Annotated in this window: 54 protein-coding genes and 1 riboswitch (2 of these 55 only partly in view); of the genes, 31 read left to right on the top strand and 23 right to left on the bottom strand. The window is 44.0% G+C overall.

All coding sequences use genetic code 11. The annotated features are described in order from the left end of the window. The 10 genes from LNL84_RS07620 to LNL84_RS07575 all read left to right on the top strand — a co-directional run. On the top strand, nucleotides 1-444 hold the 3' portion of the coding sequence (locus tag LNL84_RS07620; RefSeq protein ID WP_244356492.1) for a flavodoxin family protein. Its footprint begins 111 nt before the window's first position; only the last 444 of its 555 coding nucleotides appear in the window; its start codon lies off the left edge, out of view; the stop codon is at nucleotides 442-444. Nucleotides 445-479: 35 nt separating this feature from the next. Continuing rightward, nucleotides 480-779, top strand: a complete 300-nt coding sequence (locus LNL84_RS07615; RefSeq protein ID WP_244356490.1) for an antibiotic biosynthesis monooxygenase family protein — start codon at nucleotides 480-482, stop codon at nucleotides 777-779. A gap of 13 nt (nucleotides 780-792) precedes the next feature. Then, nucleotides 793-1,221, top strand: a complete 429-nt coding sequence (locus LNL84_RS07610) for a VOC family protein (protein WP_244356488.1) — start codon at nucleotides 793-795, stop codon at nucleotides 1,219-1,221. A 46-nt stretch (nucleotides 1,222-1,267) separates the two neighbouring features. After that, nucleotides 1,268-2,017 carry a phosphotransferase gene (locus LNL84_RS07605; RefSeq protein WP_244356486.1) on the top strand — a complete coding sequence of 250 codons (750 nt, stop codon included), beginning with the start codon at nucleotides 1,268-1,270 and terminating at the stop codon, nucleotides 2,015-2,017. Further along, nucleotides 2,014-2,223, top strand: a complete 210-nt coding sequence (locus LNL84_RS07600; protein ID WP_244356484.1) for a hypothetical protein — start codon at nucleotides 2,014-2,016, stop codon at nucleotides 2,221-2,223. Before LNL84_RS07605 ends, LNL84_RS07600 begins: the two co-directional genes overlap by 4 nt. A gap of 76 nt (nucleotides 2,224-2,299) precedes the next feature. After that, the gene (gene arfB, locus LNL84_RS07595; protein WP_244356482.1) at nucleotides 2,300-2,710 is read left to right on the top strand and encodes an alternative ribosome rescue aminoacyl-tRNA hydrolase ArfB; all 411 of its coding nucleotides are present in this window, start codon (nucleotides 2,300-2,302) and stop codon (nucleotides 2,708-2,710) included. A gap of 104 nt (nucleotides 2,711-2,814) precedes the next feature. Next, nucleotides 2,815-3,003, top strand: coding sequence for a CPXCG motif-containing cysteine-rich protein (locus LNL84_RS07590; protein ID WP_244356481.1), 189 nt, complete (start codon nucleotides 2,815-2,817; stop codon nucleotides 3,001-3,003). A 45-nt stretch (nucleotides 3,004-3,048) separates the two neighbouring features. Beyond that, nucleotides 3,049-3,678, top strand: a complete 630-nt coding sequence (locus tag LNL84_RS07585) for a LysE/ArgO family amino acid transporter (RefSeq protein ID WP_244356479.1) — start codon at nucleotides 3,049-3,051, stop codon at nucleotides 3,676-3,678. A gap of 31 nt (nucleotides 3,679-3,709) precedes the next feature. Then, nucleotides 3,710-4,081 carry a GFA family protein gene (locus LNL84_RS07580; protein ID WP_244356478.1) on the top strand — a complete coding sequence of 124 codons (372 nt, stop codon included), beginning with the start codon at nucleotides 3,710-3,712 and terminating at the stop codon, nucleotides 4,079-4,081. Between the two features lie 18 nt (nucleotides 4,082-4,099). Then, nucleotides 4,100-4,606 (top strand): HAD family hydrolase, encoded by a 507-nt coding sequence (locus LNL84_RS07575; protein ID WP_244356476.1) that lies wholly within the window; start codon nucleotides 4,100-4,102, stop codon nucleotides 4,604-4,606. 24 nt (nucleotides 4,607-4,630) lie between these two features. Here the strand turns inward: LNL84_RS07575 and LNL84_RS07570 are convergent, their stop codons facing one another. From LNL84_RS07570 to LNL84_RS07560, 3 genes are all read right to left on the bottom strand, one after another. Further along, on the bottom strand, nucleotides 4,631-5,902 hold the full coding sequence (locus LNL84_RS07570; RefSeq protein WP_244356638.1) for an MATE family efflux transporter: 1,272 nt from the start codon (nucleotides 5,900-5,902) through the stop codon (nucleotides 4,631-4,633). 153 nt (nucleotides 5,903-6,055) lie between these two features. Beyond that, nucleotides 6,056-7,987: a monovalent cation:proton antiporter-2 (CPA2) family protein gene (locus LNL84_RS07565; RefSeq protein WP_244356474.1), complete on the bottom strand. Its 1,932-nt coding sequence runs from the start codon at nucleotides 7,985-7,987 to the stop codon at nucleotides 6,056-6,058. After that, complete coding sequence (locus LNL84_RS07560; RefSeq protein ID WP_244356472.1) at nucleotides 7,984-8,619, bottom strand: NAD(P)H-dependent oxidoreductase; 636 nt, start codon at nucleotides 8,617-8,619, stop codon at nucleotides 7,984-7,986. The genes LNL84_RS07565 and LNL84_RS07560 overlap by 4 nt, the downstream gene beginning before the upstream one ends. 373 nt (nucleotides 8,620-8,992) lie before the next feature. Between LNL84_RS07560 and pheS the strand changes: the two genes are divergently transcribed. From pheS to ihfA, 4 genes are all read left to right on the top strand, one after another. After that, nucleotides 8,993-9,976, top strand: a complete 984-nt coding sequence (pheS, locus tag LNL84_RS07555) for a phenylalanine--tRNA ligase subunit alpha (protein ID WP_244356470.1) — start codon at nucleotides 8,993-8,995, stop codon at nucleotides 9,974-9,976. Between the two features lie 18 nt (nucleotides 9,977-9,994). Further along, entirely contained in the window at nucleotides 9,995-12,400 is a 2,406-nt protein-coding gene (gene pheT, locus LNL84_RS07550) for a phenylalanine--tRNA ligase subunit beta (protein WP_244356468.1), read from the top strand. 188 nt (nucleotides 12,401-12,588) lie between these two features. Beyond that, entirely contained in the window at nucleotides 12,589-13,977 is a 1,389-nt protein-coding gene (locus LNL84_RS07545) for a trypsin-like serine protease (protein WP_244356466.1), read from the top strand. Nucleotides 13,978-14,506: 529 nt separating this feature from the next. Continuing rightward, nucleotides 14,507-14,800, top strand: a complete 294-nt coding sequence (gene ihfA / locus LNL84_RS07540) for an integration host factor subunit alpha (RefSeq protein WP_244356464.1) — start codon at nucleotides 14,507-14,509, stop codon at nucleotides 14,798-14,800. A gap of 52 nt (nucleotides 14,801-14,852) precedes the next feature. On the opposite strand, the gene LNL84_RS07535 is transcribed toward ihfA, so the two are convergent. Further along, on the bottom strand, nucleotides 14,853-15,629 hold the full coding sequence (locus LNL84_RS07535; RefSeq protein WP_244356462.1) for a RelA/SpoT domain-containing protein: 777 nt from the start codon (nucleotides 15,627-15,629) through the stop codon (nucleotides 14,853-14,855). Between the two features lie 263 nt (nucleotides 15,630-15,892). Between LNL84_RS07535 and LNL84_RS07530 the strand changes: the two genes are divergently transcribed. Further along, on the top strand, nucleotides 15,893-16,546 hold the full coding sequence (locus tag LNL84_RS07530; protein ID WP_244356460.1) for a thiopurine S-methyltransferase: 654 nt from the start codon (nucleotides 15,893-15,895) through the stop codon (nucleotides 16,544-16,546). Between the two features lie 76 nt (nucleotides 16,547-16,622). Here LNL84_RS07530 and purT read toward each other — a convergent pair whose 3' ends face one another. The 5 genes from purT to sbcB all read right to left on the bottom strand — a co-directional run bounded on the left by purT (nucleotide 16,623) and on the right by sbcB (nucleotide 21,666). Continuing rightward, on the bottom strand, nucleotides 16,623-17,798 hold the full coding sequence (gene purT / locus LNL84_RS07525) for a formate-dependent phosphoribosylglycinamide formyltransferase (RefSeq protein WP_244356458.1): 1,176 nt from the start codon (nucleotides 17,796-17,798) through the stop codon (nucleotides 16,623-16,625). Between the two features lie 154 nt (nucleotides 17,799-17,952). After that, nucleotides 17,953-18,840 carry a cytidine deaminase gene (gene cdd / locus LNL84_RS07520; RefSeq protein WP_244356455.1) on the bottom strand — a complete coding sequence of 296 codons (888 nt, stop codon included), beginning with the start codon at nucleotides 18,838-18,840 and terminating at the stop codon, nucleotides 17,953-17,955. A gap of 259 nt (nucleotides 18,841-19,099) precedes the next feature. Next, a complete protein-coding gene (locus tag LNL84_RS07515) occupies nucleotides 19,100-19,777 on the bottom strand; it encodes a CidB/LrgB family autolysis modulator (protein WP_244356453.1) in 678 nt (225 codons plus the stop codon). Then, nucleotides 19,777-20,142 carry a CidA/LrgA family protein gene (locus tag LNL84_RS07510; RefSeq protein ID WP_244356451.1) on the bottom strand — a complete coding sequence of 122 codons (366 nt, stop codon included), beginning with the start codon at nucleotides 20,140-20,142 and terminating at the stop codon, nucleotides 19,777-19,779. Before LNL84_RS07510 ends, LNL84_RS07515 begins: the two co-directional genes overlap by 1 nt. Nucleotides 20,143-20,244: 102 nt before the next feature. Beyond that, a complete protein-coding gene (sbcB, locus tag LNL84_RS07505; protein WP_244356449.1) occupies nucleotides 20,245-21,666 on the bottom strand; it encodes an exodeoxyribonuclease I in 1,422 nt (473 codons plus the stop codon). A 239-nt stretch (nucleotides 21,667-21,905) separates the two neighbouring features. On the opposite strand from sbcB, the gene LNL84_RS07500 reads away from it, so the two are divergent. From LNL84_RS07500 to LNL84_RS07490, 3 genes are read left to right on the top strand one after another with little or no spacing between them, the layout of a single operon-like run. Then, nucleotides 21,906-22,538 carry a YdcF family protein gene (locus LNL84_RS07500; protein ID WP_244356447.1) on the top strand — a complete coding sequence of 211 codons (633 nt, stop codon included), beginning with the start codon at nucleotides 21,906-21,908 and terminating at the stop codon, nucleotides 22,536-22,538. A gap of 35 nt (nucleotides 22,539-22,573) precedes the next feature. Continuing rightward, the gene (locus LNL84_RS07495; protein ID WP_244356445.1) at nucleotides 22,574-23,065 is read left to right on the top strand and encodes a GNAT family N-acetyltransferase; all 492 of its coding nucleotides are present in this window, start codon (nucleotides 22,574-22,576) and stop codon (nucleotides 23,063-23,065) included. 23 nt (nucleotides 23,066-23,088) lie between these two features. Continuing rightward, entirely contained in the window at nucleotides 23,089-23,937 is an 849-nt protein-coding gene (locus LNL84_RS07490) for an alpha/beta hydrolase (RefSeq protein WP_244356443.1), read from the top strand. Nucleotides 23,938-23,987: 50 nt separating this feature from the next. Here LNL84_RS07490 and LNL84_RS07485 read toward each other — a convergent pair whose 3' ends face one another. Beyond that, a complete protein-coding gene (locus tag LNL84_RS07485; protein WP_244356442.1) occupies nucleotides 23,988-25,625 on the bottom strand; it encodes a mechanosensitive ion channel family protein in 1,638 nt (545 codons plus the stop codon). A 348-nt stretch (nucleotides 25,626-25,973) separates the two neighbouring features. Between LNL84_RS07485 and LNL84_RS07480 the strand changes: the two genes are divergently transcribed. Beyond that, nucleotides 25,974-26,765: a PhzF family phenazine biosynthesis protein gene (locus LNL84_RS07480; protein ID WP_244356440.1), complete on the top strand. Its 792-nt coding sequence runs from the start codon at nucleotides 25,974-25,976 to the stop codon at nucleotides 26,763-26,765. Nucleotides 26,766-26,817: 52 nt separating this feature from the next. On the opposite strand, the gene LNL84_RS07475 is transcribed toward LNL84_RS07480, so the two are convergent. The 3 genes from LNL84_RS07475 to LNL84_RS07465 form a co-directional block, all read right to left on the bottom strand. Beyond that, nucleotides 26,818-29,628, bottom strand: a complete 2,811-nt coding sequence (locus tag LNL84_RS07475; RefSeq protein WP_244356438.1) for an Hsp70 family protein — start codon at nucleotides 29,626-29,628, stop codon at nucleotides 26,818-26,820. A 164-nt stretch (nucleotides 29,629-29,792) separates the two neighbouring features. Next, a complete protein-coding gene (locus tag LNL84_RS07470) occupies nucleotides 29,793-31,631 on the bottom strand; it encodes an Hsp70 family protein (protein ID WP_244356436.1) in 1,839 nt (612 codons plus the stop codon). Further along, nucleotides 31,631-32,263, bottom strand: a complete 633-nt coding sequence (locus LNL84_RS07465) for a DUF2760 domain-containing protein (RefSeq protein WP_244356435.1) — start codon at nucleotides 32,261-32,263, stop codon at nucleotides 31,631-31,633. Before LNL84_RS07465 ends, LNL84_RS07470 begins: the two co-directional genes overlap by 1 nt. Nucleotides 32,264-32,613: 350 nt before the next feature. Here LNL84_RS07465 and LNL84_RS07460 point away from each other — a divergent pair, with 350 nt between their 5' ends. Beyond that, nucleotides 32,614-34,149: a sensor domain-containing diguanylate cyclase gene (locus LNL84_RS07460; protein WP_244356433.1), complete on the top strand. Its 1,536-nt coding sequence runs from the start codon at nucleotides 32,614-32,616 to the stop codon at nucleotides 34,147-34,149. A gap of 88 nt (nucleotides 34,150-34,237) precedes the next feature. Beyond that, the gene (locus tag LNL84_RS07455) at nucleotides 34,238-34,768 is read left to right on the top strand and encodes a 3'-5' exonuclease (RefSeq protein ID WP_244356431.1); all 531 of its coding nucleotides are present in this window, start codon (nucleotides 34,238-34,240) and stop codon (nucleotides 34,766-34,768) included. 63 nt (nucleotides 34,769-34,831) lie between these two features. Here the strand turns inward: LNL84_RS07455 and LNL84_RS07450 are convergent, their stop codons facing one another. The 3 genes from LNL84_RS07450 to LNL84_RS07440 form a co-directional block, all read right to left on the bottom strand. After that, a complete protein-coding gene (locus tag LNL84_RS07450) occupies nucleotides 34,832-35,278 on the bottom strand; it encodes a tellurite resistance TerB family protein (RefSeq protein ID WP_244356430.1) in 447 nt (148 codons plus the stop codon). 138 nt (nucleotides 35,279-35,416) lie between these two features. Next, entirely contained in the window at nucleotides 35,417-37,330 is a 1,914-nt protein-coding gene (locus tag LNL84_RS07445; protein ID WP_244356429.1) for an alkaline phosphatase D family protein, read from the bottom strand. A gap of 14 nt (nucleotides 37,331-37,344) precedes the next feature. Beyond that, the gene (locus LNL84_RS07440; RefSeq protein ID WP_244356427.1) at nucleotides 37,345-37,728 is read right to left on the bottom strand and encodes a VC1380 family protein; all 384 of its coding nucleotides are present in this window, start codon (nucleotides 37,726-37,728) and stop codon (nucleotides 37,345-37,347) included. Nucleotides 37,729-38,024: 296 nt separating this feature from the next. On the opposite strand from LNL84_RS07440, the gene LNL84_RS07435 reads away from it, so the two are divergent. The 3 genes from LNL84_RS07435 (at nucleotide 38,025) to LNL84_RS07425 (ending at nucleotide 44,006) form a co-directional block, all read left to right on the top strand. Continuing rightward, the gene (locus LNL84_RS07435; RefSeq protein ID WP_425244293.1) at nucleotides 38,025-39,284 is read left to right on the top strand and encodes a MipA/OmpV family protein; all 1,260 of its coding nucleotides are present in this window, start codon (nucleotides 38,025-38,027) and stop codon (nucleotides 39,282-39,284) included. Between the two features lie 115 nt (nucleotides 39,285-39,399). Continuing rightward, nucleotides 39,400-43,332: an ATP-dependent RNA helicase HrpA gene (gene hrpA, locus LNL84_RS07430; RefSeq protein WP_279610967.1), complete on the top strand. Its 3,933-nt coding sequence runs from the start codon at nucleotides 39,400-39,402 to the stop codon at nucleotides 43,330-43,332. Between the two features lie 152 nt (nucleotides 43,333-43,484). Next, nucleotides 43,485-44,006, top strand: coding sequence for an outer membrane beta-barrel protein (locus LNL84_RS07425; protein WP_244356423.1), 522 nt, complete (start codon nucleotides 43,485-43,487; stop codon nucleotides 44,004-44,006). Between the two features lie 67 nt (nucleotides 44,007-44,073). Here the strand turns inward: LNL84_RS07425 and LNL84_RS07420 are convergent, their stop codons facing one another. Continuing rightward, nucleotides 44,074-44,754, bottom strand: coding sequence for an SDR family oxidoreductase (locus LNL84_RS07420; protein ID WP_244356421.1), 681 nt, complete (start codon nucleotides 44,752-44,754; stop codon nucleotides 44,074-44,076). A 227-nt stretch (nucleotides 44,755-44,981) separates the two neighbouring features. Then, the gene (locus LNL84_RS07415) at nucleotides 44,982-46,466 is read right to left on the bottom strand and encodes a carboxypeptidase M32 (protein WP_244356419.1); all 1,485 of its coding nucleotides are present in this window, start codon (nucleotides 46,464-46,466) and stop codon (nucleotides 44,982-44,984) included. A 155-nt stretch (nucleotides 46,467-46,621) separates the two neighbouring features. On the opposite strand from LNL84_RS07415, the gene LNL84_RS07410 reads away from it, so the two are divergent. Next, entirely contained in the window at nucleotides 46,622-47,260 is a 639-nt protein-coding gene (locus tag LNL84_RS07410) for a LysE family translocator (RefSeq protein ID WP_244356418.1), read from the top strand. Nucleotides 47,261-47,292: 32 nt separating this feature from the next. Here the strand turns inward: LNL84_RS07410 and LNL84_RS07405 are convergent, their stop codons facing one another. Continuing rightward, complete coding sequence (locus LNL84_RS07405; RefSeq protein ID WP_244356417.1) at nucleotides 47,293-48,663, bottom strand: alanine/glycine:cation symporter family protein; 1,371 nt, start codon at nucleotides 48,661-48,663, stop codon at nucleotides 47,293-47,295. Nucleotides 48,664-48,787: 124 nt separating this feature from the next. Then, a riboswitch (glycine riboswitch) is annotated at nucleotides 48,788-48,886 on the bottom strand. Between the two features lie 367 nt (nucleotides 48,887-49,253). Between LNL84_RS07405 and LNL84_RS07400 the strand changes: the two genes are divergently transcribed. The 3 genes from LNL84_RS07400 to LNL84_RS07390 all read left to right on the top strand — a co-directional run bounded on the left by LNL84_RS07400 (nucleotide 49,254) and on the right by LNL84_RS07390 (nucleotide 51,316). Then, nucleotides 49,254-49,412: a hypothetical protein gene (locus LNL84_RS07400; RefSeq protein ID WP_244356415.1), complete on the top strand. Its 159-nt coding sequence runs from the start codon at nucleotides 49,254-49,256 to the stop codon at nucleotides 49,410-49,412. A 30-nt stretch (nucleotides 49,413-49,442) separates the two neighbouring features. Continuing rightward, nucleotides 49,443-50,186 carry a chromosome partitioning protein ParA gene (locus LNL84_RS07395; protein WP_244356413.1) on the top strand — a complete coding sequence of 248 codons (744 nt, stop codon included), beginning with the start codon at nucleotides 49,443-49,445 and terminating at the stop codon, nucleotides 50,184-50,186. Nucleotides 50,187-50,449: 263 nt separating this feature from the next. Then, a complete protein-coding gene (locus LNL84_RS07390; RefSeq protein WP_244356411.1) occupies nucleotides 50,450-51,316 on the top strand; it encodes a DNA ligase in 867 nt (288 codons plus the stop codon). Nucleotides 51,317-51,364: 48 nt separating this feature from the next. On the opposite strand, the gene LNL84_RS07385 is transcribed toward LNL84_RS07390, so the two are convergent. Then, nucleotides 51,365-52,411, bottom strand: coding sequence for a DUF3080 family protein (locus LNL84_RS07385; protein WP_244356409.1), 1,047 nt, complete (start codon nucleotides 52,409-52,411; stop codon nucleotides 51,365-51,367). Nucleotides 52,412-52,531: 120 nt separating this feature from the next. Continuing rightward, nucleotides 52,532-53,902, bottom strand: a complete 1,371-nt coding sequence (locus LNL84_RS07380) for an MATE family efflux transporter (RefSeq protein WP_244356407.1) — start codon at nucleotides 53,900-53,902, stop codon at nucleotides 52,532-52,534. 87 nt (nucleotides 53,903-53,989) lie between these two features. Between LNL84_RS07380 and LNL84_RS07375 the strand changes: the two genes are divergently transcribed. Next, nucleotides 53,990-54,601, top strand: coding sequence for a riboflavin synthase subunit alpha (locus tag LNL84_RS07375; RefSeq protein WP_244356405.1), 612 nt, complete (start codon nucleotides 53,990-53,992; stop codon nucleotides 54,599-54,601). A 60-nt stretch (nucleotides 54,602-54,661) separates the two neighbouring features. Here LNL84_RS07375 and LNL84_RS07370 read toward each other — a convergent pair whose 3' ends face one another. Then, nucleotides 54,662-55,534 carry a fructosamine kinase family protein gene (locus tag LNL84_RS07370; RefSeq protein WP_244356403.1) on the bottom strand — a complete coding sequence of 291 codons (873 nt, stop codon included), beginning with the start codon at nucleotides 55,532-55,534 and terminating at the stop codon, nucleotides 54,662-54,664. Nucleotides 55,535-55,707: 173 nt separating this feature from the next. Between LNL84_RS07370 and LNL84_RS07365 the strand changes: the two genes are divergently transcribed. Further along, nucleotides 55,708-56,052 carry a DUF3802 family protein gene (locus LNL84_RS07365; RefSeq protein ID WP_244356401.1) on the top strand — a complete coding sequence of 115 codons (345 nt, stop codon included), beginning with the start codon at nucleotides 55,708-55,710 and terminating at the stop codon, nucleotides 56,050-56,052. 26 nt (nucleotides 56,053-56,078) lie between these two features. Here the strand turns inward: LNL84_RS07365 and LNL84_RS07360 are convergent, their stop codons facing one another. Next, nucleotides 56,079-56,549 (bottom strand): NlpC/P60 family protein, encoded by a 471-nt coding sequence (locus LNL84_RS07360; protein WP_244356400.1) that lies wholly within the window; start codon nucleotides 56,547-56,549, stop codon nucleotides 56,079-56,081. A 233-nt stretch (nucleotides 56,550-56,782) separates the two neighbouring features. Between LNL84_RS07360 and LNL84_RS07355 the strand changes: the two genes are divergently transcribed. Further along, nucleotides 56,783-57,671, top strand: the start of a protein-coding gene (locus tag LNL84_RS07355) for a methyl-accepting chemotaxis protein (RefSeq protein WP_244356398.1). It continues 1,154 nt past the right edge of the window; only the first 889 of its 2,043 coding nucleotides appear in the window; the start codon lies at nucleotides 56,783-56,785; its stop codon lies beyond the right edge, outside the window.

The following is a 57,671-nucleotide window of genomic DNA, read 5'->3' as shown; positions in this document are numbered from 1 at the left end:
ATTCTAGGCAGTGATATTGTTGAAGGACGATTTCAAAATGACGCTTTTATCCGCAGTTTACCCAGCTATGATGTGATTGTATTTGCGTCGCCAACCTATATGGGGTCAGTGTCCGCACAGTTTAAAGCATTTGCTGATGCGACGAGTGAACTTTGGGCAGAGCAAGAGCTAGCCAATGTCTATGCGGCAGGGATAACGTGTGGCTCAGCGGCCAATGGCGATCAAACATCGACCTTATCTTATATGCAAATTTTGGCAACACAGCATGGCATGCTGTGGGTTGGGCTTGATTCGGCTTGTGGCTTCAATGACAAAGGGGTAAATCGATTAGGGTGCCAACTTGGGGTGACGGCATGGAGCCCGAATGGCGAGCTTGACCCGAGCGATGCCGCAACAGCCGATTATTTGGCGCAGCGCCTCATCAATGTCGTAATAAAAGCGTAACGCAAACGGTAAATTAACATGAGCAAGGATGCACAATGTACGCGGTGATTTTTAAAGCGACCATCAAGCAACTCGATAGTGAGTATTTGGAATTGGCAGCAAGTATGCGAGACAGAGCCTTTTCTCTATACAATTGTGTCGATTTTGTGGCGACAACGGAGGGTGACCAAGAGGTCGCCGTATCCTATTGGAAGTCCAAAGAAGACATTAAAGCCTGGCACGACGATGAACAACATCAAGCGGTACAGAGACTAGGGAAGCTCAAATGGTACAGCTCGTATAGTGTGGATGTGGTAAAAGTAGAGCGTTCATATACGAGTGAATCAAACAATTAATTAAGGTGCATTCATGGAACCACGAGTCAGTATTATCACGCTAGGCGTAGAGAACTTAGAACGTTCATTTCAGTTTTATTCGGATTTAGGATTTGAAAGCTCTAAGACGCCGCAAGACGGAATTATTTTCTTCAAAACTGCCGGCGTTTGTCTTGCTTTATATCCGATTAAGGCATTATCGGAAGATGTCTCTCCCGATTTTGTGGGTAAAGCGCCCGGTTTTTCTGGTATCACACTTGCACATAATACTCGCAGTAAGGACGAAGTGGATGCCATTTTGCAACTCGCGGTGAAAGCGGGTGGTCAATTAGAAAAGCCGGCACAAGATGTATTCTGGGGAGGCTACAGCGGTTATTTTTCAGATCCCGATGGGTATCTTTGGGAAGTCGCGTTCGGTGATTGCTGGGAATTTAATGATGATGGTAGCTTAGTCATAGACTGATAGTTACTCGTACATGACCACTGATAGAAGTGAAAGAGAGTATTGTTTGAATAACGTTCAGATAAAAGGTGATGTTGTCACACGGCCTATCGCTCCGTGGAGTAGCAGTGTGCATCAATTTCTTCGTCATTTGGCTCAGCAGGGAGAGTTAGTTACGCCTGAGGTCATTGGCAGCGATGAATCATTCGAGTACTTAACTTATGTACAGGGCGAGACAACCAATTATCCCCTCGTTGGCGATTATGCTTCGCTAGAGGCTTTAGTTTCTTGTGCCTCTTTACAACGCAAGTTACACGACAGCAGTGTCGAGTTTTTAAAAAGCCACTCACTTGAAGGAGCTTCGTGGATGCTTCCGACTCGAGAACCCGTTGAAGTCATCTGCCACAGTGATTTGGCGCCGTATAATCTGGCATTTAAAGGGGCTAAGGCGATAGGGATATTTGATTTTGACACCATACACCCTGGGCCAAGAATTTGGGATATTGCGTATTCAATATATTGCTGGGCACCGTTTAAGACCCATAAAGCAGATAGCTTGGGTGACATTAACCAACAAATCTATCGAGCCAAGCTCTACTGCAATGCGTACCAAGTTGGAAATGACCAAAGAGAAATCTTGGTGGATACCATGATATGTCGCTTAGAGGCGCTAATCGATTTTATGACGGCTCAAGCAGAGTCTGGGGATCCACAGTTTATTAGAAATATAGAGTCGGGACACCATCTTGGCTATATGGCCGACATTGATTACCTGCATCATCACAACGAACAGATAACGAAAGGGGTTGTACTATGACCGAAATAAAGACAGAAAATAACCACAGCAATATGGGTAAACAGGAAGTGACGGTAGTGGATATCAAAATGCCGTTCTTTTCTATGGTAGTATTCATCTTAAAATTCGCTATCGCTTCGATACCTGCCATGATTTTGTTCTCAATATTCTTTGGAATTATTGGAGCGATCTTCGGAGGCATTTTCCACGGTATGGGGCGTTACTAGTTAATACGTTGTTGGGTTTTCACGGTACTTGCTGATGAAATAAACACACAATGTCGTTAGAGTTAATTCAAATTATATGCTTCAAATATCGAATACAGTCACTATCGCTGACTGGGAAATCGAACTCAATGCCATTCGCGCTATGGGCAGTGGGGGACAAAACGTTAACAAGGTGTCGTCTGCTATCCACCTTCGCTTTGATGTCAAACGCTCCTCATTGCCTGCGATCTACAAAGAAAAGCTGTTAGCGCTGTCGGATAGCCGCATCAATAAAGATGGTGTGATAGTGATTAAAGCGCAGACTCATCGAACTCAGGAAAAAAATCGGGAAGAGGCATTGCAGCGTCTCAAGGAGATGATTGTCGGTGCGATGGTAACGCAGAAAAAACGCCTAGCGACTAAGCCCACGCGCGCCTCTCAAAGGCGAAGAATTGAAGGGAAAAAGCGAACAGGTGACAAAAAATCACTAAGAGGAAAAATGCGGTAAAGCAAAGGTTAACTCAACGAACCATCATCGCTTTCTAGACTATCGCTAAAAACAAGCTACTTATTAATACAGTCTTTGTGTTAGCCAAACGGTAAGGGAAAATCATGGAGTTATCTAAAGTATGGCGAGTAAATTGCCCTTATTGTGGTGAGGCGTTTGATGCGATTTTAGATTGCTCTGTCGAACATCAGGAATATATTGAAGATTGCGAAGTGTGCTGTCGCCCCATTGTTTTTGATGTAGCGGTTGAGAATGACGATGTTTATGTATCACTTCGGCATGAAAATGAGTAACTACTTGAAACTCTGATGCCTTTGCGTTAGAAAACGACATGTGAAATGGATATCACTGTGGGTGAACAATTGGATTTTACTGTATTCACAACGGGCTTTTCATTAGGTCTTTCCCTTATTCTGGCGATTGGCGCCCAAAATGCCTTTGTTTTGAAGCAAGGGTTAAAACGGCATTTCGTGTTATGGGTTTGCCTGGTTTGCGCTGTCTCTGATGCCTTATTGATTGCAGCGGGAGTAAGCGGTTTTGGCGCGATAATCAACACTTACCCTCAAGTGGAGTTTGTCGCTCGTTACTTTGGAGCTGCATTTCTTTTTTTCTATAGTTATCAAAACCTCCGATCGGTATTGAAACAAGATCACCAGCTCGATCCTCATGGTGATACGACAAAGGGGCTGACTCATACGCTTCTAATTTGCCTTGCACTGACGTGGCTAAACCCCCATGTTTACTTAGATACAATTGTGTTACTAGGCTCTATTTCTACACAGTACGCGCCAAATCAGTTGTCATTTGGCTTAGGCGCTATAACGGCATCTTTCGTGTTCTTTTTCTCCCTTGGTTACGGAGCGAAATTGTTAACACCTTTATTCCATAGACCTCAAGCTTGGAAAGTACTCGAAGGCATTGTTGGATTGATCATGTTGTTTATTGCAATAAGCCTTGTGGTTTATTAAGCAGCGAAATTGCATACAAATAGAGAAATGAATGAGTCATAAACATCAAGTTCAGTGCCATTGCGGCAATATCACGTTAAGTTTCAATAAGTACCCAGAATCGCTGACCAGTTGTAACTGTTCAATATGCCACCGCTATGCAGCATTGTGGGGTTATTACCAACCTGACGAGGTGGTTGTAAGCAGCAAAACAACATCGAGCAAGACTTATCAATGGGGAGATGGCTACATTGACTTTCATCATTGCCGACAATGCGGCTGTGTTACCCATTACACTTCAACGTCGCTTTCGCCAATACAGAAAGTTGCGATCAATTTCCGTATGGACAACCCAAGTCAGTTGGCGAATATTCCTCAGCGGAGATTTGATGGTGCTCGTAGCTGGACTTATTTATCGGAATGAATAGAAGGGTAGAAAATAATGATAGCGAGTAAGGTTGTCAGCAACGCGTTGTTGTTTGACTGGGGTAATACTTTGATGATGGATTTTGGTCATGAGCAAGGAAAAATGAAAGACTGGCCTTGTGTTGAGGCGTGTCCCTTCGCGCTAGAAACACTTCAAATTCTGGCGAAGAGATACCCGATCTACATTGCGACCAGCGCTCAAGACTCCAATGAGTCAGAGATTCGAGAAGCGTTTAAAAGAGTTGGACTTGATGTGTTTATTAGCGGTTATTTTTGCTATGACAATTTGGGTTTAAGCAAGGGAACAAAGCCCTTTTATCAAGCGATTGCCAAGAAACTAGACTGTGCACCTCACACACTGACGATGATCGGTGATAACTACGAAAAGGATATAGCCTCAGCTTTAGAGTCTGGGCTTAATGCCATTTGGCTAAACCACTCAGGCTCACGGGGTGTAAAACATGTTGATTCGATCTCCAGCCTAAATGAGTTACCAGAGCTTTTACAAAAATGGGTTTCGTAACGAGGTGGTGATCGGCTCTTCCTATCAAGCCCGATTGAGTTGTTTCATTGCCTTGCGGTAGAGTAACCAGGCCATAATCCCTGCCGCTATGTTTCCAATAAATGCACCCACAAAAATACCCTCGATGTCGAACCACTGTGCTCCTAACCATAAACAAGGAAGAAAGAACACAAACAGTCGCAAGGCCGATATTGTCAGTGCTGACAGCGGTTTTCCAAGTGCATTTGTGGTTGATACCATTAGCATACAAACGCCGAGTGGCCCCAGGCTAAAAGGGACAAGTGCAAGGTGATAGCTCAAGATATACTCAACATTGCTATCACTTGTCATTACTGCAGCAAGTGGTGTAGCAAATAGGTAAGAGATCAGTGCGACAACAGCTTGAAAGCCCAAGATATACACGACAGCGATTTTGATTAATCGATGAATATCCGAAAAATTCTGGGCTCCTAAAAGCTTGCCAATCATAGGTGGCATTGACATGGTCAGTGCTAACACCGTCACGATAGAGAAGAATTCAACACGCGACGCCAATGCCCATGCTGCAACTGCCGCTGCTCCATAGGAGGCGATGAGCTTAGTGGCCAGCATAGATGATAGCGGTGGCAATAATTGACTTATCATCGCGGGGCCCATGATATGGCCAATTGACTTTAAACTGGCCTTTAAATCGAGCCCTTGCCAATCAAAGCTTGCCCAATGTTTTGTGATTACCTTGGGTGCGACAATTACGATACCAAGAGAAAACGAGACAATGGTTGCGATAGCCGCTCCATTGATGCCGAGATCGAGAGTGAAGATAAAGAGCGGATCCAGCAATAGGTTAATCACACTAGTCACGACCATCATTGCTCCAGGCAGCATGGTATTACCGTTAGAGCGACAGACGCTGTAATAAAAATAAAGTACTGCGCCCACCCACGCACTGACTAACCAATATGGCCAATAACTATCGATGACGGGGTAAATCGTATCGGGGGCACTGAGAAGTGCAAGGATTTGGTAACGGAGTAACCATATGAGCAGGGTGATGATGCCAATACCTAAGCTGCCAAAAAGAAGAATGACCCCGCCAAGTTGTTTTGCGTAAGTTGAATTTCCTGCACCTATTGCCCGTGAAATAATTGCCGTGGTTGCAATGCCTAAACCTACCTGAATACCGATGATCACCATTTGCATTGGTAAGGTAAAGCCTTGTGCTGCAAGGGGTAATACACCAAGTTGACCGATAAAAGCACTGTCTACCAGTTGGAAGCTCATTAACGACAACACGCCAAACAACATTGGCCACGTCATGTGAAATAATTGTTTGGCAAGCTTGCGAGTATCGTTAGTCAAAGGGATTTCCAAACACAAAAGAATGAACAGTAATCGTGCGCGTTAATGCGCAAACATTACTGACTGATTTTGGCATTGTACGTTTCATCATGAACTTAGACCAGTACGAACCTACTCTTTCGGCTGATCAGTTTGATGAACGTTGTCGGCATATCCCTTTGGTGGTGGTGTCCAGCCTCGTTCTCTGGAGTGTTTGTCGTTGCGATCGACCTTCATTGCATCTTGTATCAAATCCTCTAACTCCATGAACAGCTCACGATAGTTATTATCAAATCGCTCGCCTTCTGCGACGTTTTTCCACGCCTGATACAAAGTATCCGACTGCTTATTTTCTATCGTTTTGTAGATGGTTTTTTGTTGTTCGACAAAGAAGGGGTGAAAACCTAGGCAGCGCATTGCTTTTGAGCCGAGCTCTAATGCTGAGTGATAAGTTTCTGACTCGATATAGTCGGCACCTGCTTGTCTTAGGCGATAACTATGACCACGATCGTAAGCACGGGCTAATATTTTCACATGCGGGTAGGTGTGCTTGACGTATTTGACGAGTTCAACACTAGAGTCACTATTATCGATGGCGATAACCAGCAGTTTCACATTTTCTATGCCGGCGGTGTGTAGCATATCCGGCTGAGTCGCATCACCAAAGTAGGCTTTGGTTTCTATTTGCCTGAGTAGGTCGACTTGCTCGGCACGAATATCTAAAACGACGGTATTCACATCATTGGCTACGAGTAAACGATTAATGATTTGTCCAAAACGCCCAATGCCGGCGATCAAAACCGTACCGACCTCATCGACATCGTCTGCTTCTCTGTCATTACTGTCTTTCTCAAACTTAGGCAAAATAACTTTGTCAAATAGGATAAATAGGCCAGGGGTTAAGAACATAGATAGCGCGACGACGAGGGAAAGGGTTTGAGCAATCTCTGTCGGGATAACGTGGTTTTGCACCGAAAAGCTTAATAACACGAAGCCAAACTCACCAGCTTGAGCAAGGCTAAGGGTGAATAGCCAGCGATCGCTGTTACGTATTTTGAAAGCGATGGCCAGACAATACAGAACCCCAGCCTTGATAAGCATGACACCAAGAGTGAGCCCGATCATAATGAAGAAATCGCTGAACAAAATACCAAAATTGATACCAGCACCAACCGTGATGAAGAATAGGCCAAGCAATAAGCCTTTAAAGGGGTCTATATTGGATTCAAGCTCATGTCTAAATTCACTGTTGGCAAGAACAACACCGGCCAAAAATGTACCAAGGGCAGGAGAAAGCCCGACTAGGCTCATCAAAGCGGCTATACCAATCACCAGCATTAATGCCGTTGCGGTGAATATTTCTCTGAGTCCCGAAGAGGCGACAAAGCGAAATAGTGGACGGCTTAGATAGTGGCCTCCAACCACAACGACAGCAATAGATAGCGTTATCACGATGCCGTAAGCCCAGCCAGGAAGGCCGGCAACTAAACTCATTTCGTCGTGATGCTCTGCCACAGTGTTTGCTGCTGATTGTGCTTTTTCAACCAATTCAGGTAAAGCAAGTAAAGGGATAAAGGCCAGCATAGGGATAACGGCAATGTCTTGAAACAAGAGTACTGAGAATGCATTTTTTCCACCTTCAGTTTTAGAGAGCCCTTTCTCATGAAAGGTTTGCAGTACAATTGCCGTTGAGGACAGCGCGAAGATCAAGCCAATGCTCAGCGCTATGCTCCAGTTTTGTCCAAATAAGATTGCAATCCCCATCACCACAGCCGCGGTTCCGCCCACTTGAAAACCCCCAAGTCCCATTAAGCGATGTCTCATTGCCCAAAGCATTTTAGGCTCAAGCTCTAAGCCGACGAGGAACAGCATCATAACCACGCCAAATTCAGCGAAATGTTGAATGGTGGTGGTTTCTTCACCAACCAAACCGATGATGGGGCCGATAACCACACCGGCGATGAGGTAGCCAAGCACCGAGCCCAAACCTAACCTCTTGGCAATTGGGACAGCAATAACTGCGGCTACCAAGTAGATGAATGCTTGCAGGAAATAACCGGTCATGATGAGACCTCACTATTATTTGGCGTGTCTTTTCGCCAGTAGTGTTTGAGTTTGGCGAGAGGTTTGGCTTCCTCAATATCCAATTCGCCACAGACCAATAGGGAGAGTAATTCTTGCCAGCGAAGGCGGTGCTGGGCAATGGTATTGTCTTCTATAGCTGTACGTGAACCAAACAGTGCAAAGGGAGGCAAGTAGATCATGTGAGTTAATGTGGCCATTTGCTCTAGAGGTTGGAGTAGCTCTCGAATAGTGAAGTGGTTATAGCCATCCGTTTGATAGGCGTCTTCTTTACCGCCTGCAGTAATCGCACATAAGAACACTTTATCTTGCAGCGCGTCGCCCCCTTGACCGTAAGCAAAACCGTATTCTAGGACCAGATCTTGCCACTCTTTGAGTATTGAAGGAGTGGAATACCAGTAGAGTGGGAATTGGAAGATGATCACGTCATGATCAAGCAGCCGTTGTTGCTCTTTGTCGATATCGATATTGTATGTGGGGTATTCGAAATAAAGATCAATTGTCGTGACGCCATCAATAGCTTGAGCGTCGGTAAACAGTACTTGATTGACCTCTGAGCGCCTTTGGGACGGGTGAGCATATAAAACGAGAACTTTCTTTTTTGAGACGCTCATAGAACCCCTTCGACTAATTCAATTCATTAGTAAGGTTTAGCACAGGATCGAAATTGCGCAACTATAAGGTTTTATTACTAATTTCTGTTATTCGGAGACAGTATTTACGGCCTAGGGAGTCAGGCGATGATTCTCTAGCCTTAGATCAATGACGATTCAGGGTTCTGGTTTTTTTTGACGGCTAAGGTGGCCTATTGCGACAAATTTGCCGTGATTTACAGAGGATTTATCCTAATGTGATTTTTTTTTCACCAATAACCCGTTCATTTGGCAATTCAATTTGGCTTTGAGGGCGTGTTTGATTACTATGTACAGCTATTAAAAATACCAATCACTCCTTTATGGATACTACCTACAGGTAGATGAGGAAACGATGCAACATCTAGAAGAGATCATTGCTAATGCAACGACTGCTATCGATACAGCAGATTCGTTAGTCGCACTTGATGAAGTGCGAGTTCAGTATTTAGGTAAAAAAGGTGAACTAACTTCACAGCTTCAAAGCCTAGGTAAACTACCACCTGAAGAACGTCGCACTGCTGGTCAAGAGATCAACAAAGCGAAAGGTTCTGTTCAACAAGCGATCGCCGCTCGCAAAGACGCATTGCAACGTGCCGAGCTTGAAGCGAAATTGGCTGAAGAAACTATCGATGTGAGCCTGCCTGGTCGTCGCATTGAGAATGGTGGTCTTCACCCAGTGACTCGTACGGTTGAGCGTATTGAACAGTTCTTTGGTGAGCTTGGTTTTAATACTGAGTCTGGTCCTGAGATCGAAGATGCATTCCACAACTTTGATGCATTGAATATCGCGGACGATCACCCAGCTCGTACTGATCACGATACTTTCTTCTTTAATCCTGATCTAATGCTACGTACGCACACCTCTGGTGTTCAAATTCGTACGATGGAAAACGGCAAACCGCCTTTCCGTTTCATCGCTCCGGGTCGTGTTTACCGTAACGATTACGATCAAACTCACACGCCAATGTTCCACCAAGTGGAAGGTATGTTAGTTGATGAGAACGTCAACTTCGCACAGCTCAAAGGCATTCTTAACGACTTCCTTTGTAACTTCTTTGAAGAAGAAGTTGAAGTTCGTTTCCGTCCTTCATTCTTCCCGTTCACAGAGCCTTCAGCTGAAGTGGACGTGAAACGTAAAGATGGCAAATGGCTAGAGGTTCTAGGTTGTGGCATGGTTCACCCTAACGTACTTCGCTCTGTTGGTATCGATCCTGAGAAATACTCTGGTTTTGCATTCGGTATGGGTGTAGAGCGTCTAACGATGCTTCGTTACGGCGTAAATGATCTTCGTGCGTTCTTCGAGAACGACCTTCGTTTCCTTAAACAATTCAAGTAATCCGGGGCAGTCAAAACTATGAAATTCAGTGAATCTTGGCTACGCGAGTGGGTTAAACCTGCAATTAACAGCGAAGAGCTAGCTCACCAAATCACTATGGCTGGTTTGGAAGTCGATGAAGTAGCCCCTGTAGCGGGTGAATTCACCGGTGTTAAAGTGGGTAAAGTGGTTGAGTGCGGTCAGCACCCAGACGCAGATAAACTTCAAGTAACAAAAATTGATATCGGCGCGGTTGATGCTGACGGTAATAAAGAGCTGTTAGACATCGTATGTGGTGCTTCTAACTGTCGTCTTGGCCTTACTGTAGCAGTTGCAACTGTTGGCGCAGTGCTGCCTGGTGACTTCAAAATCAAGAAAGCGAAACTACGTGGCGTTCCATCGCACGGCATGCTTTGTTCTTTCTCCGAGCTAGGTATCGACGTAGAGTCAGACGGCATCCTTGAGCTGCCAGAAGGCACAACGCTAGGGTTGGACGTTCGTGAGCTTCTAGAGCTTAACGACGTCACTATAGACGTAGACCTAACAGCAAACCGCGCAGATTGCTTCAGCATCCGTGGTCTTGCTCGCGAAGTTGGCGTTCTAAACCGCGCAGACGTTACAGAACCAACAGTTGAAGCTGTTGCAACAAGCATTGAAGATACTGTATCTGTTGAAATCAAAGCAACGGATGCATGTCCACGTTACCTTGGCCGTGTGGTAAAGAACGTAAACGTGAAAGCAGAATCTCCAATTTGGATGCAAGAAAAACTGCGTCGTTGTGGCATTCGCTCAATTGACCCTGTTGTTGATATCACAAACTACGTAATGCTAGAGCAAGGCCAACCAATGCACGCGTTCGATCTTACTAAGATTGAAGGTGGCATCGTAGTTCGCCTAGCAGAGCAAGGAGAGAAACTGACTCTTCTTGATGGCAACGAAGCTGAACTAAACAGCAACACACTGGTTATCGCGGACCACAATAAAGCGCTAGCGATTGCCGGTATTTTTGGTGGTGAAGAGTCTGGTGTTACAACTGAAACAACTGACATCCTTCTTGAAGCAGCATTCTTCGCACCGGATCACATCCGTGGTCGCGCACGTGCTTACGGCCTTCACACTGATTCTTCTCTACGTTTCGAACGTGGTGTTGATTCAACACTTCAAGCAGCGGCAATGGAGCGCGCAACACAGCTTCTCGTTGAAATCTGTGGCGGTGAAGTTGCTCCGGTAAACGGTAGCGAATCTGAAGCAGACCTTCCTAAAGCAAACGTCGTTGCTCTACGTCGCGCTAAGCTAGACAGCCTACTCGGTCACGAAATCCCATCGACAGACGTAGTGGAAATCCTAACTCGTCTAGGCTGTGAAGTAGAGACAACAGAAGCTGGTTGGACGGCAACGTCTCCATCTTGGCGTTTTGATATCGCAATCGAGCAAGACCTAATTGAAGAAGTCGGTCGTATCTACGGTTACGATAACATTCCAAACCAAGCGCCTAAAGCGGCACTTAAAATGAATGACCATAAAGAAGCTGACCAACCGCTTAAGCGCGTTCGTGATCTTCTTGTCGACCGTGGCTACCACGAAGCCATCACATACAGCTTCGTAGAACCAGAACAGCAAAAGCTTGTTGTACCTGGTGTTGAGCCGCTAATCCTGCCATTCCCAATCTCTGCGGACATGTCAGCAATGCGTCTTGGCCTAATCCAAGGTCTTCTAAACACAGTGGTTCATAACCAGAAGCGTCAACAGTCTCGCGTTCGTCTATTCGAATCTGGCCTACGTTTCATCCCTGAAGCAACCGCTGAAAACGGCATGCGCCAAGAAATGATGCTTGCGGGCGTTATCTCTGGTACTCGTGGCGAAGAGCACTGGGATATGGCGACTAGCACTGTCGACTTCTTCGATCTTAAAGGTGATCTAGAAGCGGTTCTTGAGCTTTCAGCGAACGAAATCGCATACAGCTTCAAAGCCGCTAAGCACCCGGCGCTTCACCCAGGCCAAACTGCGGCGATCGTAGTAGATGGCAAAGAAGTGGGTATCATTGGTACTGTTCACCCAGAACTAGAGCGTAAGTTTGGTCTTAACGGCCGCACTATCGTATTCGAAATCGAATGGGCTGCTATTAATACACGCGTGCTTCCAGAAGCCGTAGCGGTATCTAAGTTCCCAGCAAACCGTCGTGATATCGCAGTGGTCGTTGACGAAGCTGTTGCTTCTGGCGACATCGTAGAAGCGTGTATCGCAGCTGGTGGCGAGTTCCTGACAGACGCTAAACTGTTCGATGTTTACGTTGGCAAAGGTGTGGAAGAAGGCAAGAAGAGCTTAGCTATCGCATTAACTCTTCAATCAGTAGAACGCACACTTGAAGATGCAGACATCGCTGGCTCAGTTGACGCTATCGTTGCACACGTATCTGAGAAGTTTGGTGCTTCACTACGTGACTAGTTAAAGTTTACCTAATGAGAAAATCCCAGCATTGTGCTGGGATTTTTTTTGCTCGTAGTAATGTAAGTGATTATAAAAACAATAAAAAAGAAACTTGCACTGACTCTCATTTAGGAAAAGCAGTTTTGTTAATTAAATTGATGCTGGGATAATAAGCCAGTAGTAATTACGCAATGGAGTGCTGTAACGTGTTAAAAAACTTTGTATTGCTAATGGGGCTTTTGTTTTCGACTCATTCAGCATTAGCTCAGGTTGATATTAGTCCGGCGATTGGTGGTAGCACAGAGAATGTATCGCCAACGGAATATAAAGACTGGATAGTCCATTTGGAAATAGAGTCCAATGATGGCACATACACATACTGTGGTGGGGGCTTGATTGGTGGAGAGTTCATTATTTCTGCGAGTCACTGTTTTGAAAACAGTAGTGGCTTTGTAGTTGTGAGGCAAGGTGTCGATCTTTTTAGGCCTGTAGCGCTCAGTTATCGTGAATTTGAGCTATTTGATACCCGAAATAATCTTACCTACGCAGAAACAATTACTTATTTGCAGCAAGCTTATCAGCAATACGTTGAGGGTATCTTTACTGATAATGGTTTGCAGATCTCTAACCCGATCATGTCGATAAGCGCTGAAGAGATCCAACAGTTAAAAAATGATCCGAACAAAGCTTGCTGTACTCAAATTCAGGACTTTGATTACCGTGATCTCGCGATTATTAAGCTAGCTGAACCCATTATTCAGATATCAGGCGCTCTCGTTACGCCGCGTTTTGAGCTCGAATCAGGTGAATATAACCTTTCACCGGATGAAACGATTACCTTTAAAGGGTGGGGAGCGACTAATGTCGGTGGTCCAATCGCTGACAATTTACTTAAGGCGAACTTTAGTTACTCATTTTCTCATATGTTTGCTGAGGTCAATGGTTATAGAGAATGCACGCAAAACGACAGCGACTGTCGTTGGACCGGCATGCCGTTTTTCGAAATCAGCTCTGCTTTGGTCGAGCAATCTGTGCTACCGGGAGATTCAGGAACGCCTTTGTACAAGGGCGATGAAATGTATGGAACGGCATCCTATTATGGTGTAAACAATTATCAATCAGGCTTTAATGAGTTCGAGCCCTATACAGAATGGTTTATTCGTACGATTGGAAAGGTTGCTTTCCCATCAAAACTCATCTTTGTAGAGAGTGATTTCTCCCAATTTAATGGAGAATTTCGTATTCCAGTGCAGAACTTTACCGACAGTACTATCACCCTAGATACAGAGAATCTAACTTTTGACGACAATTCTTATTTTGAAGCCCGTCATGAGTGTCCTTCTCAGTTGAGCAGTTTAGAAGGTTGTATGTTGGTTATCTCAACCAAAAGCGGAACGTTTGCGGAATCCCAGTTGGATTATCTGTACTTAAACCCAGACCTGATGATCACGGTTAGCACTGGTGAGTTAACAGACACCAGGCCTGATGAAAATACTGATGAAACTGTAGAGCAGGGTGGAAGTGGAGGAAGTGTTGGCTTCACTTGGCTTGGCTTTTTAATTGCGGTTCGACTGATTTTCAACAAAGGTCGCTAGGAAACTGACTCACTTCGGCTTAATCCCAATCCTGGTGATTGGGATTTTCACCATCAGGCGATCTACTTATTTACTCGGATCACCCACAGTATCGAGGATGCGTGTGAATTATGTCAATTTGGAAAATCAAGGTCTGAAATACTTTTATAGTTAAAACTAGTTTCATATTCATTTATTATGCAACTTACTGTTTTTTATCATTTTATTTTGTCTTATTATTGTTTTTAGTCACAATATAGTAAGTTTTTTTCTTGGTTTTTTATTCTGATTATTGTTTTTATTTTGGTGGTTTATACGCTGTTTCAATGTCTTTTCTGGTGCTAAGTGTTGCTAAATGCCGCTTATGGCCAGTTTGACTACTTTTTCGTGACATGCCTCTGACATTTTCATGAAATAAAAAAGTTGGCGAAAATCATAAGGTTGGCTTACACTTTTCAAAGTTGGGCCGTTATGTTGTTGATTGGTCGAACGAAATGTTTGGCGCTACCAACAAGGTAGCAAGGTTAGAAACAGCTTTAAGGGGAGTTTTATGGCGCTCACAAAAGCCGAATTGGCTGAAAACCTGTTTGAAAAGTTAGGTTACAGTAAACGGGATGCCAAGGATACGGTGGAAGTGTTTTTTGAAGAAATCAGAAAAGCACTGGAAAGTGGCGAACAGGTAAAACTGTCAGGTTTTGGGAATTTTGACTTACGTGATAAAAACGAACGACCAGGTCGAAATCCAAAGACTGGAGAAGATATTCCAATTTCTGCTCGACGCGTAGTCACGTTCCGTCCCGGCCAAAAGCTAAAGGCAAGAGTCGAAAATATACAAGTCGACTAAGCTAAACAAAAAGACCACCTTAGGGTGGTCTTTGTTGTTATAGCGTCGCATTTTAAGCAGCTCGTATTTTGGTCGTAATGTAAGGCTGCCATGCATTTTGGTACAATTCGAAAGACTGTCGACGCAAGCTCGTAATTTGCGCAGTTTCAAATTCACTTAATGCTCGATTCTCTGCCAAGGCTTTTCGTTCAATATTTTGAATGATTTCATAAAGCTCGTGTTCTGGGCCACTCTTTACATCGGCAATTGCTTTTAAGTGCAATTGCACTTCAGCAATCACACCTGTCTTAGGCAGTTTAACCAACACATTAAGATCTCGATATCCTGATGGGCCAGGTGTTTTAAATCGGTTTTTGACTTTTACGATGGTTGCTTCTCTGTTTAGGGTCTCATAAGCGCCGACTAACGCGCTTACGTCGTCTGCTACCAGTGTTGCTCTTGCAATATCAGTGATTTTATTGCTCTCTCCATTTAATTCAGTGAGAACCTTCTCGTAGGCACGCTCACGTGACTTTATACCCGAAAACAGCGCTTCGGTTCCAGTAAGTAGAGCTGTACTTTTGCACATCGTTTCCAACTCGTGCTGTGCTTGATGAGATTTGCTATAGAGGATGTCGAAGTCGCTGTATGGCTGAACCAGGTTAAGATTCATTGAATCAATGCCATACAAGCCACTTAGGCTATGTTTGAAAACGGTTGGACAAATTTCGTTTTGCTTTTGATTTTCATTGGCTGAAGATGAAGTCGATTGATTAAGCGGTGCTGCAAATGCAGGTGCGCGGCTGAGCAACAATAGCATAAGTGCCGTTGTTCTAAAAAACAGGCTCATTCTCTCTCCTTTACAGGCGTTACAAAAACGGGGTGCATAAAAGACTGTAACGTTTAGGAGTACTCTCTAAGTACTATATGGGTATGTTTTTCTGTATCCCAATAGCATTTTCAATACGTTTTTTTATTTGTGAGCTTTGTCATACCTTGCGCATCGATAGGTGGGGTGTAAGTGTCTTTACCATCGCGAGTGCGTTGTGACTTTTGCTATTGATGGTGTAGTATCTGTGAGCATTAGTATTGATCACAAGAGATGAACCAAACATGAACGATTTTGAACTGTGGCATAACAAGTGGGCCGCAAATCAAATTGGTTTTCATTTAGAAGACGTCAATCCATTATTAATTAAGTATTGGAGCAAACTTTCACCTACGCGCGAACAATGCGTATTTGTCCCTTTGTGTGGCAAAAGCGAAGACCTTGTTTGGCTAGCTCAAAGGCATGATAAGGTTTTTGGCGTAGAACTTAGTCAAATAGCCGTACGTTCCTTCTTCTCTGAACATTTCTATACACCAACAGTCACGTCCCTTCCTGGGCAATATGAACTCTATCAATTTGATGAATTGGATATCTATGTCGGAGACTACTTTCGAGTACCCATAGAGCCTGTTGAGTTTATTTATGATAGAGCGTCATTAATTGCAATGCCTGCGGACCTTCGCGCGAGTTATGTAGATAAACTTAAGAGTTCTCTGAAAGAAGGGGGCAAAATTCTCTTGATAACATTGGATTATGTACAAGATGAGATGGCGGGTCCTCCTTTTAGCGTTCCTGAGGGTGAAGTAACCAAACACTTTGGGGCGGAGTTTACGGTTACAAGATTAGAGCGAGACGAAGCTGGTTCGGAACATCCAAGAATCAAAAAGGGATTAAGTCGTTTTGCAGAAGAGGTATGGTTGATAGAGCATAATGCTTAATCGAGATCACCATTGCGCGGTATAGATAGAAGTAAGTCACTGGCACGTAATAAGTTTACGTGCCAGTGATGAGACCTTAGTAAATCACTTTCACTTTTTTGGCTGAATCGATAGCATCTTCAATAGATTGTTCAACTGTTTTTCTACGCGTCAAAGCAACAGCTAATCGGCGTCGGCCATCAATATCAGGTTTACCAAACAACCTTAATTGAGTTTGTGGTGCGGCGAGAGCATCTTGTAAACCTTCAAAACGAATGTCGCTTGATGTGCCCTGACCCAACACAACGGCTGATGCAGCAGGACCGTATTGGGTGATGTTGTGAACAGGCATTCCTGTAAACGCACGAACGTGAAGTGCAAACTCAGACATTTCCTGAGAAATCAATGTCACCATACCTGTATCATGTGGGCGTGGGGAAACTTCATTGAAGATTACTTTGTCGCCTTTTACAAACAACTCGACACCAAATAAGCCAAAACCACCCAAAGCATTTACCACCTGCTCTGCAGTATATTCTGCTGCTTTTAGCGCAGTAGAACTCATTGCCTGAGGCTGCCAGGATTCACGGTAGTCTCCATCTTCCTGGCGGTGGCCAATTGGGGCACAAAAATGCACACCATCGACAGCGCGCACTGTTAGCAGGGTGATCTCGTAGTCAAAGTCGATAAACCCTTCAACGATCACGCGACCAGCACCAGTACGTCCGCCTTCTTGCGCATATTGCCATGCGCTCTCCACGTCGTCGATTGTCTTAATAACGCTTTGCCCTTTACCTGAAGAGCTCATTACCGGTTTTACCACACATGGCACGCCGACTTGCTCAACCGCCGCTGCGAAATCATCGTAGTTGTCGGCAAATTGGTAAGGTGATGTATTAAGGCCGAGCTCCTCTGCAGCAAGGCGACGAATTCCTTCGCGGTTCATGGTCAGCTTTGTCGCTTTAGCCGTTGGTACGACATTAAGACCTTGCTTTTCAAGCTCAACCAGTTTGTCGGTTGCAATGGCTTCGATTTCAGGAACAACGTAGCTAGGCTGTTCTTTTTCGATGATCGCTTCCAGAGCTTCACCGTCAAGCATATCAAGTACATAGCTGCGGTGAGCAACTTGCATGGCCGGAGCATCAGCGTAGCGATCACAAGCGATAACTTCTAGGCCAAGTCGTTGACATTCGATAGCGACTTCTTTTCCAAGCTCACCAGAGCCAAGAAGCAATACACGAGTAGCATTTTCGCGAGTAGCAGTACCAAACATAGGAGATCCTTACACAATAATGAGGAGAATTGCCGCAGATCATACTGGAATTACCAAATAAAGCAAACGTTTGCGCGAAGAAGATTTACAGACTAAATTGAAGGAAGAAAAAGCTCCTAGCCACTGGTATAACATGGCTAGGAGAGTGTTGGTTTTATAGGCAAGTATATTCGAGCGGTATATCTGGATTGATTGCTTCAAGCGTTGATTGAGTATCTGCCAGATGACTTATCTTTCCAGCGCTTACTTCAGCGAGCGCGGCAGACTTAATATGCTCTAATTTCTGACCATCAAGCAGGAGCAGTACAAAGGCAACTTGCAGTGGTGGTAAACTTGGATTGAATGCTGCATTTTCTGCGTACGAACCGCAGTAGACTCGGCCATCACTCATCTCGATAGCCACACCGCTAAGATTACTGGTGTATGGCGCGTGGCTTTTGTTTAATGCTGCAACAGCGCTAATTAGCAACGGACTGGCTTCATCGGTTGTTTTTTGATGAGAGACAGGGCTCATCAATGCTGCTGTAACACCGATATCTGCTGGGCCAAAGGATTCAGGTAAGTACTCTTGTAGTGATTTAGGTTCACGTTCAGGCAGTTGTACAATCAATTCTTGTGCTGTCGTCAACTCATTCATAAATTGACGGCAGTGACCGCAAGGGCTGAAGTTGATAGTGATATCAGAAATCCCGGTCTCACCTTTCATCCAGGCATGGCTGATAGCTGATTGTTCTGCGTGAACCGTTTGGCCTAACTGTGCGCCAATGATTTCCATATTTGCGCCAAAATAGAGTTTTCCAGATAATCCACGAACCAACGCACCAACATAAAACTCGGAGATTGGCGCATAGGAGTATGCAGCAGCAAGTGGAAGTAATGCTACGCGCAGTTGATCGTCGCTCAGTTCCGAAATCTTAAGAAGCTCAGAGAATTGCTCGGCACTGAGTGTTGCATCAAAATTGGATGCAGTCACGATAGGAGCTAAATAGTTTACGACGTCAGCAGGCATTTCTTTAAATGCGGCGTCAAAACGGCTTGTCATGGAATATCCTCAATCAGGTATTGGATCTACTTAATCTATAGTAAGAGGTATCTCTGAATAATATAGTGATCACGATCCCTTTTTGGTGTGTAACGAGCGCGTATGTTGCACAATTAGAGTGAAGTCACACAACGCAAGCGTAGAGGTATTTCAGAAATTGCTGAATGATGGCCATTTCATAACTATTAATAGGTATGAAGTGGCTAGACAACGTTAGCTATAGTAACGGATCTGGTGAATTCGCTGAGCGGCGTTAAGGTTATTGGGATAACCAAAGGGCAAAAGTGAAGAAGGTCGGAGCGAGGATCGATGTAATGACGCCGCATACAACCAGAGCTAGAGAGCTATAAGCCGCATCCTTTGGATCTTTTTCTGCACAAGTAGCGGTACCAAGAGCATGAGAGACGGTACCCATAGTCAAGCCCTTAGCTATCGGATGAGTGACACCCAATAAACTGTATATGGGGTAGGCGAGTATCGCGCCAAATAACCCAACTAATAGTACTAAGATCGCTGCAATTGCAGGCTCACCACCAAGGTGGCTTGATACCTCCATTGCGATAGGTGTGGTGACTGACTTGCCAAGTAAACTAGCAATCAGATCCATATCCGCTCCAAGCATTACCGCAATGGTGGTGGCAGTAAACATTGACCCGATTGAACCAACGCCACAGGCGAGCATGATGATTCGCCAATTAACACGAATTTGAGGGAGTTGTTCGTATAGCGGGTAAGCTAAAGCGACAACAGCAGGCTGCAGTAAGTAGCTTATCCACTCATTGTCAGCGTAATAGCTATCAAATGGAACTTTCAAAACACTGAGGATCGGTATGATAATAACAATGCTCAGTAGTAGGGGATTGCAAAGTGGGTGTTTGACTTTTTGACTAACAAAGCGTGAGAAAAAGAAGACGACAATCGTAACCAGTAACCACATTATTTGCCGCTCCCTTTCAAGAAGCGATCAAGAAATACCGCTAAACATACCATGACGATAAATGTCCCGCCGATAGCACTCGCCAAAATGGGTAGCGCGTTATCAAGCAAAGTATCGAAATGATTCATTAAGCCAACACTAACGGGCACAAACAATAGGATCATATAACGGATGAAGGTGTGAGCTCCAGGTTGTACCCATTTGACCGGGACAATATTACTGGCTAGAGCTGCAAACAGAATTAACATGCCGAAGATGCTTCCAGGAATCGAAACGCCCAGCAAAGATTGGATTGTATTGCCGAGATACAGGCATCCAAAAATCAGTGCGAATGAGATGGCGTAATGAAGCAGTTTTTTTAGCATGTGGTCCTTCTTTATAGCGTACTGATATGGTGGCAATACAAAAATGGCACTAACGACATTAGTCTGTGGCGAGTGCCTTTTGCTGATTCTTATGTTTACCGCTTATGAGACAAGTCGTTCAACATAACGATAGATAGATTTTAAAATAGACAGCTTTCTTTCATCACCTTCATGTTCGTGAACTAAGTTTTCTAAATTGAGCATGTAGTCCTCAATGCGTTCCTCAAAGTACTCGCGACAATGAAGAGCCCATTTGGTTTGCTCATTCTCATCCAATGTCCACGGGAAGTTACGAGCTCTATAACGAAATAGCAAAGGCAGTATTCTTTGATCGCTTAACTCGATATCTAGTGTCCCTAACGTCAAAGGATCAGCTGAGCGAATGATATCCATGGCCGCACGATCCGTTGGTGAGAAAAAGCTGTCATAAAGCTGCGTGTCAACGTTATCGCTTTTTTCATACTCCCGCTCAATGCTAAACACCCCAATGAGTTTTTCACGAAGTTCAGGGTGGCTCTTAATTAATGCCAAATGCTCAAGACATTGTTCGCGATTAATGCCAATCGCCTCAGCATTTTCAGCCGTCAAGGTTTTTGCAGGCGCAAGAATTGGACACTTGTTGATGTGAACCAGTTTGATCGGCGCGGCAAGTTCGCCTTCTTCAAGTTCGCTGTGTTTGGTGTACATGCGTTGATGTAAAGCCTCAACGTCCAGGTCTATTAAGGCTTGGGGATCTTTGGCTAAATCGACCACAATGACAGCGTTTTGATTGGTAGGGTGCCATGCAACTGGAACTACCCAGCTGGTGTACTGACATTCTTTGCCAAACATACCAGAGACGTGCATTAAAGGCGTCATGTTGACGATATCAACCAGCTCGTTGAGTTTACGCTTGTTGCGCATAGAGTAAAAATAGTCGAATAGCTTAGGCTGCGCTGCTTTTACTTTTTTGGCGAGTTCAATCGTTGCGATGACATCGGCCATTGCGTCGTGAGCGTTAGCGTGTTCAATACCATTAGCGACCGACAAGTGCTCTAGTTTAAAGGATGGGAACCCTTCGTCGTTTTCAGGCCAGTTAATACCTTCTGGTCTGAGCGCATGGCAAGCGCGCATGACATCAAGAAGGTCCCAGCGAGAGTTGCCATTTTGCCAGCTCCAGGCATACGGATCGATGAAGTTTCGGTAACAGGTGTAGCGCGTCACTTCATCGTCAAAGCGAATGTTATTGTAACCGAGGCTTGTGGTATTCGGAGTGGCCAGTTCTGCATGAATGCGCGAAATGAACTCAGGCTCACTTAAACCTTGTTCGATAGCGGTTTGAGGCAGAATACCAGTAATAAGCGCTGCTTCTGGAGAAGGCAGGTAATCAGCAGGTGGTTGACAGTATATAACCAGAGGTTCGCCGATGATGTTGAAATCCATGTCAGTGCGAACACCTGCAAACTGACAAGGTCTGTCTTTTGCAGGGCTTACTCCCCAAGTTTCGTAGTCGAAAAAGAAGTAGGTGGGTTGATGTTGGGACATGGAAAACAATTCCTTAAATTCATCGTAAGCGTGAGCATTTTTTATATTTACCATTAGAACACTCGTTGGCATATGACGCAATAAAGAGCCAAGCTATCGTTCTATAAGTGTCGAAAACTTATGCAGTAATCGGTAACAGGTACTGGCATATGAACTTGAAACACACTCTTGATGGATTGAGTAGACAATGCCGAAAGGTTTAGGTAGCGTGAACAAAGGGTTATTGAAGAGGAAGTGTGATGGCTAAACATCTCTATCAGCATATTGATACGCTGTGGAATTACATGAGTATGAACCATGTGCTATCACCGGCCGATTGTATTTTTGTACTGTGTAGCAATGACGTTCGAGTCGCTGAATATGCGGCAGAGCTTTATCATCAGAACCAGGCCCCTTACATTGTTTTTTCTGGAGGCGTTGGCCGTTTTACTCAGGGTGTGTTCGACCGCACTGAAGCGGAGACATTCGCAGCAATAGCGCGAGACAGTGGTGTTCCGCAAGACGCAATTATCATTGAAAACCAAGCCTCAAATACTGGCGAAAATGTCATATTCACCTATCAGGCATTGAGTCAACGTTCGTTGCTACCGAAGCGCCTAATTCTGGTGCAAAAGCCTTTTATGGAAAAACGCAGCTTCGCGACTTTTGTAAAACAATGGCCGGCGGAATTTGAAGAGATCCTTGTGACCTCCAGGTGGTGTAACTGGATAGACTACTGCAATGATGAACTTCCACTCACCAAGGTTCTTGCCGCATTAATTGAAGATTTCGAGCGCATTAAACAATATCCTGATAAAGGTTTTCAGATCGAAATGCCTATACCAGAAGAAGTCGAGTTAGCCTACCAGGCCGTAAGTCGTCATGGATTTTAAACTGCTGGCGATGTGATTTAACCTAAGGAAGTACAATGATATCTATTGTCCCATTGCAACAAGTCTTGCTTGATGAAGTAATGAAACTTTCCGTTGCTGATGATCAAATTCCCTATGTGGGACACATTGAGGAACTTATTCGCGCTAGCTTTACTAAGCCAGATGAGACCCAGTGGGTTATCTGTCGAAATAACTTTCCGGTTGGCTTTTATATATTGGATGCTGCTTACGCTCGCAATTACTCCTTCTGCCCAGAGGGGAGCATAGGTTTACGTTCATTTTTTGTTGATGTGAACCATCAAGGGAAGGGAATAGCGAAAAAGGCTCTCGAACACATCCTTAAAAATTACGTACAGAGCAGCCTTCATCATTCACGAACAGCCGAGTTATACCTAACCGTTAATTGTCGAAATACGCTGGCTTATGAGATTTATATCGCGGTCGGTTTTGTTGATACAAAAGAGCTTTATTTAGGGGGAGCGGCTGGGCCGCAACACATTATGAGAGCCAGAGGAAGTGTAGTGTAACTGGCGAAATAGAGGTTTGTACTATGCAAAGTGAAGAACATTTCATTGTTGGTAGCGATGGAAATCAGTTGTATACAAAAATCTGGCTTCCTACAACAAAGCAAATAAAGGCGATCATCGTATTAGTACACGGATTGGGCGAGCATTGTGGGCGATACCAGAATTTGCTTGAAGTATTATTACCAATGGGCTTTGCGGTTTACGCTATCGATCATCATGGTCATGGCCAGTCAGCTGGCCTAAGAGTTTACACAAATCGATTCGGGCGGTTTGTAGATGATGTTGATATGGTTGTTGAACGAGCGAAGAAACAACACCCGGAGTGTCCAATTTATATGATTGGCCATAGTATGGGAGGGCTCATTGCTAGTCAGTATTTGTTGCGATTTCAGAGCAAGCTGGCAGGGGCTGTGTTGTCTGCACCCGCTATCAAACCACCGACACAAATATCGCCGTTGCTGATCAAGTTGGGCAAGTATATTGCGGCAATTGCGCCTAAATTACGGGCCGTGCCACTTGATATTTCGGGCCTAAGCCGAGATCCCAAAGTGATTGAGCTGTATATGGCAGATCCGTTGGTCCATTCTGGGAACGTTACTGCCGGATTAAGTCGGCAAATTCAGCTAGCTATGGAAGAGGTGGAGCGCAGCGCGCATACAATTCAATGCCCATTGTTAGTTTTGCAAGGTTCACAAGATAGGTTGGTTAACCCTCTGGGTGCAAAAGCGTTAGTAAGCCTTTCTAGTTCTACTGATAAAACCTTACTTGAATACCAGGGCTTATACCATGAACTGTTTAATGAGCCAGAAAAAGAGCAGGTGCTTAGTGACGTTTCAAGTTGGTTAGAAAACCAGCTTGAAACTTCACCTTAAACTTGCAGCTTTATTTTGCAGTTAAATCATGCCCAAGTTGAATCAGTTGTTTAAGTATTCTCGGACTGCTGATTATCAACCTGGTGCTGATACAAATGCACGTCTCTTTGAGGGAATGGAATCGTGATCCCTTCACTGTCTAGGCGCTTTTTAACGGTTTCAGTAACGTCCCAATAAACATCCCAGTAGTCATCCGTTTTCACCCAAGGTCTAACGACAAAGTCGACCGATGATTCATTAAGAACGTGAAGTTTAATCATTGGCTCTGGAGACTTTAATACCAGTGGATGCGCTTCGAGGATTTCGGCAAACACCGCTTTTGCCTTATCAATATCGTCTTGATATCCGATGCCAAATACCATATCAACGCGGCGCACGGTTTCTGCGGTGATGTTTTTAATCACATCGCCCCATATCTTATTGTTAGGGATCACCAAAATCTGGTTATCAATGGTTTTTACTGTGGTTGAAACCAGGCTCATGTGACTTACTTTGCCCGTAATGGAAGCCACTTCGACCATATCATCGACATCAAAAGGACGATAAATGAGAATCATAAGGCCAGATGCGAAGTTAGACAGGGTATCTTGCAAGGCAAAACCAATGATGACACCAGCCACTCCGAAACCAGTCAGTAATGGAGCTAGCTCTATGCCTAGTTGCGATAGTGCGATGAGAATACCAATAAACATCACGGCTTTTGAGCCAATTGAAACAAAGAAATCCTGCATCAAGTGGCTAAAATTCATCTTAGAATGGGACACGCTTTTTTTAATGGCTTTTGCTGCCACTTTTGAAAGAGATTTGGCAATCCACAGAATTAAACAAAACACCAACACTTTAACGATAATTGAAGGGGTATTATCAAACGCCCAGTCTTTGAACCCACTAGCCCATTCTTCTAGTAGCCCCAAGGCAATATTGAAGTCGAGCACGTCGCTATTGATGTCGCCCGTAACTGAGAATATAAGCTGACGATATTCTGTGGTATCAAGTTTGTAGGTTTCCATCAGTGAGGTTGTCGATTCAAGACTGGCGACCATCAATGCCACGAGCTCAGTATATTTTACCGAAGCTTGTACAAGTTCAGTTTTGTTTTCCTCCAGTGCGTAGCCAAGGCGTTTTTTAACATCTTTCTGCTTGGTTTCTAAGTAAAGGATACCGTTATATAGAAACTCGGCACGCTCTTGAAGTTCCTCTTTTAATAGCGCTTCTTCAGCAGACAGCTGCAGACCAATCTTTGAACCCCATTCGATTGTGTCAACGATCTCCGAATAATAGGTGCCCATTGTTTCTATTCGTTTTTGAGCCTCAAACTCTAAATTGGTTCGCTCTGAGCCTTTTGCTTTACGGGTTAGCTTAGTGATTCTTATAAGTTCGAGCTTGCTGTGCTCGAGTAGGTTGTCTAAGAACAAAATTTGTTGTTTGACTAACTTCTCGAACTCTTTGTTGTCGGCATCTTTGTCGACCAAAGAGGCTATCTTGACTCTAAGAGCGACATTTTTTCGTTGTAAGACATCTTCTAGAAAAAGCCTCTCAGAAGGGTCTGCTTCGGCGATGGCCGTTAGTTCAACGTCAAGTTCACTTTGGGTTGCTGCCAATGACTGTATTGACTCGGCGTTTACGTAGCCACTCAAGCCAAACAAGATAAGGAAGGTAAAAAAGATGTGCCTGATAGTATTGATCATATAGACGCCCCTGCCGCGAGGAAAATAATAGAGAAGGTAATTAAATGATCGACGAAAGAAATCGTCGTTTCTAAGAGCTTTCTTTAATTAAATCTAGATGATAATTGAGACAGTGGCGGAGTTTATTACCTGATTGACAGCACAATTGTTACATTGATAACCTGTATCAAGGTTTTGATCCAAGAGAGGCCTATGATTCAGCTGTTTTGAATTTAGGCGTAAATGGTTGGCTGTTATGTCAAGATTTCCTCGCTGGATTGAATCCGGCGCTTTTGGTTTATCGTATCTACAGAAAACGCTTTGCTTACACATCACGTGGAAGTCACTATCAGTAATAAAGGGAATGTAATGAAACAATGGATTGTGGATGCCTTTACCGACCAACCTTTCAAAGGTAACAGTGCCGCCGTCATACTCGTAGAGGAATTTCCAGCAGAAACGTGGATGCAGAATGTTGCGATAGAAAATAATTTGTCTGAAACGGCCTACGTTAAGAAGATAAAGCCTCAACACTATGCTATTCGGTGGTTTTCACCGATGACAGAAGTCGATTTCTGTGGCCATGCGACGCTAGCGTCGGCGCATATTCTATTTAATGAATTTGGTGTGAAGGGAAAACTTACCTTCTCCACGCTTCATGTTGGAGAGTTGGAAATCGAAAAGCTTGAAAATGGTCGAATTCAAATGAGCTTTCCGGCCAGACCTCCCGTTATGCTTAGCACTGTACCAGATCAAATGTATCAAGGGCTAAGTATTAAACCTCGCCAGGTCTTGCGTAGTCCGCAAGCGTATTTTGCTATTTATGATAATGTTCAGCAGGTTAAAGAGCTGGGTACTGATAATGAATTGCTCAAACAACTGGCACCTTACGATGTGGTTGCGACCGCAAAGAGTGATAAGTGGGAGTGTGACTTTGTCTCTCGCTATTTCTGGCCCGCGAATGGTGGCGATGAAGATCCGGTGACAGGGTCAATTCACGCAGGGCTGACCCCTTATTGGGCGGAACAGTTGGATAAGAGTGAGCTGATAGCGAATCAGATTTCAACGCGAGGTGGAACACTCTATTGCCAAATGGCTGATGAACGAGTATTGGTCTCGGGAGATGCTGTCATATTTTCTGAATGCGATATAAGGATTTAGCTTCAAGCGGGCCTAGCTATGATTCATGGCTAGGCCCGTTAAAAAATACTCTCTAATGGCTTTGGATAAGCGTTAGCCCACTTGGTAGTGCATCACCAAAGACACGTTGTTGCTCGTTTTCAGAAAGATCTTTAACGGTCTCCACCAGTTCAACCCAACCAGCAGGAACCTTGGCTTGCTTTAATTTTTCGATGACTTTTGATCGACTATCGTCACTGACATCGAGAGTTCTGTCACCCGTTTTTCTGCACATTAGCACGCAAGCAAACGCAATCATGTTTTCTTTGCTCCAATCTTGTTCGAGCAGTTTTGGCAGCCACTGTTCTACTTGCTCTCTGGGGATCACGTTATGCTGTGAGCCATAGAGTGGGGTACGTGAACTCAGTCGACCTAATGCCCACCAGTGCGCCTGATTAAATTGAGTCTGGTTGAGCCCTTTGCTGAGAAACCAACTTGCCAGTAAGGTTTTGTCTTCTTGGTGTAGGTTTTCAAGGCTGGCTGAAAGCCGGACCATAGCTTCATAACCTTTGTCCTTAGCGGCTTGTTGAGATTTAGGGTTCTTCATCGCACCAGGATGAAGATATTTGGCAATGTCGGCTAATATCGTCTCTTGTTGCTCTTGATTTAAGCCGCCCGAAATTCTGCGCCAAAACACCCACCAATCACTCCAGCCCTGATGGTTTTGAAATTGAATGGATTGTTGGTAAAGCGGCCAAATCTGCTCCATTCGCCAAGAATCCGTAGCATCGCCAAAACCCGGACGCATGCAATAACCGGTTAACCTCAGCCAATTTTTCTCGTGTTGCTCAGAGCGTCTGCGGCGTTTACGACCAAGACTCAAGGTGTCTAGTAGGCTTCTGAGTGTATGAAAATCCCAGCTTTCTTTTTTGCCTAGTTTTCGTTCAAGATCTTTATTTAACGTTTTGATCTCTTTTGTATCGGCACTGTTCTTATTGCCGCTGTACAATCTGCTGACAAGCGACTGGCAAGCATCTAACCCTGGGTGCACCTGATGCTCTTTTTCGGACTCAGCTTGTTTTCGTACCTCGAATTCAAGTTGCCATCGTTGCTGTTCATCTTCAACGCTGACGCATTCAATTTTCAGTGTTCCAACTTCGGTTAACTGGCAGGCTAATTGTACTTCGACACGTTCTTTTTGATTTACGTTTAGCTCTGCATCACTGCCTTGTAACGTTGATATATAAGGAGGCAGTGGGGAAAATTGGTCAGGATCAATCTCTACCAGTAAGCCGTTTTGTGCTTTTTGGTGTTGCCCAAAAAAATCATGAGTAGAGGTCAAAAGGTTGAAGCGAACAGGCTCTCCTAAGGTTAGTGAGAACCTTCGACCTGATAGTCGAATTTCTTGTCCTTCATCGGTTCCTTTCGCTAATAAACATAATGCCTTTCCCTGTTTGTTCTTTTCCTGCAGGTGTAGGAAATAGGATCTTGCACTACCACCACCAATTTTGAGCTGGGCTCCGCGTCTTGCCTTAGCGAATGCAACCGCGCCAAGAGCCACGGACCAATCGGGGTGGGGGTTGCTTAGCAACGAAATAGGCCCTTGCTTCCACTGCTCTATGGTTTTTACTACTCGATTGGTGATTAATGGGCTGTTGAACACTCCACCATTAAGCAATAAGCCTACGGGCACAGCATTAGGGTTTGACTGCTGAGCGCCGCCCAATGCTTCTGTAGAAACTTCCTGATGTAAGTTGAGAAATTCAGCCACATGTTTGCTTACCGCAGGATCAGAAACATAAGGCAGGCCAAACTCGACAACAGCGCTTCGCTTTTTGTCGGGAAGATGGTGGTATTCAGTGCGAGGGAAGAAACCATCGAGGGCAATTTGATGGACTTCGTGCTTTGTTAACGCAATGCTTTTAGTCCCACCAATTAATCGAGAGCCACTACCTAACATAGTGATTTTCATTTCATCAGGAGCAGAATCTGACAATAGCGTTTCTTTGGCTTTGCGAGTTTGCTGAATGAGTTTTGTCAAAGAAGCGGCGGTCAGTTTCTTATTTTGACCAAAGCGCTGTTCTGCAAGGTGTGCCAAAGCTAAGTCGAGATTATCACCACCCAACATAAGGTGTTCACCCACACCAATTCGGTTAAGGCTCAAATCATCGCCGTCCAACTTTGCCTCAATCAGACTAAGATCGGTAGTACCACCACCCACATCGCAAACCAACATAAGGGGGACTTGTGCCAACTCTTGATTGGCAGTGTCTTTATGGCGAGCGTACCAGTCATAACAAACAGCCTGAGGTTCTTCTAATAAGTGAACCTTTGGCAGACCTGCTAACTTGGCCGCTTTTAATGTTAATTTACGGGCGGTTTCGTCAAAGGATGCCGGTACGGTGATAACGACGTCTTGATCTTCGAGCTTATTGTAGTGGTGCCTGTGGTTCCAGGCCTGACGAATGTGATTGAGGTAACTTGCACTTGCGATGACGGGCGAGACTTTATCGACATCCGCAGTGCCAGCCCACGGGAGAATATCTGATTCTCTATCCACGCCTTGATGAGATAGCCAACTTTTGGCACTGGACACTTGTCGTCCTTCGACTTTCGCTCCGAGCTCTCGGGCCCATTCACCAATGATAACTTGCTTATTATCTCCGCTAACGGTGCTGGACTCCCAAGGCAGCGTGAGATCAGAATCTGCGACTTGTCCCTTGGCAGGGTGATAGCGAAAGGATGGCAGTAGCGGTTTACGGACAACTTCGCCTGGGCCAACGAGTTGGTCGATGGCAAACAGCTCGACCGGAGAGTTTGAAAGATCGTCCTGGATTTCACAAAAGGCAACGACTGTATTGGTTGTACCTAAATCGATGCCAACAAGATATTGAGAGGATGCCATAACATGCTCCATTATGAGATGGACTAAATATCAGCCCTACAAGGGTGACAGTGTCACCTTCGGGTTCGGTGATTATTGAGAGAGTTGTCTATTAAACTAGACCGTACTAAGAGGTTATGCTTACAAAATAATAACGGCACCGAAGTGCCGTTATTCATGAAAGCTTACCCGTCGTCACGAACATCGAATTCAACGTGCCATTTCTGACCATTGTCAGATGCTATGGCCTCAAGGTATAAAGTGCCGAGTTCCGTCACTCTTGACGCTAACGTTACAGGGACTACCTCGCCAATATTACGGCCTTCCGAAACCGGCAAGGTCACTTGAATTTCTGGCAATTCTTCGAGCTCCTCTGGCTGCCAGTAATCTAAGTGTAGGCCTGCAGCATCTTCGCGACGAGTGGTTGAACCGAAGAATTGAAAGTGGACGGGTTGTCCTATCACTAAGCCAAACTCTTGGCTTGGTACATCAACATGACTACCTTCTTCCATTCCGAATGGCGCTACGCATAATGCTTCCATTGGCGGTGCCATTCCAGGAATAGCAGGCATCGCACTTTCGATACCTATGTAGTAGCTTGACGCAATACCGCCGCGTATTCTCACGCCTTGACCATGTCTAACCGCGCCATAGTATGCAGCACCGCTGGCAACAGCGAGATCCAAGTTGAGACCGGATAGCTGCTGAGCCTTCTCTGAATTTGCCGTTTCTAACCAGTTATTGATTGTGGCCATCAAGCGATTAGCGAGAAGCTCGGACTTCAATACGCCACCGTTAAACAAGATTGCCGTCGGTTTAACAAAGTCTGTACTTGTCGTCATACCAGGTATGCCAGCAAATACATCTTGAGTGGCGTTACTTTGTCGGCTTAGGAATGACGCGATATGGCGAGTAATTGCGGCATCTTGAGCGTAAGGTAAACCCATTTGCGTTAATGCACCGCGAGCGCGCTGTACAGGGTGCTCATTAATCGATACCTGCGGGAAGAAACCGTCTACCAGTGTTTGTTGCACTTCCTGTTGTGTTAATTCTGTTTTTAGTGTCGCGCCAAGTAATTTGGAGCTTCGGCTTGGCACAACGATTGGAATCGATGGCAATTCAGAATCGTTAAGAAGTGATTCTTTTGCATCGCGACAGGCGTGCGTAATTGCTTGGATCTGCCAAGGTTGAAGCTCTTTACCCTCTTGAGCAAGCTTCATCTTTAAGCGATAAGCTAACGCTAAATCCATATTGTCGCCACCAAGTAAGATATGTTCACCTACAGCAACACGATTGAGGTTTAGGTTACCGTCTTCTTCGGTGACAGCAACTAAAGATAAGTCGGTTGTACCGCCGCCTACATCGACGACAAGAACCACATCACCGACATTGACTTCGTTACGCCAAGCATCCTGACTATTGTCGATCCAACTGTATAGAGCCGCTTGCGGTTCCTCTAAAAGCGTTAGGTGAACAAGGCCAACGTTTCTTGCCGCTTCAGCCGTTAAATCACGAGCCGCAGGGTCGAAAGAAGCAGGGACGGTTAGTGTCACGTCTTGTTCATTCAGTGGTGCATCTGGGTGCATGTGATTCCATGCATCTTTAAGATGTTCCAAATACAGCTCTGTTGCGCGAAGGGGAGAGACTTTGTCTACTTCTTCTGAGCTGCCTTGTGGAAGAAAGGCGTCTCTGCGATTAACACCAGAATGGCAAAGCCAGGATTTAGCGCTAGCAACGAGTCTAATCGGTGTTTTTGAACCGAGGTTACGAGCAATAGCTCCGACTAAGGCTTTAGGTTGCTCAGTCCATGGTAAGGTTCTAGCGCCTTGCCCCAGCTCATGTTCATGAGGCTGATACAAAAATGAGCCTAGTTGATTTAGGTTTTCAACCGTGCCCGGTGCGGTCAACTGTGGGATTTCGACCACTTTTACTTGGGCGTCTTCATTTTGAGTGTCGATGTAGGACATAACACAGTGAGTTGTGCCTAAATCAATACCAACACTGTATTTAACTTGTTGTTCCATTAAAGTTCAACCTCGGCAGGCGCAATGATAGAAGCATCGTAGTGCTCAGACGTTTTCGGTAACGTAACACTGTCGGCTTTCCAGCCTTTGTGAACCAATGTACCGTGAAACGGCGCGCTGCCCGTCACGTTGCCCGTTAAGCGAATAGATTGAGGATTAAATCCTTCTTCTATTGTCACACGTGTTTCTTCTTGCTCATTACGAATAGCAGATAATTGAATATAGTCATCGATGACTTTTTTACCACCAGAATGAACAACGCGCGCTGCAGCGCCCACTTCGTCATCGGAGAAATCGGTAAGATCTTCTTTTAGGAAATCAATCATGCGAGCTTCTTGCTGCAGTAGAGAAAGTAATTGCATCGCAGAATCTGTGGTTGCAGTAGCAAGCTTTGATTCAACCTCAACAATTCTTTCGACTACTTTTTCAACTTCAACGACCTTCTCAACCTCGACGATTTTTTCGACTGGTTTTTCTACTTCGACGATCTTCTCAACAGGCTTCTCAACCACTTTTTCTATCACTTTGCTTTTACGTGAAACAGCGATGGCGAGTAGCAAGACGCTCGATGCAGCGAGACCTGCATGAAGCATGTCGAAAGTGTCTGGAATAACATTAATATCGAAGTTCATAGTGAATTCTCAAATAGTCAATAGTTTGTACTTAATTTTGGAGTGAAGTCTAACATATTCAAGTTAACTAGCGCGACGCTTTATCTGAAATGTCATTTTTTGGTGAGTATTTAGGTCAATTTGCGACCAATTGTTTCACTTCTGGAACTAAAATGGTGATCCTACAAGCTATTCTCTCAATGAGTGATTTGTATTTGAGCTATTTTCTGTATTATTTTAATAAGTCATTCAATAATAGGCGCTTATATTTTGAATGACGTGGTTAGGAAATCATAATTAATTAAGGGCTTAAGTTGGGTAGGAAATAGGTACAAAGAGACCGACTACTTGACAGGGATGTACAACACCATATGAATACGAGCACACCATTTGAGGGTAAAGGGGTGCGGCGCTATGCAGCGGTTGCATTCATTTTTGGGTTAGTCTTAACTTTATTAGTCACTCATTTTGTATACACAGGGCAAAAAGACTTAGCGGAATCTAACTTTGAGTTTATGGCAAAAAATCAGGCCGAAAACATCAAAGAACTGGTGATGCTTGACGTCAGCTTCATCGGCGCCGGTGCAAGTTTTTATCATGCTACTGAACCCCCCGCTTGGGACAATTTCTCTACTTTTGCGAGAGCAATTTTAGACGACACGAAAAGTCTGCTCGCGTTGCAGTGGATGAAAAAAGTGTACCCTGAGCAGATAGAATCACACATTATGCGCGTTCGAGGCCGCTTTCCCAACTACCAAATATACACGGTCCCCAAAGGTCAACCTTTGGTAGAAGGCTACATTTTGGAAAATGACGAACCTATTTTTGTAGCGAGTGATATCTACCCTGTCAACGAAACTAACTTAAGAGCATTAGGTTATTACTCTTCGCGTGAACGGGTTCGCCGAGTTATTGAATCGACAATTAAAACTGGGCAGCCGAGCTTGTCTGATAAGATTCGTCTTTTGCAAGATGGGTTTGATCGCAGCTTACCTAAACAAGGCATGCTCGTTTACCACCCGGTGTTTGAAGTTGGCCAGAATAAGCTACGTGGAGTGGTTATTGGCGTTATTAGGACCACGGTGTATTTTGAGCAGGTTGTGACGCGTACCTCGATCGGTAAAGAAATCGGGATCCAAGTTAGAGATTTGGGATTTGATGCAGAAGATGATCCAATTCTATATCGAAACGAAGCTTGGGAAAGGCTAGAAGGTGAAAGTTTAGCAGAAGTGATTACCTTGTATGATAGACAGTGGAGTATAGAGTTTAAACGCGACACTAGCATGAGCACTGCTGACCAGGTCTCTTTAATTGTGGTGTTTTCATGTGGATTGATCATTTCTACTCTTGCGGCTTATATTGTCTTAATTATGTTTCGTGAACAGCGCCGACTCGCCATGCTAGTATCGCGCAGAACCAAAGATCTACAGTATTTGGTTGAGCGTGATCCATTAACTGAAGTGTATAACCGAAGAGCGTTCAATCGACTTGCGGGGCACCACATTTCTTGTAATAAATCATTTTCTCTAATCATAATAGACGTCGATAATTTCAAACTCATCAACGATAAGTATGGACATGTCGTAGGGGACGAAATCTTAAAGCAGGTTGCAGTCTATATTCGCGAACAACTGTATCCCGATGATTTGCTGTTCCGCCTTGGGGGGGACGAGTTTGCAGTAATTAGTCGTTCTGTTGATAAGCAACTATTGAGTGAATATTTAAACAAAGTTTGTGTTGAGATGACAAAGATAAGCTGGAATAGTATCGACCCTAACTTCGTATGTAGTTTAAGTATTGGCGCTTCGGTTTTCCAGGGAGAAAGTCTGGAAGTATTAATGAATAGGGCTGATGAACTGCTTTATATGAGTAAAAAGAAGGGGCGAAATATTGCAAGTGTTGCTTGATTTTATAGCGATTGAAACCCTAACTGTCGAGGTTTGGCGCTTTATAAGATACAATTCGACAGTTTGTTCAACTAATACCTAAGTTTCTATGAATTACAATCGTGTTGTCTGCTTTGATCTTGAAATGTGTTGCTGGAATGTCGACGGCGTTGGTACAACCGGTGAGATAATAGAAGTCGGATTGGCCGAAATTGATCTTGTTAAGCAAGAGATTGTTAAACGTGCTCAGTATTATGTGAAACCCGAGCGCGATGAAGTATCATTATTTTGTGCCGAGCTTACGGGTATTACACCTCGAAAAGTAGAGAAACAGGGCCGACCTTTGGCTGCTGTTCTACAGTCTATGGTCAAGAACTTCGGTGGTAAGAATAAGATCTATGCTTCTTGGGGCAGGGATGATCTTATTTTACTGAACGAGTGCCAGGATAAAGGCATTGAAGCCCCGTTTGGTGAATTCATAAACTTGGCTACTTTGTATCGTATGCAAAATCGTTTGAAAGACAAACGAATCGGGCATCGAGCAGCGCAAGAAAGTAAAGGCATCGAGTGGGAAGGGCGACAGCATTCAGGCTATGTAGATGCTTACAACTTGGCTAAACTCGCTTTGGCTATGCTATAACCCAACTACTATAAAGCCCCATTATGGGGCTTTATAGTAGTTGGGTTTAGGACTTTTCTTTAACTAGGACTGCGTAACCTGAAGCTTGGCTCGTATGAAATCGCTATGATCGACATAAAGTAATTCTGAGACTTTACGAATAACGGAGTCCTCTAACGGGTCGATATCGCCATCAGCATGTGCGACCTGCCACATCCCTTTGATTAGCTCAAAACGTGTTTCACGGGATAGGTTTCTAAGGCTTGATGTAAAATCATACAATGAAGCCGACTCTTTTACTTTTTGTTGTGCTTGAGCAAGTAATGCTTTTGCTTCAGCTTCACCGACGTCTATTAGCCTTTGAATCAAAATGAGCTTCGCTTGGTATTCTTTTTCTCCTACCGAATAATCGGCTTTAGAGACTTCACACAGTAAAGCGGCAATAGCAAGATTGGTATTTTCTTGGCTGTTTTGGGCAAGATCTTTGCCTTCTAAAAGTTCTTTAAATAAAGAGGTCAGGGTATTCAACATAACAAACCCATTTGTCGACAATCGTACTTAATAAATAGGGCTTTCGGTATCAAAACTCAAGGGCGGCAACAAATCCATCAACCTCAAACTACCGATCTTCATCGGTTCATTGTCGCCTTAAAATCTACAATGTAGAACTTATCTTGAAGGGAATTTTACCTGACTCCCGTCAGAGAACAGTAGACTTATGGTATTGGGTTTACCATCGCTATCAAGTTGCAACTCACCGATAGCACTATGATTTACCAGCCGATTATGCTGAGAAGGTTGTGGTTTGCGCTTGGTGATTTTCAGTTTACTTCGCTTTGTAAACCAGTTGAGCGGTGACCGAGGTGTATATAACCATTTATCAAGAGTGTCACAGATTTTAAGTAGCGGCTCTGGAAATTGGTTTTTTAATCCACTGCACGTGATTTGATAGATATTAGGACTCGATTTGCGATAACGAAGTTTTATGTCATAAGCAAAAGAGTAGTGCACATCTCCTGATAAAATCACGAAGTTATCCGGTGTTTGGGTGTGGGTGAAAATCGATAATAGCGTATTGGCACTACCGGGATGCGCCATCCAGTTTTCAGCATCAATCACTAATGGATATCCTGCTTTGGTCATCACTCTTTGGAGTGCTTCTATGAACTTAACGCCGAACATAGGGGCTGGGGATATGACGATAACAGCGTCTTGCCCAATCAATTCTTGCTGGAACTCGACAAGCGCTTCCCAATCCATTAAACCTGAGGGCTTATTCATATTCGATTCTGAGCGCCAGCGACGAGTTCGGGTGTCAAGTATCACCATTTTTGGCGTTGTGTCCAAGCTATAATGCCAGCCTTCAAAGCGAATCAGTTGAGTGATGAAGCTATTATGCGCCTCTTGGTTAAATTGGCCAGCCACTAGATCGTTAAACGTACCTTTAAACTGCTGACCTATCACAGTAGGATTATTTCCCCACCCCTGACACAACATATAAGCCATCAAGCCGTTACCGATGATGCGATTGGCAAAAGGGTGATTGTGTGCAGCTTGCTCCCAACCAACCGTTAGATTCCAGTCATCCGTAATATCATGGTCATCAAAGATCATATAGGTAGGGATGTGTGCCAGGAGCCTTTGAACTTGTGGTAAGCCTTCGACAAATTTGGTTAAGTGAGACTTTTCCTTCATCCAAATGTCACGGTGTGCCTGTGATAGTGAGTGTCCATTGATGCAGAAACCACTTTTTTCTACACGTTCTAAATCAATACACTTCCACAACGTTGGTGACCAGACCAACAAATACATAGCGAAAAACTCGGAGAAGGTAATTAGATGGTTATCGCAGTCTTTAGAACTGAATATTGGAGCGTGGTGAGCATCGAATAGTTTACTTAGCCACCTGGAATGGTCTTGATAGATGGGGAGCAGTTTTTGACGGCCGTAAAGATGATGACGATGTGAGTAGAGTTGTTCACAACGTTCAAAAGGAGCACCGTTAAAGTGTTCTTTTGGTAAGTCCAATAATGTGATGACTTGAGAAATCGCATCGAGCATAGGGCCTGCGACATGATCTGCGTATATTTGATCGCCACTAAGCATCAGCAGATCGGGGCGTTCTGGGAGATCTTGCAACGCTACCTTGTTGTCTGCTGCAACGAGGCTATCGTCACTAAAGTGATGCGGGTTACGACAAGAGCCATGCATAATGTAGTCAGCGTTTTGGCTTACTTTGCAACTCAAGTTAGTTTCAACTTTATAGTACAAATGATCAGGAAGCAGTGACTTGTTGTTCGTGTCATCTATGATGTTGTAGCTAAAATGATGTCCCAAAGTTTGTTCTAGAGGGTAATGGGCAAGCAGTATCCAGCAATGCTGACTGACTTGAACTAAATGCTCTTTGGTAATTAGAAAATCTTTGGCTTGAACAGGTTTGTCGGAATTTTCTTGGGAAATCCGAATGACACAATGAGAAATATCTTTTGACACGACGGCCCAAAATGATATCTCGCCGGGTAAGGTGCGACGAAGAATAGGGCCAGCAAGCAAAGTAGGAAGAGAGGGTTTACTATCAGTCATTTGGCGTTGCGCCTCTAGTCTGGGCTGTCACAGTTCATTTCGTCTAGAGGAGTTTGCGACATATCGTGTAGAAATTCAACAAAGTCTGAACTACTCATTTCATGGCCAACCAAAAAGAATGCCAGAAGGGCGTCAAGCGTTTTTTCGTTATCTGTTTGATTATGGAGCACTTCTGATAGCCTTAATCTCAGCAAATCCATTTCATGCTCGACAAACCCGCGAGCCTCAGTACCGTGCTCAAGTTCATCTGGGGCGTTATCAAACGTCAAAAAGAGAAGGTTGTCGTTCAATTTTGCGTTGATCAGGTGCTCAGGTAACCATTCTTCACCGGTTACCACTTCAACATTTGTATCGTTAGAAATACTTTTTAATGTGTTTTTTAGTTCTGATACTTTCACGATCAATAGAAATAAGGGAAACTATACGGAAAAATACTCTCGACAATTTGGGACGAGAATATAATAATCACAGCTTCGTGACAAAGAAGCTAATAATAACAATACTATACCATCCATGCCACGCTAGGTAGGGGTGGCTTTGCTCTTTTACAATAATGTGGAATATCAGTTCCAATTCTGCCGCCAAGATTTAAAAAAGCCGAATAAAAGTCTCAGTTGGAGAAAAAACTAGAATGTTCAAAAACAGTCACCGTCATTTTGCCGCTTTAGGTGTTACTTTGTGTTCGTTTAGCCCGATGGCAAATGCAGCACAGGAAGCTGAATGGGGTATTGCAGCGGTTTGGCGTACAGCTAGCATTCCCTTTGAAACAAACAGCGAGGATACAACGGTTAGCACGTTTATTCCGATGATGTTTTTCAAAAATGACTATGTGTTTCTTGATGGTACTATGGCTGGTGCCCATCTTTACAAAACGGATGACAAAAAAATTGAATTTAATGCGATAACTCGCATGCGTCACATTGACGTACCAAAAGAGGAGCAAAACGCACTCGGTGGAGATACCGCCGACTATGGTGTTCAAGTTCGTTACAACATCGATGACACCTGGCATTTCGATTCAGAATTGATGACCGACACCGACTACCGTAAGCACGCGAATTTTAGACTTCAAGGTATGCTTGATTTTGGTGACCTGGAGCTACGTCCTAATGTGACTCTGCGTTACAAAGATGACAGCTTTAATTCACATTACTATGGCTCTTATGGCAGCAATCCCCAGGATATTAATGGTGCGTTTGATGCATCGTTGGGTGTTGATGCGCGTTATCACCTAGTGTCAAACTTATACCTTTTAGGGGCGACCAATATTAGAGCGTTGGACAACGCAGCGTATCAATCCGCGGCAGTAAAAGATCGCTATGAGGGTGAAGTCTTTGTTGGTTTTGGCTTTTTTAATGAAAAGCCTAAATCGAAATCTGCGCCGCGCCGAGAAATCGGCAACACTCCGTATGTGCGTGTTGCACACGGTTGGGCATCACCGTCGGACATGGGTGATATCTTGACCTTTAAAGGCAAGCGCGATCCTTATGACAATCAGGTTTCCTCGATTTTCTATGGTCATCCATTAACAGATGAGCTATTTGGTTTACCACTAGATATTTATCTGAGCCCCGGCATTGCGCACCATTACAAATCAGAGGTCCAAGATGCGGGTACTGAATTTGTGGCGCTAATCAAAGCGTATTATGAATTTACTTGGCCTGTGCAAATGCGTCTTGGTGTGGGTAATGGTCTTTCTTATATCGACAACATTACTTACATTGAACAACAAGAGCTTGATAATAAAGAGAAAAGACCAAGTCATCTGATGAACTACATAGACATATCTTATGATATCAACATAGGTTCACTGTTCCGTCAGGACGATCTAAAAGAATTATGGTTAGGTTACTCTCTGCATCACCGCAGTGCTATTTTTGAGGCGTCTTCACAGTTTGGTCGAATCAAAGGTGGTAGTAACTACAGTACTGTTTATCTGCAATATCATTTCTAGTTAGGTTATAAGCTAACAATAAGCTCCGTTAGGGTTTCCCTGCGGAGCTTTTTTTGTTTTAGCTGTGATACAATCGCGCCAGTTTTGATATGGATAAATTGAAGTAGGAACTGTTTTGACTTCCTCCAAACACGATAATAAAAATCACGACCAGAAACCGTCAAACACGGGGAATACGGTCGCTTCTCTTCGCAAGGCCGTCAATGACTGCATGATTCGTGATCGCTTCCGTCTTACCAAGCGGATCTTTGGCGCAAATAAAATTAAGAACCCAGAAGCGAAGGCCGCTGTCTTTGACGAGATCGCCGTTGATATCGCTCAGTCTATGATGACGGTTCAGCAACGAATGGCTCAAACCCCAAAATTAGAATATCCAGACTTGCTGCCGGTCAGTCAAAAGAAAGACGACATTGCTAATGCGATTGCCAATAACCAGGTGGTGATTGTCGCTGGTGAAACCGGTTCAGGGAAAACCACTCAATTACCCAAAATTTGTGCTGAGCTAGGTCGTGGTAAACACGGCTTGATAGGCCATACTCAACCGCGCCGATTGGCAGCTCGTTCGGTCGCAAATCGCATCGCTGAGGAAATGGAATCGAAGCTTGGTGAGTTTGTTGGCTACAAAGTTCGATTTAACGATCAGATCTCTGAAAATACTCAGATAAAGCTGATGACAGACGGTATTCTGCTGGCTGAAATTCAACACGATCGCTTTTTAAATCAGTACGACACCATCATTATCGATGAAGCGCACGAACGCAGTTTAAATATCGATTTCATCATGGGCTATCTGCGTGAACTATTGCCAAAGCGACCAGATCTGAAGGTGATTATCACTTCGGCAACCATCGATCCAGAGCGCTTCTCTCAACATTTTAATAACGCCCCGATCATTGAAGTCTCTGGTCGCACCTATCCGGTCGAAACTCGATATCGACCATTAACGGGTGATGACGATGTGGATCGCGATCAGCTTGAAGGTATTTTCGAAGCTGTTGATGAGCTGTGTGATGAAGGGTTGGGCGACATCCTCATCTTTATGAATGGTGAGCGTGAAATCCGTGACACCGCTGATGCTTTAAGCAAGCGGAACCTAAGAGATACTGAAATCGTCCCCTTGTACGCGAGACTGTCTGCGGGTGAGCAAAACAAAATTTTTCAGCCCCATGCTGGGCGACGCATCGTTCTAGCGACCAACGTTGCCGAAACGTCGTTAACAGTACCGGGTATCAAATATGTCATTGATCCAGGCACTGCTCGGATTAGCCGATACAGTTACCGAACTAAAGTTCAGAGGCTTCCAATAGAGGCCGTATCTCAAGCAAGTGCCAATCAGCGTAAAGGCCGATGTGGACGTGTCGAAGAAGGTATCTGTATTCGTTTATATTCAGAAGACGACTTCCTGTCTCGTCCTGAATTTACCGATCCTGAGATTCTACGTACTAACTTAGCCTCGGTTATTTTGCAAATGACCTCGTTGGGGCTTGGTGATATAGAAGCCTTCCCGTTTGTAGAGGCCCCCGATAGACGCAATATTCAAGATGGTGTTCGCCTGCTTGAGGAGTTGGGTGCTTTTAATGACAAAGCCACAGACCCTAAGAAACGTCTGACGACAATTGGTCGCAAGCTCGCTAAACTTCCGATAGACCCGAGATTGGCACGGATGGTGATAGAAGCGCCTAGGATGGGGTGCTTAAAAGAGATCATGGTCATTGCCTCTGCATTATCGATTCAGGATCCGCGAGAGAGACCATCAGATAAGCAACAATCGTCAGACGATAAGCATCGAAGATTCTTCCATGAGGAATCTGACTTCATGACATTTGTGAATTTATGGGACTATCTACAAAAGCAGCAAAAATCGCTGAGTAGCAATCAATTTCGTAAGCAATGTAAGCAAGATTACCTTAACTATTTGCGAGTTCGCGAGTGGCAAGATGTCTATTTCCAAATCCATCAAGCGATGCGTGAAATGGATGAGAAGCTCAACCAAGAAGCTGCGAATTACCAGTCTATTCACACGGCATTGTTAGTCGGTTTGCTGTCACACATTGGTGTTAAAGACCAGGAGAAGAACGAATACCAAGGTGCAAGAAATGCACGTTTTCATATTTTCCCAGGCTCGGGACTTTTCAAGAAGCAGCCAAAGTGGATTATTTCAGCTGAGTTGGTTGAAACCTCAAAGCTATGGGGGCGTATTGTCGCTAAGATCCAACCTGACTGGATCGAGCCACTGGCTAAACATCTCATTAAGCGTAGTTACAGCGAACCGCATTGGTCTAAAAAGCGTGCTGCGGTAGTGGCTCATGAGAAAGTGATGCTTTACGGTGTGCCGATCGTTCCAAAACGTTTGGTTGATTATGGCTCGATTGACGCGGTCGTTAGCCGCGAAATATTTTTGCGCAGCGCACTGGTGGAGGGAGAGTGGGAGACTAAGCACGCCTTCTTTAAGCAAAACCGCAAGCTATTGGCAGAGGTTGAAGAGTTAGAACACAAATCACGTCGTAGAGACATCTTGGTTGATGATGACGAACTGTTTGATTTTTATGACCAACGTGTTGCAACCAATGTTGTGTCTGGGCGTCATTTTGATACATGGTGGAAAAAAGCCAGTAAAGAAAACAAAGAGTTACTCAATTTTGAAAAAGAGATGCTCTTTAAAGGTGATGCTAGCCATGTTACTGAACTCGACTACCCTAACTTCTGGCACCAGGATGGCTTTAAGTTAAAGTTGAGTTATCAATTTGAACCTGGAGAAAATAGTGATGGTGTTACCGTGCACGTGCCACTACCCATTCTCAATCAGATAGAGCCTTATGGCTTTGATTGGCAAATCCCCGGCTTACGTCATGAGTTGGTCGTTAGCTTAATCAAGTCGTTACCCAAAACGGTGCGCAAGAATTTTGTACCGGCACCAAACTATGCCGATGCATTTCTATCCAGAGCAACCCCTTTAGAGGCACCGCTGCTTGATTCATTAGAAAAAGAACTACGCCGAATGACAGGGGTCGAAGTGCTTCGTGAGGAGTGGAATCTCGCTCAAGTGCCTGATCATCTTAAAGTGACTTTTAGAGCTGTTGATCATCGACACAGAAAGTTGAAAGAACATGCAGACTTGTATGAACTAAAAGAAAGTTTAAAAGATAAGGTTCAGGAAACGTTGTCTAAAGTGGCAGACGATGACATTGAACAGCAAGGCTTACATACGTGGAGTTTTGGTGAGCTTCCTAAGGTCTATCAACAAAAACGTGGTGGCTTTGAAGTTAAAGCTTATCCGGCCATTGTGGATAATAAAGACAGCGTAGAGATAAAGCTATTTGAAACGGAGCAAGAGCAAGAACAGGCGATGCGTGAAGGTCAGCGCCGTCTGTTGTTACTCAATGTCCCTTCGCCTATCAAGTATCTGCATTCGAACTTGCCCAATAAATCAAAGTTAGGCCTGTATTTTAACCCGTATGGTAAGGTTCTCGATCTGATTGATGACTGCATTGCTTGTGGTATTGATAAGCTGATTGAACAGAAAGGCGGAGTAGCATGGGACGCAGAGCAGTTTGAATCCACCAAAGAGTTCATCCGAGCGGAGCTGGGGGATACGGTTGTCGATATTGCGCAGCAAGTTGAAACAATATTGACCACCGCTTTTAGTATCAATAAGAAGTTGAAAGGGCGTGTCGATTTGTCGATGGCTTTTGCATTGTCAGATATTAAAGCTCAAGTCGAAGGGTTGATTTTCAAAGGTTTTGCAACTGAGTGCGGTTGGAAACGATTACCCGATATCCTAAGGTATATGCGTGCTATTGAACGCAGAATGGAGAAGTTACCCATCGATCCTAACCGTGACCGACTGCATATGTTAAAAATTGAATCGGTCACACAAGATTACAAAGAACTGTTAAATAAAATTCCCAAAGGGATGCGGGTTCCTGATAATGTCAAAGAGGTTCGCTGGATGATTGAAGAGCTACGTGTCAGTTTTTTCGCACAGCAACTTGGGACACCCTATCCGGTATCTGATAAGCGTGTAAAAAATGCAATTGATGCATGTTAAGTCGTCGAAATACGCGATCTAACACGTTGAGATATAAATTTTTTCTTATTTTAATACTTATCGATTTTGTGTCGATTAGAGATTGTGATATATAAGCTTGGCAGTGGCTTACTCGTGGATTGCGCTGCCTATTTTTGACAAGAAGGTTAAACATGAAAAAAACACTTTTGGCGTTAGCGCTAGTTGGAGCATCTACATCGGCGTTTGCAGACGCTTGGCTATATGGTGGTGTATCAGTGGGTCGTGCGGACTACAACAATAACAGTGACACGCCGATGTCTTTCCATGTCGGCACGGGAATCTTACCTATCATTGGAGTTGAAGGTGGCTACTGGAAGCACGGCAACTTTGATATGAACAACGGAACTGCAAACGGTTATGCCGAGACAGGTTCTTGGTATGGAGCGCTAAAGCCAAGTATCGATATTGGCCCAATTCAGTTGTACGCGAAAGGTGGTATCCACCACTATACAGCGTCATACAAAGATGGTCTCGCAAGTGAAGGTGATTCTACCGGCACTGATCTAATGTACGGTGTGGGTGCTGAGTACTTTGTCACAGATATGCTTTCTATCGGTGCGAGCTGGCAGACTTTCAATGGCGTTAAGACGAAGTTCTCAGATGATAAGAACATTGAGAGCTTTACACTAAACGCGACTATTCACATTTTCTAAAAGACATGTGATGAAAAAAGCGACCTCTGGTCGCTTTTTTTGTGTGCGAAAATCAGAGAGTGGACTGTTATTCTAACTCAACGGGTGGGCGGAATGTCATTTCATGCATGACCACATCACTAGGCAGGTTTAACAAAGCGTGAATGGTTTTCGCAACGCTTTCGGGTTGCATATATTCAGGCCTATCTGCTTGTCTAAATTTAGTATCGGTACCGCCTGGAAACAGTGTGGTGACCTTAATACCATGGGGCTGTGCTTCCTTCATCAAAATGCCACTAAAGCCGGCTAAGCCTTGTTTCATCGCGGTGTATACACTCATCGTAGGATTAGCACGTTTTGCCACTGTACTGGAGATATTCATAATGTATCCAGATTGGCGTGGTTTCATGACTTTTAATGCTTCTCTACATAGTAAGGCTGGCGCACGAAGGTTGACCGCATACTGCTGGTCAAATTCTTCTAAGGTGAACTCTTCAATGGCACATTTACGCGAGTTCATACCTGCATTATTTATTAAAACGTCAACTTGTCCCAACATGGACTCTGCAAAGGTGAAAAGCGCAATGACTTGCTGGGGGTCAATAAGATCAGCTTGATAAATGGCGCACCCCGTTTTCGCCTTGAGAGCATTTAGCTGTTCAATATTTCGGCCTGACGCTAATACAGTGTATCCATTTTTAACGAGTTCTTGCGTAAGAGCGAAACCAATGCCACTGGTTGCGCCAGTGATTAAGATATTTTTGTACATACTGAAACCTATGAATTTACTGAAACCTATGAATTAAGACACGATGACTCTGGATTAAAGCGGCTGTGTATTGAGAAACTGAATTAATAGTACCAAATTTTAGTCGTGAATCTGCTCCCCGAAGGGTCGATATTTACGTTCTGAGAGGCTAGTTAGTCACGAAGAAAGACGAACTCGCCGTTGAACTAGCGGTCCGTCTTTTTTTGCTTGATTGTTTTCAGGAAGGTCTAAGGCAGGTAGCGGCTTCTTAAGTGATCTTGGAAATACTTAGCATTTAAAGTGTCACCCGTTGCTTGTTTTACGAGCTCATCGGTTGTGAGTAAGCTGCCTTTACTCCAGATGTTTTCGGAAAGCCAGGTAAAGATTGGGGTTAAATCACCGGATTCAATAGCACCTTCGACATCAACTGTTTGTGTCATGGCTGCCTTAAATTGAGCGGCGTACATGGCACCAAGCGTATAGCTAGGGAAGTAGCCAAACGCGCCGTCGGTCCAGTGAATATCCTGCATGCAACCATTTTTAAAATTACCTTGAGTAGATAAACCAAGGTATTGCTGCATTTTTTGATCCCACAGTTCTGGTACATCAGTGTGTTTGATGTCTCCATTAATAAGATCACGTTCAATTTCATAACGTAGGATGACATGAGCAGGGTAAGTCAGTTCATCGGCATCGACACGGATGAAGTCTTTTGCTACTCGAGTGTAGAGCTTTTGGAAGTTATTAAAGTGAAATAACGCAGGATCGTGGTCAGTGAATTGTTGACCTGCAAGGTGAGAAAGATGAGCAATAAACGCATCGCTTCTGCCCACCTGCATTTCAAAGAATAGTGATTGAGATTCGTGTATCCCCATCGAGCGAGCTTCGCCAGCGGGCATACCTGCAAGAGATTTCGGCAAGCCTTGCTCATAACGTGCATGTCCTGTCTCATGAACAATACCCATTAATGATTGGATAAACTCATTTTCATCATAGCGCGTGGTAATACGAACATCTGAAGGCACACCGCCACAAAAAGGATGAACACTTTCATCCAAGCGGCCATGATGAAAGTCGAACTTGAGTAATGACATCACTTTAAGACCGAGAGCTTTTTGTTGTTCTGTTCTAAAAGTGCCAGTAGGAGAGAGAAACTGATCGTCTTTTTGAGTGTCGATGACCTCATCAATCAATGTTGGTAACCATGTTTTTACATTGGAGAATAGTTTGTCAAGAGAATGTGAGCTGGTGCCAGGCTCATAGATATCGAGCATGGCATCGTAGGCTGATAGCCCTGTTGCTTGAGCTCGGATTTGAGCCTCCTCTTGTGACAATGTCACTACCTCTGCCCAGTTTTTCTCGAAACCAATCCAGTCATTTTCTCCTCGCTGGGTTCGCCATGCGTGCTCGCATTTAGAGCCCGCTAGTGATTTGGCTTGTACTAAGTCCTCTGGCAGTACGGTGGCTAAATTCCACTGACGTGTCATTTCGCGCAGGCTAGCGTGCTGTTCTGCGTTTAACTCTTGTTGCTTGGCGCGATCGAATAATTCACCGAGTACAGGTGACGTTGCCAACCTGTGGATGTGCAGTGAAAGCTCGGCCATTGCTTCAGAACGTGCCTGATTGCCGCCTGCGGGCATCATGGATGCTTGATCCCATCCGCTAATGGCTGCTAAGTGATTAAAGTGGGCAATTTTCTGATAGTGTTGGGTGAGTTTCTCAAAAGCGGGCATGTAATTTTCCTTTTATACGTTTGCCGCTCTAGTGTGCCTATCTTCAATGGCTTACTCAAGTTGATTGGAAATAGTGAGCATCATTATTTGAATTGTTCGTTGATTTTAGCGATAGTGCATCGAGTAACGTAATTTAAAGACGATAAGGTCTATCTGTGATTGTTCATTTTGAAGCATTTCTCCTTGCTATCACCATATTAACGCTAACACCGGGATTAGATACGGCCTTGGTGATCCGTAATACATCTCGAAGTGGCGTTGCGGCGGGCAGTGTGACGAGTTTAGGGATCTGCATGGGGCTATTTGTTCATGCAACCTTCTCTGCAATCGGTATTTCTGCTGTATTAATGCAGTCGGCCGAGCTATTTCAAATCGTCAAAGGTGTTGGTGCGCTGTATTTGATTTGGTTAGGGCTATCGAGTTTAAAGGCAATGTTTAAAGGAAATGCTTCTATTGAGCTTACTCAATCAAAGATTCAAAACACCAGTATTAAACGCTCACTTAGAGAAGGCTTTCTTTCTAACATTTTGAATCCAAAAACTGCAGTGTTTTACCTGGCATTTCTGCCGCAGTTTATTGACCCTAATGGCTCACCTTTAATGCAATCACTTCTTATGGCGCTCATACACTTTGTGATAGCTATGATTTGGCAGTGCGGCCTAGCGGCTATGATTGACTCTGCTAAAGCACTGTTAAAAGGTGGTGGGTTTATGCGTAAGATGGAGGGTGTTACGGGGGTTGTTCTGGTTGCGCTCGGTATAAAGCTCCTTTTGGAAGAGCCACCGCAAGCCTAAAAAAGGCTCTCGTAAGAGAGCCTTAGTATTTGTTATTGAGTTAAATTTTCACGTGGCGTCTTTAGTTTGATCTGTGCAAAGTAGTGTTTTGTTTCTTCAATCACAACCTGCCTTAATAGAATCAGACCGATTAAGTTTGGAATCGCCATTAAACCATTCACGATATCTGCAATGATCCAAATCATATCTAAATGCAAGAAAGCACCAGAGGCGACTAAACAAAGAAAAACGACCTTATACGGTAATACGGCTTTTGTGCCCATTAGGAAAACAACGCATCGCTCGCCGTAATAATTCCAGCCAAGAATGGTGGTAAAAGCAAAAAAGATGAGGCCGATAGACACTAACATTGGACCGAGGCTGTCGGCTTGAAGTCCAACGGCAAAGGCATGAGTCGTCATCGCAGCGCCTGCCAGGTCTGTTTGCCATGCTCCCGTTAGGATCAGAGCTAAACCTGTCATGGTACAAATGATGATAGTATCAAAGAAGGTTCCCGTCATTGATACTAGCCCCTGACGAACGCAGCTGTCAGTTCTTGCGGCTGCCGCTGCCATAGGCGCACTTCCCAAACCACTTTCATTTGAGAAAACACCGCGTGCTATGCCCGATTGAATTGCGAGCATAATGCTAGCCCCTAAGAAACCGCCTGTTGCTGCCGTTGGACTAAACGCTGATGTCAATACCAGTTGAACTGCACCTGCCAGTTGATCCACGTTCATTATAATAACGCTCAAGCAACCAACAACATAGAGCAGAGCCATTGTTGGTACGACTTTACCGGCAACTCTCGCTATAGATTGAATTCCACCTAATGTGACAAAGGCGACAAGCACGGTCAGTATCGATGCCGAAATTTCTCTGGATACACCAAATGAGATTTCAGATGCATCGAGGATTGCATTAACTTGCGGAAATGTACCAATACCAAAGCAGGCAACGCCAAGAGCAAAAACGGCAAACATAATGGCTAAGAATCGCGAGCCAACCCCGTCTTGCAGGTAATACATCGGACCGCCCAACATTTGACCGTTGTCATCCACCTTACGGTATTTGACTGCGAGTAAACATTCGGCATATTTTGTCGCCATCCCAAAAAGAGCGGCAAGCCACATCCAAAATAAGGCACCTGGACCGCCGAGTTTAATTGCAGTCGCGACACCAACAATATTACCAGTACCTATGGTTGCTGATAGTGCAGTGCACAAAGCGGCGAAGCTTGAAACATCACCTTGGCCGGATTTATCACGAGTAAAAACAAGTTTTAGTGCTGTTGGCAAATAGCGAAATTGGATCAGACCCAATTTAAAAGTGAAGTAAGCACCTGTACCCACGAGTAAAATGAGTAACGGTGGGCCCCAGACAAAGCTGTCGATGGCTTGTAGTGTTGTTTGAAGATCGTTCATGATTTCCCCTTAATAAGACATATATTTAAGGAGAAGAGAGAAAGGGCAGTAAACGTAAGGGGCCCTATAAGAATAAGGGGCATCCATATCGGTTACTACGCAAATAGAGCGTTATAATGTGGCTTTTCTCTCCTCTGTCCTTTTGCCTGAGAGTTTCACCTTGCGATATGCATGGCTTGCTCCTTCGGCGACCGATTTAACGGTTCTCTCCAGAGGTTCCTCCAACTACAGTCCTCACTTTATTTAAAGTTAATTTGCCACTTAGCAATGTAACCTTCGAATAAAGAACCTGAAAGATTTACTTCTTCGGTGGGTAATGCTGCCAATATGTTAAGTATTGGTAAATTACCGCTCTCCTGCAGTCTTCACTGGAACAAATATCTATCTAAGATATTCTGTGATGGCAATGCTATCGTATTTAAAAAGCGATGTCATGAAGAAAAATGAAATTTAACTTATTGAAATTGCGCCAACTGCAAGCTCATTTGTTATATTTAGACATGCTTCTGACTTACATCGTTTTGCTGTCCGGTAAACTTAGCGGCCGCAGGTAGATGGTGTTTAAAATGCTCGTCGTTTGGGAGAGACTTATGACACGCTTGATTACTATTGCGTTTCTTATTGCTTTGGCGGTTTTTTTGTTTCGATATCGAACCAACGAAAAGGTTCAAAAAGGGGTTGTAGTCACAGCTTTAGGTGCGGCAGCCATCTATGTGGCCACGTTAGTGATTTCAGAGTTGATACGATAATTTGTGCCTGATGGGCGAAGGGGAACAAGGGTGAACAAAAACACTGTCAACGATACGACAAGTGAAGACGAAGTTGTTGTTATTGAGCAGCGTGACAAACGCGCTAGATTGTATATTGCAATTGCTGCGGTACTGGGACTGGCAGCTGGTGGATTAGTGGGTAGTGCAGTCACAGAGCAGCAATGGCAGGCCAAGTTCGAACAACTAAATGGCCAATACTCACAACTGGCGGATCAGTCACAATCACTGCAAGCTAATTCTGATGAACGTGTCATTCAAGCTCAGGAACAGCATAGACTAAAGTTACGCATAGCACTTGAGAAGTCAGCATCAGATTACGAACTAAAACTTGATGAGCTTCAAGCAAAAAACGACAAGCTAAATCACGAGATTAAGGTGCTCGAAGGTAAGATCGCTTCGCAAAAAGTAACCATAGCGAGTGAAGAAAGCCGAAATACTCAGCTGGTACGTAAAACCGATATTCAAGCATCACTTTTTGAGCAGTCACAAGAGCTATTTAAACGTGAAGCTGAGTTAAAAGCTGAAGTTGCGATCCTTGAACAAGAAAAGAGCCAGTTGTCACAAGATCAAAATAGATTAAAAAGAGACTGTGACCTTTTCTTAGACGGGACATCATGGGATGCTAAATCGGATTCGTGTGACCGATATGATGCGACCTCTTCTCGATTAAGCCAGATTGATCAGTTATTAAAAGTTCATAATATGGATTTGAATCATATTAAGACGTTAAAAAGTGAACTAGGGATCCAATAGGATAATCAGTGTGTAAGGCCGCTGCAGTTTCTTGCAACGGCTTTGTCGAATGCTATATTTCACGCCACGCCACGCCACGCCACGCCACGCCACGCCACTTTAATTCATACAAGAATGTAATTGAGATAACACTAATGCATTGTATTGAGTTCGCTACTTCATGTATTCGATTTAAATAACTGATTGTGTTGTCCAACTTCTAAACAATAACAAGTTTCAATGAAACACTAAGCCGAGCAATTGGATTGTTAGAAGGATTAAAAATGGACAGTACAACAAGAACAAAATTTATGACGCTTCCAGTCTTGTCTTTAGTAATGTGCGTAAACCAAAGCATTGCTTATGAATATGTGTACCCAGCCCCATCAATTGTGAACGCCACTCACTATCATCAGGGTTTGATGGTTGGTGATTATTTAGTCAGTGAAAAGCTTGATGGAGTGCGAGCTATATGGACGGGTAGTCAACTAGTGACTCGAAGCGGCAGGGTGGTGGCTGTACCAAGTTGGTTTAGTGAAAACCTGCCCTCAGTGATGTTGGAAGGGGAGTTATGGGCTGGCCGTGATGGTTTTTCTATGGTGCAACGAACAGTGCTGGATGGTAAGCCCGATGAACAGGCGTGGCGACACATATCTTTTATGTTGTTTGATGCTCCCGGGCATTTGGGATCGTTTAAATTAAGGCATCAGTTTTTACTAAACTTATGTGAATCGTTAGAAGTTGAACATATTCAGTGTTTGAAACAATATCATTTTGCCACTCACGAAAAGTTACAACAGCACTTACGGCAGGTAACGGAACAAGGTGGCGAAGGATTGATGCTTAAGTCAATCAAGAGTCCCTATCATCCCGGTAGAAACGATACTCTGGTGAAAATGAAGGTTGCGCAGGATGCTGAGGGTGTCGTGGTAGGCTATAAAGCGGGGAAAGGAAAGCACCATGGAAAAATGGGCGCTATTTTGGTTGAGATAGAGGAGGGCATACGCTTTTATATTGGTAGTGGGTTCAATGAGGACGAGCGTAAGTTGCCTCCCAAAATCGGTGAAGTAATTACTTTTCGCCACAATGGCTGGACAATAAATGGCATCCCAAAGTTTGCTCGCTATCATCGAGTGCGAACCGTGGAGTAGCGCTCACTCCGTGCCAAGCATACGGTTCTTCTTCTGGGCATGTATTGGTCAGTTTATTCGAACACTTTGAACTGAAGTGTTACATCGTTTGAATAGCTTTGACCAGTATTTCACATGGTTACGATTGGCAATTATAAACATCGAATATGACTTTTTAAGAGGGTAATCAATGCGCGGCAAATTGACTGTTTGTTGTGGTTCAAAGACGCTCAACTGGCTAGCAATGATCTGATACTGGCGGTCAAGAAAGGAAACATAAGGTTGTACCTCTTGGACATAGTAGCGATTAAAAACGTTCACCATATACTTGAATTTTGTCGTGTTGGCATTTTTACCACAGCGTATTTTGCTGTCGTGCTTATTGAGCTGCGCTGTTGTGATGTTTAACCACTGCGTTGTTGTCTGCAAGGAGTAGGTCAATTTTCCGAGCAAAGCTACTTTGTCTAACATTTCTTGATAGTCAGATATTTTGACGACTTGATAATCACTATTTAAGTACGATTTCTCGATGATATCTTTTTGAATAATAGAAAGTTGTACGAGTGCAGGCTTAATCATTTGCGTTGATATGTTGTTTTCATTTGAAAGCCAAGAGCCGCCCGAAAGTTGCTGCCTCATTGTTTCGCTTGTAAAAATTAAATTGAAATAATGAAGATGGATCTGACCTATTTTTTGCTGCTGAATGGTTGTTAGCTGTTCGTGAAGTTCGGGTTCTAACTTAGCTTCAGATAAACATGACTGAAGACCTGCAATCAATTGTATTTGATAGTCAAAGTCACGAAATGGGTCGGCAACCTTACCGAGAATGGAGTTTTTGTTAGCAATGAGCTGAAAGAGCCCACATTGCCTTAATTGATAACTATCAATAAGCCCCACAGTGACTCGTTCGATAGGTTGTAATAGTTCCCTTTTGTTTGGCAACTCAATGGGGAGACTTTGGGGAGGGGAAAGAGGGGCTTCATCTTGTACCGATGCTATCCGATTTAAGTACTCCTGCAACACAGGCTGCTTCGACGTTGAGCTAAAGCAGCCTATTAATACCAATGTTGCAAAGACAGCAATAATGCTATGACGAAGAATTGAGCGATAATGCATAAAGTTTACCATCTCAAGTGGACGTTATCTTACTACGTAACTTTAGCGCTTAATGGTCATTTTTACTCGTCAACGAGTCATCGAAAACACCCAAAAACGATGGCCGGACGGTCATGCTTTTCATCGCTCTGCGAATTCCAGTAGTGTCGACTTATCTTGACGATGCAACCATAAAAGTCGTAACCCCAGCATAAACGCTGCACTAGATAGGCCCGCTATAAACCCTACCCAGAAACCAAAGGCACCCATTGCTTCTGTGAGCCAGTTTGTCATACCTAAAACATACCCAAGGGGAAGACCGATCCCCCAGTAGGCAATGAATGTGCAATTAAAAATTGCCCTCATGTCTTTATAGCCTCGCAATGCTCCAGCAGCAATGACCTGAATGGCGTCGGTACATTGATAGACAGCGGCAAGCAACAGCAATTGCATAGCCAGTGCAATGACTTGTTGATTGTCGGTATAAAGTGCAGTAATCGATTCACGAAACACGATAGTTAGAATTGCTGTGGCTATTGCCGATAGAAGACCAACCATAATGCCGACCCTTGTTGATATGGCAGCTCCTTCAGTATCCAGCTCACCGAGTTTGTGACCAACACGAATACTTACAGCGGCACCAATACTCATCGGGATCATAAATACCAGTGACGAGAAATTCATAGCGACTTGGTGGGACGCGACAATTAAAGATCCTAAAGGGGCGATCAGTAGAGATACCACCGCGAAAAGAGTGACTTCAAAAAACATCGCGGCAGCGATAGGAAAGCCGAGCCTAAACAGTCGCGTAATAGCTTTATAGTCAGGCTTGTACCACTGCACAAAAAGTTTAAGGTGTTTTAAGCGAGAGGCCGTGAGTACATAGATAAGAAGTAGTGCGAACATGATCCAATAGACAATGGTCGTCGCGATACCGCAACCAATCCCACCGAGGTTTGGAGCGCCAAATTTGCCGTAAACGAAGATCCAATTTAAAGGGACATTCAGAGTCAGTCCAATAAAGCCAATGACCATAGCAGGTTTGGTTAACGACATACCATCAGTCAGGCTTCTAAGAACCTGAAATAACAAAAAAGCGGGCACCGAAAACATAACGGCGTAGATATAGCCAATGGTTTTTTGTGCCATGATGGCTTCGATATTCATCCACTCTGTGATACTTTTCGTGAGCAGCAAGACACAGATAATAGGAATAGAAATCAGCAGCGCAATCACAGCGCCTTGTTGGATCTCATAGGGGATTTGAGTTTGTTTATTCGCGCCATTGAGTTGTGCAACGACAGGAACGAGAGCCATAAGTAGCCCTATCCCGAATAAGATAGAGGGTAACCAAATACTGGCGGCAATAGAGACTGCCGCCATGTCTATGGCGCTAACCCCACCAGCCATGATGGTATCGACAAAGCCCATACCAGTTTGAGCGATAGATGCGATAAGAACAGGGGAAGCCAATTTGATAAGGTTGGACGCTTCTTTCTGATAACGTTGCACAAAAATACTCCAAGCGCGTTGATTTAGCTCGTGAATGATAGTCGCTGTACTGAATTGATGCCATGATTAATTTTAGGAAAGAATTAAATGTTTACAGGAATTGTACAAGGTACTGCAATAATTGAGTCGATTGACAAAAAAGTGGCGTTTCAAACACATGTTTTGCAACTGACGGACTCGCAAAGAGAGGGATTAGAAATCGGTGCTTCAGTGGCGCATAACGGGTGCTGTTTAACAGTGACATCAATTGATGGCGGGAGAGTGAGTTTTGACCTTATGCAAGAAACATTGCATGTTACTAACCTTGGAGAGTTAAAGGCTGGAGATTCGGTCAATATAGAGCGAGCTGCTAAATTTGGCGACGAAATCGGTGGTCACTCTATGTCAGGTCATATTTCGCTGCAAGCACCAATTATTGACATCGTCCGAACAGATAACAATACGACGATCTGGTTTGAGCTCCCTATAGAGTCCATGAAATACGTGTTAGCGAAAGGCTATATAGGTATTGACGGCTGTTCACTAACGATCGGTGCGGTCGAGGAGAATCGCTTTAATGTTCATTTGATTCCAGAAACGTTACAAAGGACTTTATTTTCTAAGCGAAGTGTTGGAGACAGAGTGAACATAGAGTTTGACCCACAAACTCAAGCTATTGTGGATACCGTTGAACGAGTATTAGCTGCGAAACAAGTATGAACATAAAAAGAGCCTAATGATATTATCATTAGGCTCAAATTTAGCGCACAAAAAACGAACTTAAAGAGCTGATTTTTGGATCTTTGAAATTAGCGTTTCTGCGTGCTCCATGTATTCGCCACCAAATATTTGGCAGTGATTGAGTACGTGATATAGGTTGTAAATGTCTTTACGTAATTCGTAACCGGGTTCAATCGCAAGAATGGATTCATAGCCTTCGTAGAAATCAGGTTGGAAACCCCCAAATAGCTCTGTCATGGCCAAATCACATTCACGGTCACCCCAATAACTCGCAGGGTCATAACATAGTGGCCCAAAGGCTGTTTTAGCGACATTTCCATGCCACAAGTCACCATGCAATAAAGATGGTTTTGGGTTATGTCCATGTAGCAAGTCGCTTATCAGTTCAACAAACGTTTCAATATCAACAAACTTAATGTCTTTTTCTTTTAGTAGCTGGAGTTGCCACCCGATCCGTTGATCTGAAAAGAAGCGATTCCACTTCTTGTGCCAGTTATTAGGCTGAAGCGTGGTACCAATATAGTTATCGTGATCAAACCCGTATTCTTTTTGCTCACCCCATTTGTGAAGCTTGGCGAGGTTTTGGCCAAATAAAAAGCTTTCAGTAGGTAAATCCAATGGTTTAACAGGGATGTAATTGAGGATAATAAAAGAGCATTCTTTGGTTGTACTGATAAGCACCACTTCAGGAACGGAGACCGTTGAGGTCTCTCGCAGCGCCCTTAGGTTAAGTGCTTCGATTTCAAATTTTGGGAGGAAATCTTTCTGATTAATTTTGACAAAATAGCGTTGCTCCCCGTCACTGATCATATAGCATTCATTGATGTCTCCACCGAGCATCTTGGTTCGCTCTTTGATTTTAAACTCAAAGAGAAGCGTTTCAGATAGTTGATCCGAGATTGCTTGCCACATAGATTTCTCCCACCATTCAACCTAAGGCTATTTTAGAACATTATTGTTGATATAACATGTTGTCACTGCACAGAATTATAGAATCGTGATGACAAAAACGAAGACTAGATTTACAAACACGATAACGGTTTGGTATTGTTGATATTAATAACGCTAAGTATAGGAGAGTTATCGTGGTAGTGGATACCGACGGCTATCAAGCTTTGGTTGAGCATTTAGCGATGAATTTAGATGTCTTTACTTCTCAACAAGGAGATACTGGTAAAGAAAGTATTGAGGACGTGGCGACAGATATGGTAGCGTCAAACATAATGAGTGTGTTTGAGCAAAACCCAGAGTTACATTCTTCCGTGCGTTTTCAGCTATTAAAAGAAGTGGATCTAGTGATGGCTGACCTAGAAGAAGTATTTGCAAATGTTTGGTCGCAAAAAGCCACCAATGAGCAGGTGGTTTTTTTAGATGAATATATCGCATTGCTAAAAAATTTGTTTGATACCGCAGTTGCCAAATACGATTAAGGAGTTATGTCCGAGTCGATTTTCGCTCACTGAACTCGTCTGAATTGCCAAAATGTCGATGCCCAGTAGGGGTTATCAAGCCTTGAAATGACAACACCTTTAGATGTAGACGCATGCATGAAGGCGTTGTTGCCAATGTATATCCCCACATGCCTTAGTGAACGACCTGTCTTAAAAAAAACCAAATGGCCAGTTTGAGCCTCATTATAGTCAACGCGTTGGCCGTATTTAACTTGCTGAGCCGTAGTGCGCGGTAAGGCGAGTGCATAGGCGTCTTTAAAAACGGCTTGAACAAATGCAGAGCAGTCAACGCCATTTAAACCTGTTCCTCCCAAGCGATAGGGTACCCCCTGCCATTTTTGATATTCTTCAAGAAACTTCGAACTGTCGATTTCGTTGTAATGTATCTGTGAAGATGCGATGTGTGTTGGCGTGCTAGAGCAGCCAGCAAGAGCCATGACTAGCAGCGAAAAGTAACAACATTTATCTATCTTCATCTTTTTTCCTACACGGGACGTTACGCATTTATCTATTGTCGTCGCTAACTGTCATATTTATGACTTACTATCGTCATAAGAGCGTCATAACTGCTTACTAGCATTAGAGCGAATTTACATTAAATCATAGAGTTATCGATCGGCCATTATCTAACCACATTATAGTTCAGGTTTGGTCAAGAGATCGTAGCTTTATCCTTGTGTGATAACTTCTAAACAGCAATGGAATTTCTATGAGTGCGCCTAAAAAAGAGAAAAGGACATTCTCTTTAATCTCAACCCTAAGCATAATATTTCTAATCATCGGTTCATCTTTTGTGTCCTTGAGCTTTATTAGTATCAATGGACTGATTCAAGTTAAGCAACAGTTCGATACTCTTTCTAGTAAAGCTTTGCCTTTAGCTCTTGGCAACGCGGCATTGACAAAAGGAGTACTAGAGCAAGTTAAGTTACTCAACTATGGTACACAGCTAGACTCTAACAATGAACTTGATGCAATAAGAAATAAAATAGACGAGATAAAAACGAGTAACCAGCAACGTATACAGGAGCTGCTGGGAATGGCTTCCAAACTCTCTACTGCTGTGACCCCACAACAGCAACAGCAGCTGGTGGAAAAGATCCAAACTCTCGAGAATCTAACTCAGGATATTTTGATTTATCAATCCGAGATCCTAGTGATGAAATCCAACATCGATAAACAAGTTGTTGGTTTTCGATATGGGCTTAGTTCGATAGGGCCTGAAATGAATCGTATAAGTCTGCTTTTTAACTCTGACAACCCTATTGTCTTCGACGCGGCTAGTCGATTTATTGCTAGTGCAAGTTCAATGGAAAGTACTTTTCTGGTGTTAATGATGCAAAGTGAACTTGAAAAAGCAAAAGATGAGCATCAAGAAATGCGCAACAGAATCGCAGGCATCAACCTTGCGTTTGAAGATTTTATAGAGTGGCACCCGGAAATTGAAGAATTTACCAGCCTGACAGCGCCTTATCAGATGGTAAGGGAAGGGTTTTCAACCGATGGCGTATTGCAGCAGATACTGAGTAAACTGGCGAGAGAAGAAAAACAGAAAGTACTTTTGCAACGTGCGAGTGGATTGGCGAACGAGACGGCTTTAT

This window comes from Vibrio gelatinilyticus (assembly GCF_022836845.1).
Classification (GTDB): Bacteria; Pseudomonadota; Gammaproteobacteria; order Enterobacterales; family Vibrionaceae; genus Vibrio; species Vibrio gelatinilyticus.
Note: the sequence above shows the minus strand (reverse complement) of the source record. Positions and strands in the feature narration are given on the sequence as shown.

Coding starts and splice junctions, on each gene's coding strand:
- LNL84_RS07615 (WP_244356490.1), top strand. CDS start 480: ATGTACGCGGTGATTTTTAAAGCGACCATCAAGCAACTCGATAGTGAG.
- LNL84_RS07610 (WP_244356488.1), top strand. CDS start 793: ATGGAACCACGAGTCAGTATTATCACGCTAGGCGTAGAGAACTTAGAA.
- LNL84_RS07600 (WP_244356484.1), top strand. CDS start 2,014: ATGACCGAAATAAAGACAGAAAATAACCACAGCAATATGGGTAAACAG.
- arfB (WP_244356482.1), top strand. CDS start 2,300: ATGCTTCAAATATCGAATACAGTCACTATCGCTGACTGGGAAATCGAA.
- LNL84_RS07590 (WP_244356481.1), top strand. CDS start 2,815: ATGGAGTTATCTAAAGTATGGCGAGTAAATTGCCCTTATTGTGGTGAG.
- LNL84_RS07585 (WP_244356479.1), top strand. CDS start 3,049: ATGGATATCACTGTGGGTGAACAATTGGATTTTACTGTATTCACAACG.
- LNL84_RS07580 (WP_244356478.1), top strand. CDS start 3,710: ATGAGTCATAAACATCAAGTTCAGTGCCATTGCGGCAATATCACGTTA.
- LNL84_RS07575 (WP_244356476.1), top strand. CDS start 4,100: ATGATAGCGAGTAAGGTTGTCAGCAACGCGTTGTTGTTTGACTGGGGT.
- LNL84_RS07570 (WP_244356638.1), bottom strand. CDS start 5,902: ATGACGTGGCCAATGTTGTTTGGCGTGTTGTCGTTAATGAGCTTCCAA.
- LNL84_RS07565 (WP_244356474.1), bottom strand. CDS start 7,987: ATGACCGGTTATTTCCTGCAAGCATTCATCTACTTGGTAGCCGCAGTT.
- LNL84_RS07560 (WP_244356472.1), bottom strand. CDS start 8,619: ATGAGCGTCTCAAAAAAGAAAGTTCTCGTTTTATATGCTCACCCGTCC.
- pheS (WP_244356470.1), top strand. CDS start 8,993: ATGCAACATCTAGAAGAGATCATTGCTAATGCAACGACTGCTATCGAT.
- pheT (WP_244356468.1), top strand. CDS start 9,995: ATGAAATTCAGTGAATCTTGGCTACGCGAGTGGGTTAAACCTGCAATT.
- ihfA (WP_244356464.1), top strand. CDS start 14,507: ATGGCGCTCACAAAAGCCGAATTGGCTGAAAACCTGTTTGAAAAGTTA.
- LNL84_RS07535 (WP_244356462.1), bottom strand. CDS start 15,629: ATGAGCCTGTTTTTTAGAACAACGGCACTTATGCTATTGTTGCTCAGC.
- LNL84_RS07530 (WP_244356460.1), top strand. CDS start 15,893: ATGAACGATTTTGAACTGTGGCATAACAAGTGGGCCGCAAATCAAATT.
- purT (WP_244356458.1), bottom strand. CDS start 17,798: ATGTTTGGTACTGCTACTCGCGAAAATGCTACTCGTGTATTGCTTCTT.
- cdd (WP_244356455.1), bottom strand. CDS start 18,840: ATGACAAGCCGTTTTGACGCCGCATTTAAAGAAATGCCTGCTGACGTC.
- LNL84_RS07515 (WP_244356453.1), bottom strand. CDS start 19,777: ATGTGGTTACTGGTTACGATTGTCGTCTTCTTTTTCTCACGCTTTGTT.
- LNL84_RS07510 (WP_244356451.1), bottom strand. CDS start 20,142: ATGCTAAAAAAACTGCTTCATTACGCCATCTCATTCGCACTGATTTTT.
- sbcB (WP_244356449.1), bottom strand. CDS start 21,666: ATGTCCCAACATCAACCCACCTACTTCTTTTTCGACTACGAAACTTGG.
- LNL84_RS07500 (WP_244356447.1), top strand. CDS start 21,906: ATGGCTAAACATCTCTATCAGCATATTGATACGCTGTGGAATTACATG.
- LNL84_RS07495 (WP_244356445.1), top strand. CDS start 22,574: ATGATATCTATTGTCCCATTGCAACAAGTCTTGCTTGATGAAGTAATG.
- LNL84_RS07490 (WP_244356443.1), top strand. CDS start 23,089: ATGCAAAGTGAAGAACATTTCATTGTTGGTAGCGATGGAAATCAGTTG.
- LNL84_RS07485 (WP_244356442.1), bottom strand. CDS start 25,625: ATGATCAATACTATCAGGCACATCTTTTTTACCTTCCTTATCTTGTTT.
- LNL84_RS07480 (WP_244356440.1), top strand. CDS start 25,974: ATGAAACAATGGATTGTGGATGCCTTTACCGACCAACCTTTCAAAGGT.
- LNL84_RS07475 (WP_244356438.1), bottom strand. CDS start 29,628: ATGGCATCCTCTCAATATCTTGTTGGCATCGATTTAGGTACAACCAAT.
- LNL84_RS07470 (WP_244356436.1), bottom strand. CDS start 31,631: ATGGAACAACAAGTTAAATACAGTGTTGGTATTGATTTAGGCACAACT.
- LNL84_RS07465 (WP_244356435.1), bottom strand. CDS start 32,263: ATGAACTTCGATATTAATGTTATTCCAGACACTTTCGACATGCTTCAT.
- LNL84_RS07460 (WP_244356433.1), top strand. CDS start 32,614: ATGAATACGAGCACACCATTTGAGGGTAAAGGGGTGCGGCGCTATGCA.
- LNL84_RS07455 (WP_244356431.1), top strand. CDS start 34,238: ATGAATTACAATCGTGTTGTCTGCTTTGATCTTGAAATGTGTTGCTGG.
- LNL84_RS07450 (WP_244356430.1), bottom strand. CDS start 35,278: ATGTTGAATACCCTGACCTCTTTATTTAAAGAACTTTTAGAAGGCAAA.
- LNL84_RS07445 (WP_244356429.1), bottom strand. CDS start 37,330: ATGACTGATAGTAAACCCTCTCTTCCTACTTTGCTTGCTGGCCCTATT.
- LNL84_RS07435 (WP_425244293.1), top strand. CDS start 38,025: ATGGCAAATGCAGCACAGGAAGCTGAATGGGGTATTGCAGCGGTTTGG.
- LNL84_RS07425 (WP_244356423.1), top strand. CDS start 43,485: ATGAAAAAAACACTTTTGGCGTTAGCGCTAGTTGGAGCATCTACATCG.
- LNL84_RS07420 (WP_244356421.1), bottom strand. CDS start 44,754: ATGTACAAAAATATCTTAATCACTGGCGCAACCAGTGGCATTGGTTTC.
- LNL84_RS07415 (WP_244356419.1), bottom strand. CDS start 46,466: ATGCCCGCTTTTGAGAAACTCACCCAACACTATCAGAAAATTGCCCAC.
- LNL84_RS07405 (WP_244356417.1), bottom strand. CDS start 48,663: ATGAACGATCTTCAAACAACACTACAAGCCATCGACAGCTTTGTCTGG.
- LNL84_RS07400 (WP_244356415.1), top strand. CDS start 49,254: ATGACACGCTTGATTACTATTGCGTTTCTTATTGCTTTGGCGGTTTTT.
- LNL84_RS07390 (WP_244356411.1), top strand. CDS start 50,450: ATGGACAGTACAACAAGAACAAAATTTATGACGCTTCCAGTCTTGTCT.
- LNL84_RS07385 (WP_244356409.1), bottom strand. CDS start 52,411: ATGCATTATCGCTCAATTCTTCGTCATAGCATTATTGCTGTCTTTGCA.
- LNL84_RS07375 (WP_244356405.1), top strand. CDS start 53,990: ATGTTTACAGGAATTGTACAAGGTACTGCAATAATTGAGTCGATTGAC.
- LNL84_RS07370 (WP_244356403.1), bottom strand. CDS start 55,534: ATGTGGCAAGCAATCTCGGATCAACTATCTGAAACGCTTCTCTTTGAG.
- LNL84_RS07360 (WP_244356400.1), bottom strand. CDS start 56,549: ATGAAGATAGATAAATGTTGTTACTTTTCGCTGCTAGTCATGGCTCTT.